The organism is Gluconobacter sp. P5B12, from assembly GCF_018812035.1.
Lineage (GTDB): Bacteria > Pseudomonadota > Alphaproteobacteria > Acetobacterales > Acetobacteraceae > Gluconobacter.
Window position 1 is genome coordinate 286,804 of the sequence record NZ_JACRVV010000002.1, and the last position, 56,259, is coordinate 343,062.

The window sequence follows — 56,259 nt, forward strand, 5'->3', positions numbered from 1 at the left end:
CGTCATTCCTCCCGATAATCCTCAGGCATTGGCAGAAGCACTTGTCGGCATTCTGTCGGCCGATGATGAAACGCTTGCCTATCTGGCAGAAAATGCCCGTGAGCATGTCTTGCGAAATTATACGATCCGACAGATGCAGTCGGCGACACTCGGTGTATATGACGAGCTGCTTGGAACGCATCTTCGAGCATCTTTCGACGGACAGACTGATGACAACTGACAAGACGGAAAACGGCAAAGCTACGGCCCATCTGACTGATAAGGCGCAGGCTGCCAAAGAGGCACGCGCAGCTCGCGAAGCCAAGGCGCTCCGGGCCAATCTTCTGCGTCGCAAACAGCAGCAGCGCATCAGGCCCACAGCGCCCGCACCGTCTTCCGAAAGCTAAGGCCGTCATGAAAATCCGTCTGCCAACCCCGACACCACAGGAGCTGGCGTTGGCGGGCGTTACGGCGCTCTGGGGAGGCACTTTTCTGATCCTGCATCTGGCCATGCAGCATTGCGGACCGATGTTCTTCGTCGGTGTGCGGTTTCTGATGGCCGCAGCCATGGTGGCGTGTCTGGCAGGTCGTCACATGACGGGGCTGACACGGAAAGAAGTGCGATCCGGTATTCTGATCGGGATTGCCCTTTCAATCGGGTATGTTTTGCAAAGTGCAGGGTTGCGTGAGGTGACCAGCAGCCGTTCTGCATTCATCACGGCTCTCTATGTGCCGTTGGTGCCATTATTCCAGTGGGCCATTCTGCGTAAATCCCCGCACATCATGAGCTGGGTCGGAATCGGCCTGGCGTTTGCCGGATTGATTGCGCTGGCAGGGCCGGCAGCCCTGACCCTGACCTTTAGTCATGGTGATTTGCTGACGGTGCTTTCAGCATGCGCCATCGCTGCCGAAATTGTTTTGATCAGCCTGTTTGCCCAAGGCGTGGACAGTCGTAGAATCACGGTCTGCCAGCTTATTGGAGGCGGCCTTTTTGCACTTTTGCTCATGCCTGTCGCCGGGGAGCATGTGCCGACGTTTTCATGGATCTGGGTTGCCTGTGCTGCGGCCCTGGGAAGCCTGAGCGCTCTGGTTCAGCTCGTGATGAACTGGGCGCAGAAATCTGTCCCACCTTCAAAAGCTGCTGTGATTTATGCAGGAGAGCCTGTGTGGGGTGGTCTGGTCGGCTGGCTGGCGGGCGACCAGCTGCAGGCCACCACGCTTCTTGGCGCTGCTTTGATTGTCTGTGGTGTTCTTGCCAGTGAGATGAGACCGCGCTGGCTTGTCAAAAGGCAACAGCACCTCACGGAAAATGGCTAAACCGACACATTGCGTGATCGGGCGGCTGTCGCTAGAGCAGATCGATCCCCCCGTGTAGGAGTTAATGCATCCATGCCAATCATGCCTGATACCTGGATCCGCCAGATGGCCAAAGAACACGGCATGATTGAACCGTTTGTAGAAAACCAGAAACGGGAAGGCGTTATTTCCTATGGTCTGTCGTCATACGGCTATGACGCGCGCGTCGCGGAAGACTTCAAAATCTTTACCGATGTGGACAGTGCCGTCGTCGATCCGAAGAACTTCGCCGCGAACAGCTTCGTGACACGGACGGGCGACATCACGATTCCCCCGAACAGCTTCGCACTGGCGCACACGATCGAATATTTCCGTATTCCACGGGACACATTGGTCGTCTGCCTTGGTAAGTCCACCTATGCGCGCTGTGGTATCATCGTGAATGTGACGCCGCTTGAGCCGGAGTGGGAAGGGCAGGTCACCATCGAAATCAGTAACACGACGCCGCTGCCTGCGCGCATCTATGCGAACGAAGGCATCTGCCAGTTCCTGTTCTTCCAGGGCGCAAGCCCTTGCGAAGTCAGCTACGCGGATCGTGCCGGTAAATACATGCGCCAGTCCGGCGTAACCACGCCTCGGCTGTAAGGAGCGCATCACTCATGGACCGTTTCATTATTCGTGGTGGCCATCGCCTGACGGGCGAAATCGAGATCGGGGGCGCAAAGAACTCCGGCCTCAAGCTCATGGTCGCAGGCCTGCTGACCTCTGACCGTCTGGTGCTGTCCAACGTTCCGCAAATTGCCGACATCAAGACGATGCGCGATCTTCTCAAGGGACTGGGCATCGCCGTCGAGGCTGTGGGTGAGCGTACCCTCTCTATCGGAGGCGAAATCGGATCGGTGGAAGCCCCGTACGACATCGTTTCCAAGATGCGTGCTTCCATTCTTGTTCTTGGCCCGCTTCTGGCGCGTGCCCGTGAAGCCAAGGTTTCGCTGCCGGGTGGCTGCGCTATTGGCACGCGCCCTGTGGACATGCATCTCAAAGGGCTTGAAGCTCTGGGTGCTGAAATCCGCCTTGAGAACGGATACATCAATGCCCGTGCGCCCGAAGGCCTGAAGGGCGACCGGATTATCCTGCCGTTCGCCAGTGTCGGTGCGACGGAAAATCTGCTGATGGCGTCCACGCTCGCCAAAGGCCGTACCGAAATCGTCAACGCAGCGCGTGAGCCCGAGATCAGCGATCTGGTGCACTGCCTCAACGCAATGGGCGCACAGATCACGGGTGAGGGCTCCGGTACACTGATCATTGAAGGCGTAGAGCGCCTGCATGGTGCTAACTACGCCGTCATGCCAGATCGCATCGAGTGCGGCACCTATGCTTGCGCTGCGGGCATCACGGGCGGTGACCTTCTGCTCGTCGGTGGTCGTGCCGATGATCTGGGAGCTGTAATCCGCACTCTTCAGGAAACGGGTGTTGAAGTTGAGGAAGATCCGCGTGGTCTGCGTGTCCGTCGCACGGGCAAGCTGACAGGCGTGGACATCATGACGGAGCCATATCCGGGTTTCCCGACGGACATGCAGGCCCAGTTCATGGCGATGCTCTCTGTTGCGGATGGTGCGTCCATGATTACCGAGACGATTTTCGAAAATCGTTTCATGCATGTTCCTGAGCTGAACCGGATGGGTGCGCGCATCAATCCGCATGGTCGCTCGGCAATTATTCGTGGCGTTCCGAAGCTGTCCGGTGCCCCAGTCATGGCTACTGATCTTCGGGCGTCTTTCTCGCTCATCCTGGCTGGACTTGCTGCTGAAGGCGAGACGCAGCTCAGCCGGATTTACCATCTGGATCGTGGGTATGAGGGCGTAGATCGCAAGCTTGCAGCATGTGGTGCTGATATCGAACGCGTTTCAGACTGAAGATTGTTCAGGCTTCTTTTGATGAAAGCGGTGAGCCATTTTGGTTCACCGCTTTTTTTTGTGGTTCGTGCATCTGAAGCCATCCGTTATGAAACGCTTCCTCTCTGTCGGGCGTAATAAGTCAAACCCGAAAAGTCTTCCTTAGGCATTTGATACATCCCCAAGGGATTGAATGCGGCAGAGTCAGGAGAAGCAGAGAATGACGATTCCGACAGTCACGCTGAATGACGGCACGACCATTCCGGCGATCACGTTCGGAACCTATAAGTTGAATGGTGCTGCGGGCGTTGAAGCCATGAACAGTGCCCTCAACGTGGGCTATGACGCTCTGGACAGTGCGTTCAATTATGAAAATGAAGGGGCAGTTGGCCGTGCCGTGCGCGAGAGCAGCCGCCCCCGGGAAGAACTGCGCGTCGCCTCAAAGCTACCAGGCCGCCATCATGACTATGATGCTGCGCTGACAACGATCGAGGAATCCCTCTATCGCACGCAGCTTGACTACTTTGACCTGTATTACATTCACTGGCCTAACCCGAAGCAGGGCAAGTACGTTGAAGCCTGGAAAGCCCTGATTGAGGCAAAGAAGCGCGGCTATATCCGATCAATTGCCGTATGCAATTTTCTGCCAGAACATCTTGAGCGGCTGAAAGCCGAAACAGGCGTTCTTCCATCGATAAACCAGATTGAACTGCATCCCTATTTCCCGCAGGACGATATGCGGAAGTGGAACCATAGTCATGGAATCATTACGCAGGCTTGGAGCCCGCTGGGGCGCGCCAATGACCTTCTGACAAACCCGCTCTTAAAAACGATCGCTGAGCGGTTAGGCAAGGAAGTCGGGCAGGTTATTCTCCGCTGGCATCATCAAGTTGGTTCTGTGCCTATCCCCAAGTCTGCCACGCCTGAGCGCCAGATTAAAAACAGGTCCATCTTCGACTTTACCCTGACAGAAGACGATATGAAGAAGATCGCCTCTCTGGCGCGTCCGGATGGACGCCTCGAAAACCAGGACCCTGCCACTTATGAGGAATTCTGAGGCAGGTCGGGGCTTCTGAACCGGAAGCTCCCTTTTTCGTTACCCGCGTGTCAAAGCCCGCTGAAACAGGGCATTCGTCCAGTTCATGGCCTGCAGGAAGAGAGCGGCGTCAAATCGTGGTGCTCCATCGCGGAGAAATGCATGTTGGGCGTTAACTTCATGCCACTCCAGCCTGACGCCTGCCTCCTCAAGTCGATCCCGGATTATGCGCCGTCCAGCATAGGGAACATGCGGGTCTGACTGGCCCCAGACCATCATCAGTTCCCCTGTGATGTCTGTAGCCCGAATGAGCGAGTCATCGGACTTGCCTTCACCGAGCGTCGCTGAATGTAGGTCTGTGGCGTAAAAACACGCAGTCGCCTTAACGGCCGGATGAAGAGCCGCCCGATAGGCGAGATGCCCCCCAAGGCATACACCGAAAGCACCAATGGCGCCTGTGCAGAAACTGCTGCCCTGTAGCCATTCGACCAACGCTGCCGTGTCAGAGTCAAAGGCTGAGACAGGCTTAGTGTATTTCAGGTCATTTCCGCGGTCGGTCCCATCCTTGTCATAGGCGAGGACAGTCCCGGCAGGTTCATATTCGTGATAAACCTCAGGGATTGCGACGAGATATCCCTGTCCCGCAATCATGGCGCCTAATCGTTCGATAGGTGCCGTGACCTGATAGATTTCCGAAAACAGCATGACAGCCGGGAAACGTCCATCCTGAACCGGACGGAAGATGTGAACACGCATTGAGCCAGTAGGCGTTTGGAGATCGATTTTTTCGTCAGTTCTGATGATCATGAGACGATCCACCCTGCGAGAGTTTGCAAGTAACGCATCTGGCTCTGTTTGTAGGCGGCCCACTGGCGTGCCGCAACGACTTCGTCTGAAGAAAGGGTTTTGTACCGGTGGTTAATTTCAACCGGCACAGGATACCCTGATCAGCCCTTTGGCGCGATGACGTCAGCGAGCGTTGCGGCTGTTCCACGGTCCTGCAAGCTCTGCCGCATTTCAGTGAAAAGCTGGACGAAGGCAGGATTGTCAGTGAGGCCCCAGCCCGCAAAGACGCCCATATCCAAAGCGCGAGCCGGATCGGTGTCCGTCACCAGTGCACGATCTTCCTTGCTGAGACGAGGCTCTGTGACAGGGAAGTCCGCGTCCGTGTCGTCCCGGCCGTTCATGTAGGCGCAGTAGCACGCCAGCAGGAATGCGATCCGGCGCATGTCGCTATTGTCTTTCACCACGATCTCGGCTGTCGGGCGAATAAAGACCGGCAGTTTGGATGTGCTGTCCGACGCAATGCGCAGAAGCTGATCACTGACAGCCTTGTTCCGGAAACGCTGGAGCAGAAGGGCTCCATATTCCGGAAGGCTGATGCCCGGAGGAGCGGTCAGGTGCGGTTCTGAGTCAAAACCCAGAAACTGCTGAAGCAGACGGAAAAGGTTCTCATCTTCCATGGCTTCGCTGACGAAGCGGTACCCCATCAGAACCGCGGGGAGGGCCAACATGGAATGAGAGGCATTGAGCATGCGCAGCTTGACCTGTTCGTACGGCTCAACATTGTTCGTGAACAGAACACCCGCCTGCTCCCAGGCCGGACGGCCTTCCGGGAATTTATCTTCCACAACCCATTGGATGAAGTCTTCGCAGAACAGCGGGGCACGGTCTTCAATGCCGCTCTCACTATTGAGACGAGCAATGTCCGCCGGTCCAACCGCTGGGGTAATGCGATCAACCATGCAGGCCGGGAATGAGACGTTCCGGGAAATCCAGTCTGCCAGTTCGTCGTCTCGCAGGCGTGCGAAGGACAGGACGGCGTGGCGCGCAACCTCTCCATTTGACGGAACATTGTCGCAGGAGAGGATTGTGAAGGCATTCACACCGGCTTCACGACGCAGACGAAGGGCTTCGGTGAGGATACCAAACGCTGTTTCCGGCACTTCCCGCTTGAGGTCCGCAACGATGGTCGGATGGTCAGCCATGAAGTGGCCTGCCTCATCCATGTAATATCCACCTTCCGTAATCGTCATGGTGACGATGCGGATTGCTGGATCGGTCAGGCGCTTCAGAGCTGCCAGACGGTCTGCGGGAGCATGGATGTATTCCACCAGAGACTTCACAACCCGGACGACATCCGGGCGCCCCGAGGGACATTCCCGAAGGGTGTAAAGACCATCCTGAGCCTGAAGGGCCTCGGCTTTCTGCACTTCAGAGGGCACATCCATCAGGCCAAGGCCAACAATGCCCCAGCTTTCCTGGCCTGGAAGAGCCAGTGTGCGGTCCGTATAGACGGCCTGATGGGCGCGATGGAAGTTGCCGACACTGAGATGGGCAATCCCCGCAGTCACCTTCTGGCGGTCATAAGGGGAGGTGAGGATGGTCTCTGGAAGATGGGCCAGAGTTTCCGGGGTCAGTTTCATAATGGTTCTTCCGAACGAAAGGCCCGACCCTTTTAAGAAGAAGCTGTGATGAGGAAACTCTTTTTATGGAATATAAATTTTTTCTAATATTCCTCGCATCAATGAGAGGATTGATTAGGAAAACGAAAATATTCATAACCTGAAATCAGATGCTTCCGCCATGGCAATAAAGTCCGGCAATGCTTCTATACGCTCCAGCCATTGCTGAATGGCGGAATAGGGCTCCAGGGAAACGCCTCCTTCAGGTGCGCGCTTGATGTAGGCGTAACAGGCCAGATCGGCGAGTGTCGGTGTTTCACCTGCAAGAAACAGCCGCTGTTTCAGCTCATCATTCATGAAGGGAAGCAGCTTCGCAGCTTTGGCTTGAGCCGGGGCAATATCTTCCGGGCGTTTCCAGAGTGTCGCGGCACGCGCCATGGCTGGCCCATAGCGCAATTCACCCGCTGCAATGGAAAACCACTTCTGAACCCGAGCCGCGCCGAGTGCATCCTCTGGCAGCCATGAACTGTCGGATGCATAGGTTTTCGCGAGATAGACCAGGATGGCATTGCTGTCCGTCAGGACGATATCACCATCTTCCAGGATCGGGATTTGCCCCAGCGGATTGAGCTTCAGCACCGCAGGGGACTGCATGGAGGCTTCTACAAAGCTGTAATCCAGCTTCAGGATCGACAGGAAAAGCCGGACGCGATGCACATGGCCGGACAGAGGAATTCCATAAAGACGTCTAGCCATGATCTGGTCCGGTAATGGTGAAAAGGACAGAGTGGCCATCGTGACGGAGACACGCAACGGCTTTATGGTCCTGTTTCATCTCATTTTAACTCAGGATCATCCGACATGAGTGCGCCTATCCATCGTCTGACCGTGGAAGATCTGGTGGAAACCGTTGAGTCGGTTGTCGCGTCTGAAACGGATCAGATTGCGAACATGGCCAATATCGCGGCCCTGCTGTTCGAGGCCTTGCCAGACATTAACTGGGCCGGATTCTATCTTTTCAAGGATGATCAGCTGGTCCTTGGCCCGTTTCAGGGGCGTCTGGCCTGTACGCGCATTCCGCTTGGGAAAGGTGTCTGTGGAACTGTTGCCCATCAGAAAACCACGCTTGTTGTCCCGGATGTGCATGCATTTCCAGGGCATATTGCCTGTGATGCTGCCTCGGCTTCCGAAATCGTGGTTCCCATCCTGCATGATGGAAACCTGATCGGAGTTCTGGATATTGATAGCCCTGTGAAGAACCGCTTCGATGCGGACGATCAGGCCATGATCGAAAAGATTGTCAGCGCCTTTGAAAAGACGCTGACAGCCTGATTTTCAGGCAGGAACGTTTTCGCGCAGATGGTTCATCAGCGCGGGAACGTCTTCTACAACGGTGAACAGCTTAAGTGTGTTGGGGGAGGCAAAGCCCTGCTCAACGGCATCGGTCAGGGTGCGGACAAGGGATTTTGCCCAGCCACCAATATTGACGATGTAAATCGGGTCCTGATGCAGGCCGAGCTGCTTCCAGGTCAGAATTTCCATAAGTTCATCAAAGGTGCCGAATCCGCCCGGGATGATGGCATACGCATCTGAAAGCTCGAACATGCGGGCTTTGCGACTATGCATGTTGGGTGTCACTTCAAGCTCTGTCACGCCTTTATGCATGACTTCGCGGTCATGCAGGAACCCGGGGATAACGCCGATAACCTGCCCCCCTGCGGTTAGAGCTGCGTCCGCAACGGTTCCCATCAAGCCCACATGGCCGCCGCCATAAACAAGCGTAATTCCGTTCTGGGCCAAAGCTGTTCCAAGTTCGGATGCACCTTCTGCATACACAGGGGAGTTGCCGAAGCGGGAGCCGCAGAAGACAGCGCAGGAACGGATGGTCATAGGAAGCAGGTCCTGTAAGGAAGCGGGCAGAACGCTTAGACGGCAGGCTTCCGCCCAAGCGAACGGCTGATGAGCACACCGACCAGACAGCACACCGCAGTCGTGCCGAACATGGTCTTGTAGCCAGCAAACTCGATGACCTGCCCGAGCACAAGACCCGAACATGCAATCGCCAGATCAATGAAGATCGAATAGGCGCCCAAAGCGGCCCCACGGTTGTGTGGGCCAGCACTGTTGACGGCCAGCACGCCGAGGGCAGGGAACAGGAGGGAGAAACCTGCGCCAGTCAACGCCGCACCGATAAGAGCGGCCCCCTGGGACGGGAAAATCGCCAGACAGGCCAGCCCGACAGCTTCGATGAGCAGAGAGACGATCGCCACGAAGACGCCACCACGCCGGGCAATCTGTGAGGCGAAAAAGAACCGGATAACAACGAATACGATACCGAAGACGGACAGCGCTGTTGCAGCGCCTTCCCAGTGCAGAACGGCATAATACAACGCCAGAAAGGACGAGATGGCACCGAATCCGATGGAGCCAGCCGCCAGTGCCATGCCATGCGGCAGAACCACCCGAAGCGCGCGTGCAAACGGAACAGGCTTTTCCGTGGCCGGGAGAGGCTTGATCCCTTTGTAAAAGCCGATCAGGGCAAGGCCAAAAAGCGGGAGAAGGGCAGACAGGATGCCGACCGAGACAATGCCGCCATAAGGATGAGGAAGCTGTGAGAGCTTGGCGCCAATCGGTGCACCAAGAGCAATGCCTCCATAAGAACAGATACCGTTCCACGAAATGGCAATAGCTGTGTTTTCAGCTCCGGCCCGGCGGATATTCCAGACAATGACGCCCGTGGCGGCCCAGCTTTCTGCCCAGCCTAGAAACAGACGACTTAAGAGCAAAATTCCAAGGGAAACGGCTGGTGTCTCGCCTGACCAACCCGCACCGATCATCAGCAGACCTGAGATGAGGCATGTCACCAGTCCGCCTAAAACAACCGGTTTGGGACCAATACTATCGACTAGGCGCCCGGCAGAAGGGCGCGCTGCGAATGTCGCAAGATATTGCAGTGAGAAGGCCAGACCAGCGATCGTCGTGCTATAGCCCAGCGTATGGTGCACGAAGATCGTCAGGACGGCATTGGGAAGTCCAATAACGATGTAAACCAGAAGATTGAACAGAACGACGGTAAGAACCCGCTTCGTCGGTGAACTCACCGGCGTTTCTTCCGCAGTCATGTCTTCAGTCTCCCGTCTTTGTAAGTAACTAACTGGTTACGTCCTGTCAGGCATAGGACAGTTTGAACGATCCGTCACGGTCAATGGACCCCTCAGGTCCAAAAAACAACAGTATGTGATCTCTCGGGAATGAACATCCCGAGAGAAGGTGGCCTTAAAGCATGTTCTGCAGGCGGCTTGAAACCGCTGAGCACACTTTCTGGCGCAACGGCTCTGCCAGTGAGGACAGGGAGTATTGCTGGGACGTGTTCGTCTGGTTGCTGACGGCCTGAAGAATGCCCTGCTGGCCAGCACTGTATGCGGGGCTGTTGGTCACGCCTGCTGCCTGTGTGGCTGTGGAGAGAAGACCTGTGGCATTCGTGCCCGTGGCCAGGTTGTTCGTCACACAATAGTTCAGAACACCAGCAAGATTACTGGTGGATGTGGACGAAAGATTTGGCAGGCCGAGGGCACCCGTCAGGCCACTGGTTAGCTGTGAAGCCGTGCTCTGGGCTGCGGCCGTTGCAGCGGATGTCGCGGCAGCTTGCGTTTCCGGGTTCTGTGCAGCCGATACACCAGACGTGCAGCCTCCAAGGGAGAGGGCGGCAATGGTGGCAATTGCACCGGTTGAGAAAAGGGCTGGCAGGCGGAACGGAACCATGGAATTTCATCTCCTGTGAAGACAACCAAGAGGCGCGATATGCCTCTTTTGTGTCCTAACAACGCTCAAAAGAGAGAAAGTGAGCGAAAAACCTGTCGATTTTCGGGGAGCGTCGTTTCTGGCTGATCGAAAGCAAGCTGCATCTGTGAACTCTCGTCCGGTATCTCCAGCGATGGCGCCGCGAGAGCCGATAACGTGAGGCCGAGAAGACGCACGCCGGGCACTAAAGGAAAAAGCGGCGTCAGGAGAGACTGCCCAACTTCGGCTAGAAGTGCCTCGGACCCAACGGAGACAGGCAGACTGCGGGCTCGCGTAATTTGGCGGAAATCTGCATATTTGACCTTGAGAGTTATGGTTCGGCCTGTGATCTGTTTGCGCTGGGCCTGTAGCCAGAGTTTGGTGGCTATCATTCCAAGAGCATTGCGTGCGGCGGCTTCATCTCGCAGGTCTGTCAGATAGGTCTGTTCCGTTCCCAAAGACTTGCGCTCGCGATTAACCACGACGGGGCGGTCATCAATCCCGCGGGAAATGCCATGATAGAAGGAAGCGGCCTTTCCAAAGTGGCGCGTGAGCGTGAGCAGATCCATTTTTCGAAGGTCCGCACCGGTTTCGATGCCCAGAGCATTCATTTTTCGGGCAGTTGCCGGGCCAATTCCATGAAACTGGTCTACGGACAAACTTAGCACAAAATCTGGTCCCATTCGTGGCGTGATGACAAAAAGCCCATCAGGTTTGCGGTAATCGGACGCCAGTTTGGCCAGAAACCGGTTGTAAGAGACCCCAGCGGAAGCTGTAAGGCCGGTTTCTTTGCGGATGTCTGCACGAATGCGTTCCGCAACCAACGTGGCCGAACCATAGGCGCCCAGATAATCCGTGATATCCAGATAGGCCTCATCAAGTGAAAGAGGCTGGATGAGGGGCGTATATCGGGCAAAGATCTCGTGGATCTGCATGGAAACAGCGCGATAGACGTCAAACCTGGCCGGTACGAATACAAGATCCGGACAGAGGCGCTTGGCTTTCAGGGACGGCATTGCAGAGCGCACACCAAAAGGACGCGCTTCATAACTGGCAGCGGCAACAACGCCACGGGCCTCGCCCCGTCCAACCGCGAGGGGGCGGCCACGTAAGGACGGGTTATCTCGCTGTTCGACAGACGCATAAAAAGCGTCCATGTCGATATGCACGATCCGGCGGGACTCCATCTGTACAGTGTCGCCGATCAACAGGAACGAAACAAGATCGGATCAGTCCATGAGCATCGAAGACGCCCGTCGCGCCGCTGGTTTCCAGACAGTCTCAAGCCGTCTGGCTTACAGCAATCCGTGGACGGCCCTGCGAGAGGACATCATCATTCATCCCAACGGCAAGAAGGGCCTTTATGGCATTGTCGAGCGTGGAGAGTTTGTGGTGATCCTGCCCATGCATGCTGATGGCCGCGTGACCCTGATCCACCAGTTTCGGTACCCAGTTGGGGAGCGCCTGCTCGAACTGCCAATGGGAATGTGGGAGACCAAAGAGAACGTCGATCCTGTCGAGCTTGCTCTTGGTGAACTCCGCGAGGAAACGGGCCTGCGCGCGGGCGAGATGATTCATGTGGGAACGATGTATCAGGGGGCCGGATATTCGAACCAGAAAGGCCACGTCTTCCTGGCACGTAACCTCACGCGCGGTGAAAGCGAGCTGGAAGACACCGAGCAGGACATCACGACGCAAGACATGACGCTGGGCGAATTTGAAGACCTGATCGCCCGTGGCGAACTTAAATGCATGGTGTCTCTGGCTGCCTTTGCGCTGATTCGCGCAAAGGGCCTGATCTGACGTCCGTTCAGATTACCGTATCGAGAAACACAACTTTCGAGCCGCCGTCTTCAACCAGTGTTTCTATGGCCTTGTTGAAGACGCGGCCGTGCTCGTTGGAAATATGCGTTCTGAAAGCGGCTTCATCACGGTAGCTTTCCTCCACATAGAAAAAATCAGGGTCTTCTGCCAGTGTGTGCACAACGAAGCGCTCACAACCGGGCTCAGCGCGCACATCGGCAGCTAGCGCGATCAGAAGGTCACGGACCTTCTCACGGCAGCCCGGCAGGGCTTTCATCGTGGCGTACAGGGATTTGGACATCGATCTTATCCGCATTAATGGTCTGAAAAGCGTGTCATCATTGGGCCTCCTGACGATCTACATCAAGTGGGGCAGTGCTTAACCTTTCCCGATGAGTTCCTGACATCGCATGAATGACAGTTTTTCGCGAAAAATGAACAGGACATAGTAGTCCAGCTCACGGCTGCGGGTCTTTGTCGTGCGGGTATAGAATGGATAAATATCCAAAGGCCCCTGCAACCCTGCAGGGCGAGGCTCTGACTTTAAAATACAGTCCACCCGGAACAGCGGCATATAAACTGCATCTTCCCCAGGATTGCGCCGGACGTGCCACAGATTGCGCCGGAATTTCTTAAGCCGGTCAGGAAGCGCAAAGATCATTGTTTTTTCAATGAAGCCGGCTGGAAAGACTTCAGGCCGATAGTACTGCATGTCTTCGGGCATGTTGCAGAAGTAGGGGTGGTCCTGAACAATCATGACCACCCTTTACTCCATACATTCGCTCAGACGAAGAGGCGTGATCTTCAGTCGGCGGATGGCTTGTCTTCTGGTGTTTCACCGCTGATGTCGGCTGCAGCCTGCCGCAGGATCTGCACCACCCGGCGCAGTTCCTCCGCATTTGCTCCGCGACGGGATTTCAGTGCCAGCTTCAGAGCCAGACGTGCCTCATGCAGGTCCTGACCCAGGCTGGGATCAAGATCATTCACTCCACTGAAGGCATCCCGAACTTCCGACATCCGGGCACCAATCCGGGCGAGGACCTCGAGAATACGATTCGCCGTCTCCCGGTTCGCTTCATAATGGGTGCGTCCCTCATCCGTGAGACTGTAAAGCTTACGGTTGCCTTCCTGTGTGACGGCGGTCAGGCCAGCCTCTTCAAGATAGGTGAGGGAAGGGTAAATGACGCCAGGGCTCGGCTTGTAAAAGCCACCGGAGTGCTCTTCGAGGCGGCGGATCAGTTCGTAACCATGCGCAGGCTGATCATGGAGAAGGGCTTCAATGACAATCTGAAGTTCCTCAGCTGTCAGTTTGCGACCACGTCCGAAAGTGTCGTCACCAAAGCCGCCGCCACCGAACCGGCCGCCCCCGCGTGGTCCCCGACCACCAAAGCCGCGTCCGCCACGACCTTCGCCACCCCGGCCACCAAATCGGCGCCCTGCGTGTTCGCCACGCTCTGGAGGAAATCCGCCTTCGCGGAAGTCCGGACGATCCTGCATTTTTTCTCCTTCGCTGTTTAATGCGTCGCTGCGGCTTCGACCGCCCTTGCGATGCTTGTGTCCCCCGAAGCCAAAACCCCGGGAGAACTTTGAGAAACCGCGCTCAGCACGTTCGGTATCATGTTTGAACATTCTGTTTTCCTTCATTCGATATGTCGTACGATATAGTATCTTAAGATATATCTGCAAGTGTTTCTTTTTCAAAATCTGCGCGTGCCATAGCCGCGTGCCGTTTCCGCTGGTATCCGGCGGAGATGGGTAGCCCGATCTCTTCCCCTCCTGACCCCGAACTGCGGCGCACATTTCGTCAGCTGGTGCCCTGGCGTGCTGCTTTGACGATTGGTGCGATGCTGTTGTGTGTGGCGCTGTTGCAGCGGTTGCCTTTCATTCATCGTCTGCTGGAAAACGCGCCGCATTGGCACGAGACTCCCTATGCAGCCATCTGGTTCCTGCTACTGGCCATTCCGTATTGTGCCTGCGGTCTGCCGCGACAGGCGTTGTGCATTGCCGCGGGGCTGGCGTTCGGAGTCTGGGGCGGTCTGGGCCTGTGTTCTCTGGCGTATATGCTCGGTGCGATGGCGGCTTATGGCTGGGCCAGAGTGCTTGCACCGGTAAAATTTCGACAAAGGTTGCATGACCGCCTGCAAAGGAATTATGCAGCGCTGGCAAGAATCCTTCATCGCAAACCCTTCCGTGCTGTTCTGACCTTGCGGCTCATGCCTGTTGGGTCTGCTCTGCTGGTCTCCATGGCAGCCGGATTATTTGAACTTCCGCTTCCAGCCTTTGCGTTGGCAACCTGCCTTGGCGGTTTGCCTCAGAACCTGGTGTTTGTTCTGGTAGGGGCTGGCACACGTATTGGTCATATGATCCAGCTTGGTCTCGCGGGTGGCCTGTTTGTGGTTTCTGGCGTTCTGGGAGCATTGCTCCTGCGTCAGGCAGATGAATAACCGTTCGAACATCTCGTTCTGAACGATTCACTGGTTTGATCCGTTCGTGAGGGACGGGTCCTTTCTCATCTTCTGAACATTGCTTTTTCACAGGCAGAAACGAATGACAGAACAGAGCATGGCGTTCCGGCGTGGAGACACCATTCCGGGATGGTTGCCGCTTATGCTGGGTATCTTCACGGCAGTCGGACCTGTCTCCACAGATATCTATCTCCCGGCCCTCCCTGAAATGGAACGCCAGCTTCATTCTGCTCCCGGTTCAGGCAGTATCACCATGGCTGCCTGGGTTATCGGACTGGCCATTGGTCAGATCACGATTGGCCCGGTTTCAGACAGGTTCGGCCGACGGCTGCCGCTTCTGATTGGCATGATCGGATACACAATCGGCGAGATCGGCTGCGCACTGGCCCCGACCATGACCATCATGTGCATCTGCCGGGTTTTTTCAGCTCTGATGGCCTCGGCTGGACTGGTGATTCCCAATGCATGTCTTCGGGATCTCACGGAGGGTGATGAAGCATCCCGCCTCATGTCGCGCCTGATCGTTGTGCAAGGTGTTGTCCCGATTCTCGCGCCCATGCTGGGTGGCTTTGCGCTGAAGTTTGTGGACTGGCGGGTCATTTTCTGGGCCACGGCCGTGTACGGCGGGCTCTGTACCCTGATGCTCCTGACCGTATTCCCGGAGACGCTCCCCACGCAGGAGCGCCGGGACATGCGGCCTCTCTCCATCATCGAACGCTATATCTATATTCTGCGGACCCGCAGCTTCATCACGAATGGCCTCGTCTGGAGCTTTCTGGGCTTCGTAACCTTCACCTATCTGACAGGCGCTCCCACGCTGTTCGAAGAGCGCTTCGGCATGTCTCCGTTCCATTACGGAATGCTGTTTGGTCTGTTCGCCGTCTGCATGATCGGGGCCTCTGCCATTAATGGGCTTGTGGTGGGGAAGGTCAGTACGACGCACATGCTTTTCAGTGCGCTGGGAATCAGCCTGACAGGCAGTATCCTCTTCCTGGCGCTGGCCGTCATTTCCGCTGTTGATCTGACATCGGGCGGACAGCTTCGATCCTTCTTTCTCTGGCCGCTTATCATCTCGCTTGTCATCACAATGGCGCCAACAGGCATCATTGGACCCAATTCAATGGTTGGCATTCTGTCCGAACAGTCCGAACGTGCAGGCTCGGCTTCTGCTCTGGCAGGAACAATGCAGTACCTGTTCGGAGCGGTAGCAAGTGCGCTGTTCGGTCTGATGTCCCCCGGGACGGCCATTCCATTTGCGGGCTTTCTGGTGTTCGCCTTCTGCGCGGCAACCGTGTTTGCTCTGCTGAGGCCCAGACTGCCATCATCAGCGCCCTGAAGGAGTTGAGAGTGATGCAGGTACTTCTTGTTGAAGACGATGTGGCCGTGGCCCTCGTGGTAAAGACGGTTCTGACGCGGGAAGGATGGGACGTTCATCTGGTTGAGGATGCTGAAAGTGCCTTGGCATGGGACGGGTCCGCAGACCTGCTGGTGACCGACTACAATCTTCCAGGTGTGCTCAATGGTCTGCTGCTGGCCCGGAAACTGCGGGAACAGAATGCCAGCCTTGCCGTGGTTCTCATGTCAGGAGACTTCGAGGAGGGGCAACTGATGGGCGAAAGTGTCGCTGTTCTGCCCAAGCCATTTCGCAGGAATGCGCTGCTTGAAGCTATCGATCAGGCCCGGAACGCAATCCGGGCTTGAGTTGTAGGGGAAGAGTCCCCTACATGGCCCGCTGTTTGCCACGCCCAGAAGAAAGCAGTGCCGTCATGTCGTTTCAGGAACCCCAGCCGCTCAACCTCAAGGACTACATCCGTGAGGTTCCCGATTTTCCGAAGCCGGGTATCCTGTTTTACGATATTTCCACGCTGATCCGCTCTGCCGAAGCCTGGCAGGTTGCAACGGGCCGTCTGGCACGTATCATTTCTGCCTGGCAGCCGGACCTGCTGGCTGGCATCGAAAGCCGTGGCTTCCTGACAGCAGCGCCTCTGGCACAGCGCCTCGGCTGCGGCTTCACCATGCTGCGTAAGCCGGGCAAGCTGCCGGGTGAGACAATCTCCCTGAAGTACGGTCTCGAATATGGCGAGGACGAACTCCATATTCAGGCTGATGCCATCAAGCCGGGTCAACGCGTTGTCGTTCTTGATGATCTGTTGGCCACCGGTGGCACGCTCGCTGCCTCCATCGACCTCCTGCGCAAGGTTGGTGCAGAAGTTGTGGGTGCGAGTGTGTTGATCGAGCTTGCAGGTCTCAAGGGACGTGACAAATTGGATGTCCCGCTGAACGCACTCATCACTTACGAAGACTGAGGAACCACCATGTCCGGCATTTCTTCCCTGTGGCAGACCCGCTATCGCACTGACGCCCCAAAAGACCTGCCGGACAATCCGGTTCTCCAGACTCTTCTGAAACACCATTCCGTCCGGGCATATCTGCCGGACGCGTTGCCCGCCGGGACGCTGGAAGCTGGAATCGCGGCATCCTCTTCTGCTGCAACGTCCAGCAATCTGCAGGTGTGGTCCGTTGTTGCGGTCGAAAATCCGGAGACGCGGGCAAGGCTTGCCGAACTCTGCGGTAATCAGAAGCATATCGAAGTTGCACCGTTGTTTCTGGCCTGGATCGTCGATCTGGCGCGTCTGGAACGGATTGCGGAACGGGCAGGCAAGGGTAGTGAAGCGCTGGATTATGAGGAAATCTTCCTCATGAGCACGCTGGATGTCGGTATTGCTGCCCAGAATGCTGTGACGGCGTTCGAGTCCATGGGGCTTGGGACTGTTTACATCGGTGGTCTGCGGAATCATCCGGAAGACGTTGCCAAGCTGCTCAACCTGCCGCCCAAAACCGTTGCAGTTGTTGGTCTCTGTGTGGGACGTCCTGATCCGTCGGCTCAGAACGGTTACAAGCCGCGTCTGGGGCAGGATGTCGTGGTGCACCGTGAACGCTACACTTCCGCAAATGAAGCCGAAGGTGTCGCAGCTTATGACCGCGTTGCCGATGCCTATCAGCAGGAGCAGGGCCTTGCACCGCGAGCATGGTCTGAAACCGTGGCAAGTCGTGTGGATAGCTACCATGGGTTGAGCGGCCGCCATGTCATGAAAGCTGTGCTCAACCGGCTTGGCTTTGCTCTGAAATAAGATGGTGGTGACGGAAGCTGGACGTGGACGCTTGCACATCTGAGCACCCATTGAAGAGAGTCGGGTTTTGAGACATCTGTCTCCAATTACGCTCAGTGTTGCTGTTCCACGTCGAGCCCCTAATTCCGGAGTTTTGTCCTGAGCGATTTCCTTTCTCCGGATCTTCCGGTTGCGGCTGTTCTTCCTGATCTTCTGAAAACGTTAGAGCAGCAGCCGAACGCTGTTCTCGTTGCTCCTCCCGGTGCCGGTAAGACAACCTTGACGCCGCTGGCACTGCTTGAGGCGGCATGGCTTGCGGGGCAGAAAATCATTCTGGTCGAACCTCGCCGTGTTGCTGTGCGAGGGGCCGCGTCACGGATGGCCTCCACGCTGGGAGAGCGACCGGGTGAAACTGTAGGCTTTCGTACGCGCACCGACAGCGCCGTATCAGGCCGAACGCGTATTGAAGTTGTGACGGAAGGATTGCTTGTACGGCGCCTGTTAGCAGACCCAACGTTGGATGGGGTTGGTGCTGTCCTGTTTGATGAGGTGCATGAGCGCTCGTTGGATCTGGATGCAGCTTTGGGATTCTGTCTGGACCTTCAGCGTGAACTCAGGCCGGATCTCCGCATTCTGGCCATGTCCGCAACGCCGGATGGGCGCGCGTTTACAGATCTTATGAACGCCACCCTGATCGAGAGTGAAGGCCGACAGTATCCCATCGATATACGCCACACCCGGGATGTCATGCACCCGCGTGACCTGCCAGAAGCCTGCGCACGCGCTATCAGGCAGGCTTTCACAGAGGAAGAGGGCGATATTCTTGCGTTCCTTCCCGGCGTTGGGGAAATTCGCCGAACACAGGCTCTGCTTGGAGATGCTGTGCCTGTTTTTCTCCTTCATGGAGAACAGACGACAGAAGATCAGGACCGCGCGATTGCGCCATCCGACAGACGGCGTGTTGTGCTGGCAACCTCCATTGCCGAAACTTCCGTGACGGTTTCCGGCGTTCGGATTGTTGTCGATGGTGGTCTGCGCCGGGCACCGCGTCTGGATTCCAACACAGGGTTATCCCGGCTGGAAACACTGAAGATTTCGCGTGCGACGGCCACTCAGCGCGCGGGGCGTGCAGGGCGTCAGTCTCCTGGTATCGCGATCCGTCTGTGGTCCGAGGCTACGCAACGCTCTCTGAGGCCACAGGATGCGCCCGAAATCCTTGTTGCGGATTTAACGGACTTCGCTCTCGTGACGGCAGCCTGGCAGGACGTCATGGGAACAGCGCCCGACATGTTGCCACTCCTTGATGCGCCTCCTGCCGGAGTGCTTGCGGGTGGGCGTGAGTTGTTGCGTGAGTTGGGTGCCCTGAATGAAGCCGGCCAGATTACGACTCTTGGAAAACGGATGGTTGGGCTCGGAACACACCCGCGTCTTGCGGCCATGCTCTGTGCGGCGAAAACCATCCCCGAGCGTGTGACGGCAGCCTGCCTGGCCGCTCTTCTGGAAGAGCGTGATCCTTTACGCCCCAGACCGAATATGCCTTCCGGGGCATCTGCGGGAGCGGACATTCGCACACGTCTGGCTTTGTTTGAGCGGGATGATCCACGAGCGGACAGGGCCAGCCTGTTCCATATGCGTCAGGCGGCGAAACGCTTTCTGCGCCGCATGGGTGGCAAAGACCTTCCACTCAGCCCGATGCCATCTCATGCAGGGCCACTTCTGGCCGCCGGTTTTCCTGATCGTGTGGCGCAGGCTGCGGGAGAAATTGGACGATTTCGGCTTGCAGGCGGCGGGAGTGCCCGTGTGCAGGCCAATGACGGTCTTGCACGGGAGAAGCTTTTGGCTGCCGCAGCTTTTCACACGCGAACGTCGACGGAAATCACGCTTGCGGCGCCTCTGGATGCTGAACATTTGCCCCAGACGCTTCTGGATCGGACAACGGAGCAGGTTGAAACCAGTCTGGATGGGGCTTCAGGTCGGATTATCGCGCGACGCAGGCTGCGTCTGGGCGCGTTGATCCTGCGTGATCGCAATACAGAAGTAACGCCTGAGGAGGCGCAGGCACTTCTTCTGCAGCAAATCGCGGCTGATCTTGCCCGCACTCTGAACTGGTCTGACGCAGCCTTTCAGTTCCAAGCCCGTGTGGCGCATGCACGCGCGACCTACGCGCCTCATCTGCCGGACCTGTCGATGGCTGCTCTTGCTGATGATCTGGCATGGCTGGAGCCATATCTCGCAGGCTGCGATCGTCTGACTCAGGTGAAAGCTCTCGATCTTCTGTCCATTCTTCGGGCCCGTATGGACTACAGCGACCTTTCCGCACTGGATCGAAAGCTGCCGCCTCGTCTGACGCTCAAAGCCAGCACCCACGACATTGATTATACAGGGGCCGTGCCAACAGTGTCTGCACGAGCACAGGCATTCTATGGCACGGCCGGAACACCGTTGCTCGCTGATGGCGCCGTGCCGCTTCAGTGTGCATTGCTCTCACCGGCTGGCCGCCCACAGGCCATTACTGCTGATCTTGCCGGTTTCTGGAAAGGGAGCTGGTCAGATATGCGCAAGGACATGCGAGGGCGCTACCCAAGGCATGACTGGCCTGAAGATCCGGCAACGGCTGAACCGCCAAAGCCACGTCCCAAACGCTAGGTTCCATCAGGCCATCTGGAAAACTGCCTTACGGAACAGGGAACGCACGCCCTCGGCGTCCACCTCCGTGCAGATCTGAACAGATGGGCGATTGTCCCAGTCTCCGGGTGGATAAACCCGACCGTCTGCTTTTTGAACAGATTCACCCAGGGTAACGCCTTCCGTCGAGACGCGAACGGCACCTTTCTGGGTTTTGAACAATTCCGGCGCAATCACGTATGCTGCAGCAGAGGCATCGTTGACATAAATGCCGTCCAGACCAAGCCCTCGATGAAACGTCATGTAGACCCGCGTGATATCCCACAGGAAACGTCCTGACGGGCCTCCATGCTGGCGCAGGTTTTCGAAGTAGGCGTCTGTCATAAGAGTTTGTGTCGTGACATCGAGCCCTACGATTGTTACCGGCCAACGCGCGGCACAGATCTCATCGGCAGCTCGTGGATCGCCATGGAAATTGGCTTCCGCCGCGGGTGTCACATTTCCCCGTGCATCGTGATGCCCGAATGCGCCGCCCATCAGCACGACATCCTTCACCAGACTGGCAATGTCTGGCGCCTTGCGCAGAGCAAGAGCGAGGTTTGTCATGTGTCCTGTCGCGACGAGAGTGATCTCGTGTGGGTTGGCGCGCACCAGATCAATGATGAGATCATGAGCAGGGCGAGGATCGAGTTTTTTGTGGACTGCCGAGAGAGGAATATCTCCCAGAGCGTTTCGTCCATGAATGGTGACAGGAGGGGACGATGTCACACCATCCAGAGACGCGCCCTGGCCTTTTGAAACCGGGACATCGATCCGGAAGCGTTCGGCCAGATAGAGCGCATTGCGTGTTGTGGTGTCGATCAATCCATTACCGGCCGCAGTCGTAATGCCCATCAGCTCGATGTTTGGCGTGCCATGCAGCAAAAGAAGCGCCATTGCGTCATCGATGCCAGGATCTGTATCGAAAATGACTTTTCGTTGCGCAGGTGCAGCGCGGGTCATATTCGGGAGCAGAGACAAGGATGCAAACCCGGCGGACTGAGCGAGCAGGGAGCGACGGGACATGCGCATGACAGGTTATTCCTTGAGAAAACGAAGTTACCGTTACCATCAAGGAATGACCTGTCTGCGGCAAGCTTTTAGCGGAGCCTGATTGCGAAGCGTCCTGCGCCAGCGGCGGCAAGAGCGAGTAGGCCCCCTGCAATGCTGATGTTCTTATAGAAATGGATCATCATGTCGTAGCGGAGCATTCCGGACATCGTCCAGAAATGATGGCCGATCAGCCCTGTCACGATGGTGTAGAGGGCAAGAACAATCGCAATGGGTTCCACTAAAATGCCGCCAAGCAAAGCCAGTCCTGCCCCGAGCTCCACGACGATAGCGAGGATGGCTGACAGGGTGGGAACAGGCGCACCGGTCTGAATCATGTAGGACACTGCCGCGGGGAAGTCCGCGAGTTTGCCCCATCCCATCACGAGGAAGAGACCGGCGAGCAATACGCGACCTGTGAGGAGAAGGGCATCGCGAGGCAGAAGATTGGTGAGCATCGGGAAAATCTTTCGAAGCAGAAGAACTGCCTTGAAAATATGAAAAGTAGATATTCTAAAAAATAGAAATGATGGAATGATATGATTTCCAAAATGCTCATTATTAGGTTTTTACATCTCCCTCCGGCCTGGCAGGAAATCCCTGTCTGCGGCTTCTTTTAGGAGCTTTGACGGTTTTGTGTTAGCAGCTGAAACATGACGATGTTCGTGACCTGTTTCCCATGAATCGCTCTTTTCAGGCCGCTGCAATCGGGGCCGGAACAGCGACTGTCGTGACAGTAGGCCTGATGCTGGCATTGCGTCTGCACAGCCAAGGAGAGCAACACGCTCCCACATCTCAGCCCGCTACAACGACCATTCAACAGCAGGCCGTTAAACCGCTTTCGTCTATTAGTCCGGATAGCCCTCTGGCAGGAGAAAGCACGGACGCACACGGGATTCCGACGCAGCCTCCGGTTCCGGCCGCGGCACCGGCACTCCCTCCCTTGTTGGTTAAATACGGTCCTCTGAGTTTTGCGCCGCTTGTGCGTCAGGTCATTCCGGCCGTTGTGAACATTGCCATTACCCAGAGCAGCCCGGACGGGCATGATCACGTTCCACCGCAAATCAAGGGAACCCCGCTGGAGAAGCGTTATCATGACCGCATGAAGCGCCAGCAGGACGAAATGGTTGGGGCGGGCTCGGGCTTCATTGTGGATGCGACTGGAATCATTGTGACCAACCGGCACGTTGTCGGTGGAGCGGACAAGGTAGTCGTCTCCCTTTCCAACGGTCATGAAATGCCGGCCCGTCTTCTGGGAGCTGATCCGCTGACGGATATTGCCGTTATCAAGGTCGATAGTCCTGAGCCGTTGCCGCACGTCACCTGGGGCGACAGCCGTCAGACGGATATCGGAGACTGGATTCTGGTGGCAGGGAATCCGTTCGGGTTTGGCTCGTCTGTGACGGCGGGCATTGTTTCCGCCGTCGGGCGTGACCTGGGGATCGGCTCTCTGGACGATTTCATTCAGCTCGACGCCCCCATCAATCCAGGAAATTCTGGCGGTCCGGCCTTCAATATGCGGGGACAGGTCGTGGCGGTGAATGCTGCCATCGTGACGCCTGCCGGGGGCTCCGTAGGTATTGGCTTTGGTATTCCATCTGAAATCGTCGCCCCGATCGTGGCTGAAATCGAAGCAACCGGGCATGTCGAGCACGGCTGGCTCGGTATTACCCTTGATGACGGGGACACGGACGTCGGTATTGCGGGTGTCGATAACGGTGGACCGGCCCAGAAAAGCGGCCTGCGCCGTGGCGACATCGTGCGGCAGGTAGATGGAGCGCCCGTCATTAGCGCCCGTATGCTGTTGCGAAGCATCGCTGCGGCCAGACCGGGCATGGTTCTGAACTTTGGCGTAAGGCGTGGCGGCACGGACCTGACGCTTCCCGTTCATATCGGACCACGCCCCAAGAACGCGGATAACTGATCGAGCCTCCACTTTGACCCGTGGACACAAGCCGGTATTCTGAGACCCTGATACGGCGCCCAGTCGCCCGGAAGGAAGAGAGTAAAATCAATGCGTATCCTGCTCGTTGAGGACGATTCCACAGTCCGCGCCTTTGTGCTCAAGGGATTGCGTGAAGCCGGGCACGTCGTGGATGAGGCGGATAACGGCAAGGATGGTCTGTTTCTGGCTGTCAGTGAAAATTATGACGTTGTGATCCTGGACCGCATGCTGCCCGGCGGGATTGACGGCCTGCGTATTCTGGAAACGCTGCGTGGACAGCAGAATGCGACGCCGGTTCTGCTGCTGTCCGCTCTGGCAGATGTTGATGAACGAGTGGCTGGCCTGAAGGCCGGTGGCGATGACTACATGACCAAGCCATTTGCCTTCTCAGAGCTTCTGGCCCGGATTGAGGCGCTCGGCCGCCGTGGTCGGCCTGAATCTGCTCCTCAGACACGTTTGACTGTGGGCGATCTGGAGATGGATCTGCTTTCCCGGACTGTGAAGCGCGGGAACGAGAAGATTGATCTTCAGCCCCGCGAATTTCGTCTGCTGGAATTTCTGATTCGTCATGCGGGGCAGGTCGTCACGCGGACCATGCTGCTGGAGCGCGTGTGGGATTATCATTTTGACCCACAGACCAACGTGATTGACGTGCATGTTTCACGCCTGCGCCAGAAAGTGGACAAGCCGTTTGCAACGCCCCTTATCCATACGATCCGCAACGCCGGATACATCCTGCGCGCGGACTGACCCGTGAAAATCTGGCGCGGTTTTCGCCGTCTCGGGAAGCGTTTGCGCTGGCCGATCCGGTCTGCAGGGCTGAATTTCGCGCTGGCCTACGGGTTGGTGTTCATCATTTCTGCGGGTGTGTTCCTGTCGTTCATCTGGTGGAACACCACTGGCCAGCTTGACCGTCAGGTCGAAGCTGCCGTGCAGGTGGATGCCCACGATCTGGCACAACGCTGGGTTCATGGTGGCCCGGCGGCTCTGGCGCTCGCCATTCAGGACCGACTGGATCAGAACGTCGAAGATGACGAGCTTTATTTGCTCGTCGGGCCTGATGGTCGCAAATATGCTGGAAATCTACCGGGCTGGCCTGTGGTCATCACCCAGATGGATGAGTTTTATGAACTCTCCATCCGCCGGGATGGTTTTCGCACTCAAGCCAAGATGCACGCCTTTCCGCTGTCGGAAGGCTTTCGCCTGATTGTTGGGCGGGATGTTCGGGGCCGGCAGGTCGTCCGGCACGTTCTGACCGATACGCTTATCTGGGCCTGGGTTATGGTGTCGCTGCTGGCGGCGGGTGGGACGCTCGCCATTCGGCGGATTTTTCGACAGGTCGTGCGCTCCATTGCCCGCACGACGTCTGCTGTAGCGCAGGGAGACCTCAGTCGTCGCATACCGCTGACCGGCAATGAAACCGATCTTGTCGCTCAGACAGTCAACACCATGCTCGAACGTATCAACCGTTTGATGGATGGCGTGCGGCAGGTCTCGAATGCCATTGCCCATGACCTGAGAACGCCCATTGCGCGAGCGCGAGCGCGGTTGGAAGATGCGAGCCTGACTGCCACGTCTGAAGACGAGCTCCGTGCCGCGATTGATCGTGCTGTTCTGGATCTGGACCATGTCACGTCCATTTTCGAAGCTCTTCTGCGTATCGCCCAACTTGAAGCGGGGGCGCAGCGGGCGGCGTTTACAGTGCTGGACATTCCGCCTTTGCTGGAAGGTCTGAGCGAGCTTTATGAAGCATCCATGGAAGATGCTGGCCTGAAACTCGATTTCCGGATCGGGACATTGGCGCCGGTCAATGGAGACCCGCATCTTCTCCAGCAGGCTGTTGCCAATCTTCTCGATAATGCCATCAAGTTCGCGCCGGAAAATACGACGATCACCCTCTCTGCCGTTATGCAGAAAGGGCGTGTTGCCGTCAGTGTTTCGGATCAGGGCCCTGGCATGAGTGAACAGGATATGGCCCGTGCGTCAGAGCGGTTTTTCCGAGCCGAAACAGCGCGAAACACCCCAGGCGCAGGGCTTGGCCTTTCGTTGGTGCAGGCTGTCGTTCAATTGCACGGTGGAACTATGGAGCTTGCTGCTGGAAAGCCGGGGCTACGGGTAACGCTGCTTCTGCCCGCCATTCAGAATACAAAGACCCTCTCCGCATGACGGAAGTTTCATTCCTCCCTCACACGTGGCTTAGGTGAGACCGTGTAAAGAAGGCCGAATGCGCCTTCTGCCTCCAATGTCTGTCTGTCTTCTGGGTCTGGTGGGAAGCCTCGCGGCTGCCCCCGTTGGGCATACGCCATCGCAGAATGCGCCTGCCCGACCTGTTAGCGGGAAAGAAGAGGGCGTCATTTCCGTGACCTCTGACAGTACGGAATACTGCACGCAGCTTACACAAAATGTGGACCATCTTCTGGCGACGCCACATGGCATTCCTGTAGGAGCCATGGATGATGCGCGCCGCCTGCGCACAGAGGGCGATACACTCTGCAAGCATCACCATTTGCGCGCAGGGATCGCAAGGCTGCGTCGTGCGTTGGTGCTTCTGGAACATAGTGAGGAGCATTCATGAAGCGTCTTTTCCGTCTGGCCACGCCGCTAGCTGTCCTGTCTCTGGCGATTTTCTGTCAGGCACGGGCAGCGGAACCCCAGACAACTGGAACAGAGCTTGATTTTACCGTCACGGGTGAAGCCCATGCAGCGCCAACGCTTCTGACGGTACGTCTTTTCGGGCGGGCGGAGAGTGCCTCTGCAATTGAGGCTCAGAAAACCCTAAATGCCCATATGGCGGAAGCTATGAAAACGGCATCCGGGCTCTCAGGGATTGAAGCTCAGGCTGGCAGTTATTCCCTGTCGGACCAGACGCCAGAACACGGCCCAACGCGCTGGACCGCTCGTCAGGATCTGAGTTTGAGCGGTAAGGATGCTGTGTCGCTTCTTGATCTGTCAGGCAAGTTGCAAAGTCATGGCCTGATGATGGATGGGCTGGACTGGTCTTTGGACTCCGAAACACGGGAAACGCTCCTGCGTCAGGCCCGCACTCAGGCGCTTCAGAAAGTTCGCCAGGAAGCTGAAGAAAGTGCCAAAACGCTCGGCTTGCATGTGGTCCGGTTGAAGCAGATCCGTGTGTCCTCCATGGAGCCAGGGCCACGTCCGGTCATGTTGATGGCGGCTCGTGCGGCTAGCGATTCGTTCACACCGCCGCAAGGCACCCCGCAGGAACAAACTCTTCGCGTTACAGTAAGTGTTGAAGCCGAACTGGCTCCCTGACATGTCACGTTTGACGGTCTGGCATGACGGAAACTGTCCTTTATGCCAACGTGAAATCGCCTTGATGCGTCGGCTGGACCGGCGTGGAAACATCGACTTCATTGATGCCTCCGGAGAAATTACGGATTGCCCGTTGGACCGTGCAGCCTTGCTCGCCCGGTTTCACGCACGCGAGGGCGAGCAGCTCTATGACGGCGCGGCTGCTTTTGCGGCCATGTGGCGTGCCATTCCGGTTCTCCGGCCTTTGGGCGAAGTCGCCCGTTATCCGCTGGTGCTTAAAGGCCTGGAGGCCCTGTATGGGCAGTTTTTGAAGGTGCGGCCCGTACTCCAACGGCTGGTTCGCAAGGCCAGCCAATAAGGTAACCTTCATTTTTCGTTCGAAATGGTTGTGCAAATAGCAAAGTTCAGACATATTTTGACATGAAGCGTTGTGAAGGGCTGTTTCATGAAAGTCTGGATGCCTCTTGTTGCCGCATTGCTTGCCTTAGCGCCTTCTCTTCACGCTCAGGAGAAACTGGTCGTGCAGGGTTACTCTGCCGATCAGACCCGGCATGCCGTGGAAGAAATCGTCCAGCCTGCCAGTGGTCGTCAGATTGCTCGTTGGGATCAAACGGTCTGTTCACAGTTCATTGGTTTTCCAGCCGGGGTGGAAGAGCAGTTTCAGGGGCATCTGGAAGAGCGTTTTGCGAAATATGGTGTTCGCCTGCAGGCACATTGCAGGATACCCCGTCTTTTCATTCTCGCTACTGTCCATGAAGACGATCTCATCTCCCATATTCTGGATCGTGATCCTTATCTCATGCAGGGTGTCGATACGTCGCCCGTCTTTGCTGACAACATCCGCCTCCCATCGCCACGCGTGACAAAAGCCCTGCGGGACAATTATCCGGTTCGCTGGTTTGCGGATGTGGGGATTGAGGATAGCGACCACACGCCGATGCATGTCATTCCAACACTCATGGGCCCAACCTATGTGCAAGAGCCGTTAACGACGTCTTTCCTGGGATCACGGACGGTCGAAACGATCAAGTATATGGCGGTGACAGTAGACCTTTCGAGAATGGACGGCGTGTCATGGCCATCCCTCTACGAGTATGTGTCTATGATCGCTCTCACAAATCCGGCGCTTAAGGATTACGACACTACAGAGAGCGTTCTAGGTAGCTTTGTGCAGAAAAAGCAGCCGCAGCAGGGGAATTTTTCCATGACTGACCTTGATGATGCGATTGTCCATCAGGTCTATTCCTTGGACCCCGCTGAAGATGGCCGCTCCGAGACGCAGAAAATCACAATGGACGTCACGGCCAGTCTCCATCACTGAATGCTTTCAGGACAGAGCCATCGTGGTCAGATCGCCGCAGAATGCAGCCGTATTAACGGTCACGACGTGCTCTTCCAGAAGCCATTCGGGGCGCAGACAATCCAACACATGAATGGGCACAATGCGCCCTTCGCGTGCTGTTAGGGTTGAGGCAGCTTGCAGCGCACGGGGTGAGTGTCTTTCCATAATCATGACGGCGCATTCCGGCAAAGCTCCGGGGTCAACGCGCTGGATACGGTCAGCGAGTCCGGGGGAAAGGCGCTGCATCCAGTCCAGTGCGTGATCTGGGCCAAGAACCAGAGCAGGGTTGCCGGTTCCCAGAGCCATACCGACAGCCCTGAGAATGGCAGGCCAGCTTTCGCCTGCGCAGAGTACCGGACCACAGGGCTTGAGTGTCAGTGTGTTGGTCTCTCCAGCGGGGCCGGGCAGTGTCATTGAGAAGCCCGTCATGGCATGCGCAATATCCTGCCGGATCTGGCGGGCTGAGACGGCATCCCGGCTCTCAAGAAACGTCACCAAACTTTGCGCATGGCGCGGGATACTACCCGGATTTGCATCTTTAGGCGCAAACCATGGGGATGTGCGGGCACTCATGCGGCGGAGGGCAAAAGGACCACCTGCCTTGGGGCCACAACCGGAAAGTCCGGATCCACCAAAAGGCTGTGAGCCAATAACTGCTCCTGTTATGGCCCGATTGACGTAGATGTTCCCCGCCTGAATGCGGTTAGTCGTGCGATCCACTGTCATGGCGACACGCGAATGAACGCCAAAAGTCAAGCCGTACCCCATGGAATTTACAGCGTCGATCACGCCGTCCATTTCGTTGCGGTTGAAGCGACGCACATGCAGGACCGGCCCGAACACTTCATGCGGAATATCGGCAACACGGCCGATTTCAATCAACGTCGGCGGAAGGAAATGGCCGTATCGACAGTTTTCACCCAGTTCGGGGGACCAGACCGTTCGGCCAGCCCGACGCATCATTTCAACATGATCCATCGCTTCCGTTCGAGCTTCCGGAGAGATAATTGGCCCGATATCCGTTGAAAGGCGTGCCGGATTCCCAATAGCCAGATCCTGAATCGCGCCCTTCAGAAGCTCAAGAACATGGTCTGCACAGTCTTCTTGAATCAATAGGATACGAAGAGACGAACAGCGTTGCCCCGCACTGTCAAAAGCAGAACTCAGAATATCCTGCACGACCTGTTCTGCATGCGCGGAGCTATCGACCAGCATTGCATTTTGTCCGCCCGTGCGCGCCACAAGAGGAACAGGTGTGCCCGTGCGCCCCTGCCGGTCAAAGATCTGGCGTGAAACGGCTTTGCCAACGGGCGTTGAGCCGGTGAACATCACGGCATCGACCCGGTGATCGGCTACCAGACGCTCTCCCACCGATCCATCGCCTGGCAAAAGGTGCAGAACTTCACGTGGAATCCCAGCTTCATGCAGAAGCTGAACGGTGCGGCTTGCAATAAACGGGGTTTGCTCGGCTGGCTTGGCCAAAACAACGTTTCCCGCTGCAAGAGAGACGGAAATCTGTTGCACGAACGCCGCCAGCGGGCTGCTCCAGGGACTGATACACGCAACAAGGCCGAGCGGTGAGGCTTGCAAATGATAATCCCGCCCTTGCAGGCGTTCCGCATCATGGCGAAGAATACTGACGGCCTCACGGACTTCATCCTGAGCAGCCGGAAGAGTCTTTCCAGCTTCCCGTACCAGAAGCGCCATGAGCTCAATCCGGTGGGCTTCAATCAGATCAGCAGCTTTCACCAAGCAGGCAATCCGCACTTCAGGGCTGCTGCCTGCCCAACTGGCAAGCGCATGTTCCGCTGTCTCCAGTGCAGACAGCAGTGTCTTTCCATCAGTCTCGACAACGTCTCCGATCGGGTCATGTCGGTCTGCGGGGTTGTAGAGGAGACGGGAGCGGTCGTGCTGACGGGTGACACCCGGCGTCAGAGCGCGGGCGTGGAGGAAGGGCGCATCTCCATCGAGGGTTTCATGGAGGGCCCGAAGCGTCAGCTCATTGAAAAGATCGAGACCTGCCGCGTTGCGTCGCCCAGGCTGGAAAATATCTGAAGGTGCACGAACCGCACGATTAGGGCGCTCGGTTCTCAGAATGGCGCGTGTTGCCTCGACGGGGTCAGCCGTTAACGCTTCGATCGTAATGGCCGGATCTTCGTCGCGGCTGACAACGAGTGAGGCAGCTCCATTTTCCAGTAGCTGTCTGACGAAACTGGGCATGAGTGCCGCGACTTCCCCAATGGGAGCATGTACCCGGCAGGGCAGGTTCATGCCCTGTTGGTTTCGGAGATGCTGCGCGAGGGCCAGCCCCAGCCCATGCAGGCATGCGAACTCGAAATCTCCCGGTCGAACCTGCCCTGCGAGCGCCAGAATATGACCAATAGTCCGCGGGTTATGGGTGGCAAACTGCGGGTAGGTGGCATCCAGCGATTCAAGAAGCTGTCGGGCGCAGGCGAGATAACTGACATCCGTGTGGCAACGGCGCGTGAAAACAGGGAAGTCAGCCAGTCCGGTTTTCTGGGCTTGTCGAATTTCCGAATTCCAGCAGGAGCCTTTGACCAGTCTGACAAGAACGCGGCGCCCGGTGCGTCGGCCTAGATCAATAAGAAAATCTACGACAGTTGAAGCACGTCGATCATAGGTCTGGACGGTCATGCCAAGCCCGTTCCAGTTCCCCAGTTCAGGCAACACACAGAGAGCCTCAAGCAGATCCAGCGTCAGCTCAAGATGCGTACTGTCTTCGCTGGAGAGCAGGATGCCGACATCCAGTTGCCGTGCCCGGATGGTAAGCCTTTGCAAGATCGGCAACAGCTCCGTCATGATCCGCTCGCGCCTGAAACGGCTGAATCGCGCGCTCAATGCGGGCAGACGTACATACAGCATCGGGCGGTCATGAAAGTCGCCGGTGATGCCCGCGTGTTGGCTGATATCTTCCAATGCGTCTTCATAGACGGTAAGGGCATCAAGGGCTTGATGAGCCGTCAGAGCGGTGTTGACCTGCGGATCATATGCATATGTCAGCCCATATTTTTCTGCAGGGGCGGATAGTCTCAGAGCCTGAGCCAGTGTAGAGCCCAGAATGAATCCGCTTCCTACGGCACGGATAGCTTTTTCCAGACTGCGCCGAACCATGGGAGTAGATGTCTGAAGGGTTAGCCGACGAAGGCTGAACCCCTTGCTCTGGTTGAAACGCCCTGCAAGGGACAGGTTCAACGCAATCGAGTTCACAACCGACGCACGGCGTTTACTGATATGCCGTCCCCAGTCGGTAGCTCCCACGAGAGAACGGATCAGCGCATCCTGAGTCGCAGAATCCGGAATGCGCAGGAGTGCCTCTTCCAGAGCCAGAACAGATTGCCCTTCAGGTGAAGACAGAGGGAATGCCTGCAAAAGGCTCCCCACAATATCGGGCGAGGAGTCTCGTGCGGCCTCAGCAAGGCCATGGGCTACTCTGGTGGCTTGACGATCCTGCTCAGGCGTCAGGTCAGCACGCGGCAGCAGCGCATCCACACATTCCGCCTCGGGCCGATAGTGAGCAGCGGAGACAGCGTTACGGAGCGGTGAGCGTGGTGCGCGTGAGAGTAGAAATTCCGCAAATGGCGCGGCGGGGCGTGAAGCCGGGTTCGTCGTCGGATGGGTCATGGAGTCCATTCCAGGCGGGTTAAAGCCCGGGGAGGCCTTTAAAACAGAATAGAAAGCGCTCTTAGCGCAACATCGTAGCCAAAACACCCAATGATTGATCTGAAATCGGATTTATTTCTGATCACAGCCTCTTTTTCAAACGCTCATAAGATGCACTGAGAGGCTCATTTTATAAATATTGGAAATATTTTCGGAACTGTAATGTCCAATTTGAAAAGAGAATTTCTTTTAAATTATTAATTTATTTCAATCGTATCAAAGATATGGTTTCAGAAACGATGTGATGAACGAATGGAGTTTGAGGAATTATTAAGAATTTCCTCTTACAGACAAAGGACAAGGAGTCGGAATGACCACACTTTCCCCCAGCCCCTGTCTGCTTACACGTCGTACCTTCACAGAATATTTGCGAGTAGCAGTCGGCCTGGAAGAAGTGGGGCAGCGTGAGAGTGCTATCGACGTTCTGCGAGAGGCAGAAACGCTTCTGCCAGAAAGGCCTGAAAGTCTTTTTCTTCTTGGTGGCGTTTATGAGCGTCTTCAGTGCTGGGAAAAGGCATCCCTGTTCTATGGCAAGGCCCTCGAAGCAAGGCCTCATGCGGCAAGGGTCTGGCATCGACTGGGCATTGCCTTGCTGCATCAGGATGATCTGGGAGGGTCTATCAAAGCTCTGGACACTGCCATGCAGCAGGACCCGGCTATTCCTGAGTACGCTACCGACCTGAGTATGGTTCTGTCACGCGATGGACAGTTTGAAGCGGCGCTGGGTTTCGCACAGTCTGCTTTGAAAATGCAACCGGATGATGCAAACGCTCTCAATAACGCCGGGCATATTCTCCAATGTTTGAACCGCTCTGCAGAAGCCTTGCAGTTTTACGATGCTGCGCTTCAACGGTCTCCCGATCATCCCGTTATCCGTTTCGGCCGTGCGACGGCTTTGCTGAAATCGGGTGATTTTCTTCTAGGATGGCAGGAATACGAAAGTCGTTGGCTCTCTTCGAGAACAGTCAGGGCTGATATCGACGCGCCAGTCTGGGAAGGGGAATCCCTGAAGGGGTGCACCATTCTTGTTCATCACGAACAGGGATATGGAGACACACTGCATTTCATTCGCCTGATGCCGATACTGGCCCAGCGGGGTGCCGAAGTTGTAGTGCAGGTTCCAGTTCCATTGGTACGACTGATGCAGCGTGTAGCGGGCGTATCCCGGGTAGTCTCGGTTCTCGATCCTGCCGACAGCTTCGACTATCATTGCCCGATGCTGAGCCTTCCCGTGAGGCTCGGACTGACGGCAGAGTTTGTTGGACAGTTTCCATATCTGTCTGTGTCAGAAGGCGACATGGCAGCACAGGGCAGTAAGCTTCGCCTTCAGGTTCAAAGCTCCCGTCAGACGCCGGATTTCATCGTGGGGCTCGTTTGGAGCGGAGACCCGAGACCCCATGATCTTCGCGCTACACAGACGGATCGCCGCCGCAGCATAACATTAAGCACGTTGGCGCCTTTGTTTTCGGTGGAAGGCGTACGCTTTGTTAGTTTCCAAATGGGAGCAGCCCGCCATCAAGTTGCTGAAACCGGACTACCACTGGTTGATGGGACGGAAAATATTCTCGATTTCGCTGATACCGCTGCCAGACTCTCAGGTGTGGATCTTCTGATTACGGTGGACACGTCCATGGCTCATCTGGCGGGTGGACTGGGCAAACCCGTCTGGATGCTGTCACGCTCTGACGCTTGCTGGCGTTGGGGAGACGCAGGAACTCAGACCGCTTGGTATCCGGATATGCGAATTTTCCGTCAGCCTGTGGCAGGAGATTGGGGGAGCGTGGTTGACGATGTCCGGCTTACTCTTGTCCGGCTCATGGATTTGTATCGCGGCTCTCAGCATGAGTCCGGCGAATAGGCGAGCTCCAAGACTAAAGGCATAAAAAAAGCAGCCTTCCGAAGAAGGCTGCTTTTCCTGTGGATCTCGTAAGAACCTAGGTTTTAGCGCGGAGCTATAACCATGAGCATCTGACGGTTTTCCATACGGGGCATCTGCTCAACCTTGGCCTTTTCTTCGACCTCGATGCGGATACGCTCCATCATCTTTGCACCCAACTCCTGGTGAGCCATTTCACGGCCCTTGAAGCGAAGGGATACCTTTACCTTGTCGCCGTCATCCAGGAACGAGTTGATGGCCTTGAGCTTCGTCTGGAAGTCATGCTCGCCCGTGCCGGGACGAACCTTCACTTCCTTGATCTCAACGACCTTCTGCTTCTTGCGGGCTTCGTTCTTCTTCTTCTGCTGCTCATACTTGAACTTGCCGTAGTCCAAGATCTTCACAACAGGGGGAACAGCGGTCGGGCTGATTTCCAGGAGGTCAAGGCCAACCGAGAAAGCACGCATCAGAGCATCCCGGGTCGTCATGACGCCTTGCATTTCGCCTTCTTCGTCAATCAGACGAACCTGCGGAACACGGATTTCCTCATTGACGCGCGGCCCCTCACGTGTGGGCGCGGCCTGCATCGGCGGTCTAGCTATGGTCAGCTCCTGTCGTAATTTTCATACAAGGACCAGCACTGACCCGAACGCCCGCGCCTCGTCAAAGAGGGGCGGGTTTCGATCTTTGCCGATCCCATTCCTTTTGCACATAGTCCTGCGCCCTTCCGGGCGCAAGGGTATTACGCTCAATCCTTCGAAAACCGGGCAATATCAGGTGGGGTGGCCTCGGCTGTGAGGGCTTTTACAGCTTCTTCGAGTCCCAGAATTTCCTGATTGGCGCCCCCAAGGCGACGCATCGCCACTTTGCGCTCTTCTGCTTCACGGCGTCCAACCACCAGAATAACGGGAACGCGCGCAAGGCTGTGTTCGCGGATCTTGGCGTTGATCTTGTCGTTGCGAACGTCGGTTACAACCTGAAGCCCGGCTGCCTTCAGTTCGGCAGCAACCTCACTGGCGTAATCAGCAGCATCGGAAACGATGGACGCCACTACAACCTGCGTCGGCGCCAGCCAGAACGGGAACTTGCCAGCATACTGCTCGATCAGGATGCCGATAAAGCGCTCGAAGCTGCCGAGGATGGCGCGGTGCAGCATGACCGGGCGATGACGCTGGCTATCTTCACCAATATAGGATGCATCCAGACGCTCTGGCAGAACGTAGTCCACCTGAAGCGTACCGCACTGCCAGTCACGACCGATGGCGTCCGTCAGAACGAACTCCAGCTTCGGGCCATAGAAGGCACCTTCGCCAGGGTTGTACTCGTATTCGACGCCAGCGATTTCACAGGCCGTCTTGAGCGAGCCTTCGGCCCGATCCCAGACTTCGTCAGAGCCGGCACGCGTCTCCGGACGGTCCGAAAACTTCACGCGGAAGCTCTCGAAGCCCAGATCCGTGTAAACCTCGGCCAACATCTTCACGAACTTTGCGGTTTCATCCGCAATCTGATCGTCCGTGCAGAAGATATGAGCATCATCCTGCGTGAAACCACGAACGCGCATAATGCCATGCAGCGAGCCGGACGGCTCATAACGATGGCACGCACCGAACTCAGCCATACGCAGCGGCAGTTCACGGTAAGACCGCAGACCATGGCGGAAGATCTGCACATGGCACGGGCAGTTCATCGGCTTCAGGGCGAGGGTTTTGTCCTCATCCTCAACCTGCGCGATGAACATGTTCTCACGGTACTTGTCCCAGTGACCGGAGGCTTCCCAGAGGGCACGGTCCACGAGTTGTGGCGTGCGGACTTCTTCGTAACCATTCCGGGACTGAGCGCGGCGCATGTAGTCCTGAAGGACCGTGTACAGACGCCAGCCCTTGTGGTGCCAGAAGATCTGTCCGACGGCTTCTTCCTGAATGTGGAAGAGGTCCATCTCGCGGCCAATGCGGCGATGATCGCGCTTCTCGGCTTCTTCCAGACGCATCAGATGAGCGTCCAGCTCCTTCTTGTCGCGCCAGGCTGTGCCGTAAATGCGGGTCAGCATGGGGTTGCGATGGTCACCACGCCAGTAAGCACCGGCCACGCGCATAAGCTTGAAGGCCGTGCCAACGTCTGCTGTGCCGCGCAGATGCGGGCCGCGGCAGAGATCGAGCCATTCGCCCTGACGGTAGATCGAAATCTGCTCGCTTTCCGGCAGATCGCGGATCAGTTCGGCCTTGAAGTCCTCACCCTTCTCTTCAAAGAAGCGGATGGCTTCGTCACGGTCCCACACTTCACGGGTAAAAGGGGCGTTGGCAGCGACGATTTCGCGCATCTTGGCTTCGATGGCTTCGAAGTCATCCGGCGTGAACGGTTTCTCGCGGGAGAAGTCGTAATAGAAGCCGTCCTTGATGCTCGGACCGATCGTGACCTGCGTTTCCGGCCAGAGCGACTGCACGGCTTCTGCCAGAACATGCGCCGCATCATGGCGGATCATCTCAAGTGAGGCATCGTCTTTTTTCGTGACGAACTTGACGGCCGCGTCGTCCGCAATCTCGGTTGAAAGATCGACGAGCTTGCCGTTCACCTCCATGGCCAGGGCAGCTTTTGCCAGCCCCGGACCGATGGAGGCGGCGATAGTCGTGCCCGTCACGGTCCCGTCGAACGTGCGGACGCTTCCGTCGGGGAGTGTGATGGCGGGCATGGGATCGCTCCTCTGCGATTGCTCCCGGCAGCCCTCTGCCGGGAAAAAGACACGCGTAAATGGCCCCAATCGGGGATTGGCCGCAAGCCCTGCACCGGCCTGAAAGCAGATTTATACGGTAGGAGCTGCCGCCTGAAGCAGAAATGGCTCCATTCCGCTGGCATTCGGGCGCCGTCCTTCGCGCCATCCGGCGTCCATGTAATGGATCAGCGGCCAGATGCCATAAAAGGCGTCTTTCACCACATCTTCATTCTCGTAGGCGTAGGCGAGGGGATCAAACAGGCCGTATTCGTGCTGTGATCCATCTTCCAGTCGACGATGAGTCAGAAAATTCTGTGGAACATGCACTGGGAACTGCGGCGCGGCCGTATCTCCGAGGATTGGCGCAGGATCTACGCCTAACGCCCGGAAATGGTCTGCGATGACGGGCGCATAAATATCGGGCGTGTACAGGTAGCTGCGGAGGAAATCTTCCTGGCTGGCCTGAAAATAGTACCGAAGATGATATCCCTCCTTTGGGTTCTCGGGTGTGATCTGGCCCGCTCTTGGCTTTTCCCCTGGAATTGCGCCAGCGATATGAGCGAGCTTCTGACGGGCAAAGCGGCGTATGTCTTCGTAGTCAGGTCGATTGTGCAGATGAAGATGCACAAAGGGCGTCCGCACGCAGCGCTCTGGGTAGATGGTCTGCGGGGCATGCAGGCCCCGATCCAGTCCCACAATCGTATGAGCCTTGAACAGTGCCCTCGGAACCGACTGGGGGCGGTAGTAATTGGGAGCATTTGGCACGTTCAGAAGGAGGCGATCGGTAATCAGGGTCGCCTGTTCGTTTTTCAGAAGCTCGAACTGCGCGCGGATTTCCGCCGGGTCCACCGAGAGGCGATCGAGGAAGAACGCAAGAAATTCATCGCAATCCATGGGAAGTGCGAAATCACAGGCATTTTCCGCATCCCAGCCTCGGATAATGTCCGTGAAGATTTCACCTTTCCGCAAAAAATCCTTTTGGGACCGATATTTGCGGATGATCTGCACACCCTGCGCTTCATAACGCTTCTGCACATCTTTGACGTGTGGGTCTGTAGAGCCATTGTCGACAACGGTCAGATTGGAGAGGCCGAAAATGGCCCCGTGCCAGAGGATCCATGGCTCAAGAAGCGCGGCCTCGTTTTTCTGCATCGTGACGCAACGGATAACTGTCATCTGGGGAGTAGAGCCTCTATGCGCGATGCAGGTAACAGAGCCAGATCTGGAACATCCAGAATGGTTGTGCGTCCCGGTGTGAGTGAAAGTGGAGCGGTCAGGCGCGGATCACTGTCTTGGGAAAACAGGGCGATGATAGGACGATCCATAGCTGCGGCGAGATGGATCGGACCTGTATCGTTGCCAATGACAAGGTCAGCTCTGTGGAGAACGCCCGCCAGCTCAATCAGACTGGTCTTGCCGGTGAGGTCCAGGGCGCTCGGGCAGTCCTGCAAAATCTGTTCAGCAAGAGGCTTTTCGGCCGCACAGCCTACAATGACCGGAGTCAGGCCACGGGAAGCAACAGCTTGAGCAATTTCTGCAAACCGTGTGACGGGCCAGCGTTTCTGAGGGCGATGTGGGGCCGCTCCGGGAATAAGCACGACGGATCGACCGGAAATTTCTGGCCCATGTCCTTTCAGCCAGTCCGGAACCTCTCTGGGGATGGGCTGGACGCCCGCAGCGCGTAGCTGATCTTCAAGACGCGTTAGCGTGTGCATCTCATTGCGGGACGGATTGGCATGCGGATGGCAGCAGCCATCAGAGATGCCGGACCAGTTGCGTGGTCTGCCTGCAAGTCGGAAATAAGTGCGAGACCGCCCTGAGGTCTGGAGATCAAAAATGCGATCAAATCCGCGCAGCGCACGCGACAGGCGAAGCAAAGCGACTGGGTGGGCCAGGGACGGGCGACGATCTGTCGTGACGTCATCGAACCAGGGGGCGGCTTTTGCCAGCTCCACGAACGGAGGGGTCGTCAGCAGGGTGATGCTGTCGTGCGGGAACGCGGCCCGGATCGAAGCGAAGGCCCCAAACGCCTGAACGAAATCGCCCAGAGCACCGAGCTTGATGACAAGAATGCGACTCATGACCCTATTTTCTAACAGGGTCTGACGGAACGCCAACCATTAGAGCTGACGTTCCGCAAAAAGAAATCCTGCGTGAGCGGGATCAGGCGGTTGTGTCGAGACCTGGAGACGCCTTTGCTGCATCAGCTTCCGGCGTTCCCTTAGCGACAACAACCATGGCTGGCTTCAGCAAACGGCCCTTCAGAAGCCACGCTGGCGTCCAGGATTGCATGACGTGGCCGGGCGTATGCTGATCAGAGGGCTGTTCCGCCATGGCCTGATGCAGATTGGCATCAAACGGCTTGCCGGTCGGGTCTTCACAGGTGATGCCGTGACGCTCAAGAATGTTGATGAAGGACCGTTCCGTGCCTTCAATTCCTTCACGCAGCTTTGTGATGAGGCTGTCTTCGCCTTCGGTCTTCGTCGGAAGGGAGGCAAGGCCGCGCTGAAGATTTTCAGCTGCCTCGACAACGTCACGCGCAAATTTCTGAATGGCGTACTGACGAGCGTCTTCCACATCCCGCTTGGCGCGGGCGCGGATATTCTGGTTCTCTGCTTCAGAACGGACCCAGCGATCCTTGAGTTCGGCCACTTCGGCTTCAAGAGCCTCAATGCGCGCTTCCGGCGTGGTTTCTTCCAGCGTTTCGCCGCCGGTTTCGTTCATGCCGGGGGTCTCGACGCCCTGCTCAGGCACGTCGTTTACAGTTTCCGGCGTAGTCTTCTGGTCTGTCATGTCACGACCTTATCTTGTGGGACGGGCCAACTCATGGCCCCGTTCTTCTTCAGGAGATAACGCGGATTGTCTCAAAGACAAGGGTTGCAACGTGGTAGGATGTCATTGAAATGCCTATTTCCCGCCACAGTGCGCCATGCGTTATAGATAATCTACGCATCAGATTTTAGCAGACGGACCCCATATGGAGACGCCACACACTTCCTTTCCGCCTCAATCGGCCAACTGTCAGACGCCTTCTGGCATCGCTGCAGCACCGATTATCGCGCTTGTGGATGACGATCGGAACATTCTTGCTTCCGTCCAGATGACCCTCGAATCCGAAGGGTTCACCGTTCACACCTATACGGATGGTGAAAGTGCGCTTCAGGGAATCACCAGCCGCCCGGTCAGCCTGGCGGTGCTGGACGTCAAGATGCCGCGCATGGACGGGATGGAGCTGCTTCAGCGCCTGCGCGCCCGATCCAACCTTCCTGTCATTTTCCTGACGTCGAAAGACGAGGAGCTGGATCAGCTCATGGGGCTGCGCCTCGGGGCTGACGATTACATCACCAAGCCGTTTTCCCAGCGTCTGCTGATCGAACGCATTCGTGCGTTGCTGCGCCGACAGGATGCCAGCCGCGCCGAAGCGGCAGGCGCTACAACTGTGGGCTCAGCCATCGTTCGTGGTCAGCTTTCTCTGGATGAAACACGCCATCAGTGTCTGTGGGGCGGTCAGGATATTGCCCTGACGGTCACGGAGTTTCTTCTGGTGAAGGCGCTGGCCATGCGCCCGGGAATGGTGAAGTCCCGCGATCAGCTGATTGATGCGGCATACGGCGACAACATTTACGTCGATGACCGGACGATCGACAGCCACATCAAGCGTGTTCGCAAGAAATTCCGGCAGGTGGATGACAGCTTCAATCAGATCGAAACGCTCTATGGCATTGGATACCGTTACAAGGATGAGTGAGGCGCTGTGACGGGTTTGCTTGTGAGGCAGAAGATACGTCATGGGTCGTAGAGAGCCGGCCCATGCACTCCCCTACGATCTGGACTCGGATCGCCTCGAACAGGGGCGTGACCGCCGCCGCGCGGCTACCGTCAGAGCAGGAGTCTGGCAGTCTATCCGTCGTGTGCTCAATGCGGGAACGGGGGGAGACGGGGATCGCAGTCAACGGCGCAGGCTTGCCTCACCCCTGCTGGGGCGTATCCTTCTTCTGAACATACTGCCCTTGGCTCTTTTGGCTGTGACATTGCTGTTTCTGGACCAGTTTCAGAACGGCTTGCTCGAAACGGACGTCAATGCCCTGCGCGAGCAGGCTCACATTTATGCTGCGGCTATCGGGCAGTCAGCGGTCAGTGCTGCGCCCAAAACAGGCGGGAAGCCTGCGCCAGGCGGGGACTATGTTCTGGATTCCCGCGCAAGGCCGCTCCTTGCACGCCTGACAGAGCCAAGCCCCAATGCTCATGCCCTGTTGTTTGATCCGGATGGCAAGCTGGTTGCGGATAGCCGGACGGAACCCAAACTGCCCCCTAAAGCTGTGGCACCCGACGCAGTTCCTGAGGGAGAAACATGGCATCCACCGCGAAACAACGCGCTGGAAACCTTTTATGACTGGCTCCTGTCGCTGCTGCCGCTCACATCCAGTGAAGGCATTGTCACACTCGACACGCCAGATGCCGCAACTGACGGTCCCCATGATGCACAGCCGCTCAGAGCGCAGTCTGAACTGCCGCCCTTCATTCGTCGGACTAAGGATCATCAGCTGGTCGTGACGGTTGTGGAGCCCGTGGTGCATGACGGGCTGACGGTCGGGGAAATCCAGCTGACCCGGCATGCCCCGGAAGTAGATCGATCCTTGTTTGCGGTTCGCTCTTCCATCCTGTCGCTTGTGCTGGCGGCGTTGATCGTAACGGTCCTGCTGTCCTGGTATCTGTCCCTGACAATTGCTCGCCCGCTGCTGACGCTGGCGCGTGCCTCACATGAAATGAGGGAATCTGACGGGCGCAAGGACCTCGTCCCGGAGCGCCTCTTGGCCAGACGTGACGAAATCGGTGTTCTGGCGCGCTCACTGCGTGGAAGTGCTTTGGCTTTGTGGGCGCGTATGGATGACATCGAACGCTTTGCTGCGGACGTCAGTCACGAAATCAAGAATCCGCTTTCATCTATCCGGTCAGCCATTGAAACACTTCCCAGAATTGCCATTCCGGAGCGTCGGGATCGTCTGTTGGGGATCATCAACAGTGACGTTAAACGGCTGGATCGTTTGATTACGGATATTTCGGATGCAAGCCGGATCGATGCTGAGCTTTCACGCGTGCGGCCCGAACCCGTAACGGTCGTGGCGCTGTTGGCTATTCTTGCCGAGATGCACCAGACTACGCGTAAGGAAGATGCGCCAATTCTGCGTCTTGACGTGAGAGAACAAGAGCCACCTCTCAGGGCTTTTGCTGTTGAGGACCGTCTTGTTCAGGTGTTGCGAAATCTGATTGGAAATGCCGTTTCGTTTTCGCCTCCCAATGGGATCATCGCGCTTCATGCCAGTGCGCGCGAAGTGGCCGGCAATGGCCCCGGTACTGGTAGCGTGGTGGAAATCACCATCAGCGATCAAGGACCTGGAATTCCGCCGGGCAAGCTCGAAAGCGTCTTTGACCGCTTTTATTCAGAGCGGCCGCAGACTGAGAATTTCGGGCAGCATTCCGGCCTTGGTCTGGCGATCAGCCGGCAGATTATTCACGCTCTGCGTGGCAGTCTGTTTGCCGAGAATATTGTGGATGCTTCTGGCACAATCTCCGGTGCATGTTTCGTGGTCAGGTTGCCCCGCGCTTCCTGATCTGCGCAGCGAAACATGCTGATACGCTGCGTGTCCAAATTGATTTCCGCTGACGATAATGCCCGTCTGCTGTTTCGTGCCGCCTTCCTGCAAGAGAAGTGTAGCGGCAAACGGAATCGCCAGCGTAAGGATGCACAGGGGCGGAATAATATCCTTAGCCATGCGGGTAGACGTCGGGCTTGGCCGCAAGCAGAACGTGACCAATCCGATGGTTGTTTCTTTGTTCGGATCTGATGTCCCGAAGAGTCTCTAAAGCGCCTTTACGGGCTTCTGCCGCGCAGGACGCAACATCGTCCGGCGTCGCCATATCCATCGGATTCGAGATGTTACATACGGCTCGGGATGCATCGTCAATTCGATTTTCTGCGGTTCGCCACCCCCGTTTGGATGTCAGATCCAGACCGGAAATGCTGATTGTCTGGCTGGACGTCGTAGGAACGACAGCCGGAAGAAGAGGGGCTGCCATGCTCTGGGAGAAAGGGGCAAGCGAAAGTGCAGCTACAAGGACAGTGCAGGCGGAGAAGGGAATACGAGACATGACGAGGGCCTTTCTGCGTGAAAGAGGAAGCGATTATTTCGCTCAATTTTCACTATGCAGAAGGCGTGCCAAACGTAATTTTCAGCGATAAAAATTATCTAAAAAGCACAAGAAACGAGAGTGCGTTCGGGAAAATGGTTTCTGGAGCTATTTTGTGGTGTGTTACACCATTTAAGGTGATGGGCTGGCAATCAGGCTAAGAGCGATCCGCTGATTGGTGTCTGGAAAACCCTGAACAATCCGCAAGGTTAGAGCCGGTCTGGATGCGGCCAACGCTTCCCCAAGGGCGCTTTGACACTGACTGAAGCCATCTCCTTCACGTAGCATCGCAGCGACATGGCGGGTCTGGTCAAGGGTCAGTCCATGTTCCGCCAGAGCATCGGAGATCGCATTGAGCGCAGCCTGACACTCTTCGGCAAGTCGCTGCGGGCGTTCTCCCTGCGGGCCAAGACCGTCAAAGTCCGTGCAGGTCACTTCGTCACCGTGAACGGTAACAATATCATTCCTGGAAAAATCGCCCATAAGATCCGTATTTCCGATTCATCATCGGAGGCTGCGGTAGCCTCCCCAGACTCTTGATGAGCTGATGGCGATACAGCTCAATCTATCGCAACTGCTTCTAGCTCTCTCTTGAAAAGGTCGCAATCAGTGTCATCTCAGAAACGGTTTCCTGAAAGCGAAACATTTTATGCGTCCTGCGTGGCACGTGACGGGGATGCGATCCTCCTGTGTGGCCCTTCCGGCTCTGGAAAGTCGACGCTTGCCCTGCAGTTGATGGAGCGTGGGTTCTCTCTTGTGTCTGATGATCGTGTCCAGTTGAAGGGACGATTGGTGAGTCCCCCGTCTGCGCTGGAAGGGCTGCTTGAGGTTCGGGGAGTAGGAATAATCAGGACACCCTTTGTCACAAATGCGAGAGTGATTCTTAAAGTGCTGCTGGGGGGGCAGGGTGCCCGTTTGCCGATCCCGGAAAAAGACCCTCAGACCGGGGCTGTTGTTCTGCACATAAACGGCTGTCTTCCGGGGGATTCGTCCCGTGTGGCCGCAGCCTTTCTGGCCTGCCGCGGAACCTATGACTGGGTGGTGGGAGCAGGGGGCGATACTGTGGGAATCTGAAACTGCGAAATAGTTCCTTCTGTTCTGAAAAAGGGCTAGAGTAGGGCATATGACACCGGCGAATATTCCCGAGTCCGAAACTTCGGCAGGATATGGTCCTGGTTCCAGACAGATCCTGATTGTCACAGGGCTTTCCGGTGCCGGAAAATCATCCATTTTACGTGTGCTGGAAGATCTGGGCCACGAAGTTGTGGACAATCCGCCATTGCATCTGCTCGAGGCTTTGGCTTCGCGAAGTGGCGAACGTCTGGCCATTGGCATTGACGTTCGAAGCCGCGGATTTGAAGCGTCCGGTGTTCTCGATGAAATCGACAAGCTGAAAGCTTTGCCGGGAAGTCAGGTCCAGCTCCTTTACGCAACAGCAGAGCCGGAAATCCTGTTGCGCCGTTTTACAGCCACCCGTCGTCGTCATCCGCTGGTCAGTAGCGGAACGGTTCTTCCTGGTATCGAACAGGAAACGCGTCTGTTGGCACCTCTGCGTGCGCATGCTGATTTTGTGATCGATACCTCTGATCTGCCCGCTCCGGAATTGCGTCAGCTCATCGAAACACGCTTTGGAAATGACGCAAAAGATGGCCTGACCGTGGCTCTCATGTCTTTTGCATATCCATCTGGTTTGCCGCGCGAAGCCGATATGGTGTTTGACGCCCGCTTTCTACGAAACCCTCATTATGACGCCACCCTCCAGCCTATGACGGGTCTGGATCCGGCCGTGGTGCAGCACGTCAAGGCTGACCCGGCCTACAATGCCTTCTTCAGTCATGTTCATGGTTTGCTCGATCTGGTGCTTCCGCGTTTTGTTGAGGAAGGCAAGAAATACGCCACGATCGCCGTTGGATGCAGCGGCGGTCGCCATCGTTCCGTAACCATCATTGAAGAGCTCGCTCGCCTTTTGCCCAAAACAGCCCCTGTTGGCCCGATGATGGTCCTGCACAGAGAGCTGGCCCGAAAAGGACTGTCCTCATGGCGCTGGGCTGTTCCCCCTCATGATGCGTCGGTCCAGGACAAGTCTGCATGATTGGTCTGATGCTGGTGACGCACGGCAGGCTGGGCGAAGTTCTGCTTGAAACGATGGTGCACGTGGTCGGGCCTCAGGCCCAGATCGGCATTGTCGGTGTCGGCGATGACGATGATCCGGCACTTCTGCGGCCGGAGGCGGACAAGCTCCTGCATCAGCTTGATACAGGCGAGGGTGTTCTTGTCCTGACGGATATTTTTGGGAGTTCACCGTCCAATCTGGCGCTGTCCCTTCGGGAACCGGGGCATGTTGAAGTTGTGTCCGGTGTGAATGTTCCCATGCTGGTCAAGCTGGCCAAGACCCGTGTTGGTCTGGATCTTGAAGGCTGTATCGAAAAAGCAACCATGGCTGGGCGTAAGTATATCGCGGTGGCTTCCCAGCTCCCTGACCCCTGTCTGCATGGGGGGCCGCGCCCCTGTGTCATGCCGGTTTCATAAAATGAGCGAAACAACTCTCTCGCCCCGCACTCTGACCATCGTCAATCGGCTGGGGCTTCATGCCCGTGCCGCCGCCAAGCTCGTAACCACGGCTGAGCGATTTGATGCGGAAACTACGGTGGAGCGTGGCGGTAATGTCGTCTCGGCTCTGTCCATCATGGGGCTCATGATGCTGGGTGCTGGAGAAGGCGAGACTGTCACTCTAAGGTCACACGGCCGACAGGCTGCTGAAGCACTGGATGCTGTCGAAGCGCTGATTTCTGACGGATTTGGTGAGCGTGACTGAAACGCCACTCCGGGTGCCACGCCCAAGAGTAAGCCGTTCCCGCAAGGTGTCCAACATCTCCCTGACCCTTCAGGGTAAAGCCATTACTCAGGCAATTGGCCTTGGCCCGGCAGGGCGTGTGGAAGAGCTCCCCCTTCCAGAAATCGTCGAGCGATACAGTCAGATTGGCCCTGAGGCAGAACTAACAAGGCTTCAGAGCGCCATCACCCGTGCCCTGCGCCAGATCGAGAAAATGCGGGACAGGCTTGTCGGGCTTCCTGAAGAAGGGCGCGAAGAGATCGCGACCCTTCTGACGGTTTATGAGCGCATGCTTGGCCCCTCCCGTCTGACGCGGCAGGTCAGAAAGCGGATCGAGGAAGAGGGGCTCTGCGCTGAAGCTGCCGTCGCAGATGTCAGCGAAGCCTTGGCGCTTCAGGTTCTGAAAACAGCCGAAGCCATGGCTGGAGAGAACGGTGGGCAGGAGCAGGACGCCAATCTAAGGCTGGCTGGCGAGTTTGAGGAAATTGGCCGTAGGTTGATCCGCAACCTGACGGGCGTCTCTTACCGTGCGTTTTCCAGCCTTCCTCCTGGGTCAGTGCTGGTGGCGGAACAGCTTCGTCCGGCTGATGTCGCGATGATTGATCCCGCCCGGATTGCCGCCGTCGTAACAGAAGGCGGTGGTGGCGCTGATCATACGGCTATCTTGCTGCGTGCGCTCGACATTCCAGCCATTCTGGCTGTGCCAAACCTTATGGCGCAGGTCACGGAAGGCGATATGCTTGTCGTGGATGGGCACCTTGGCACTATCACGCTGTCTCCCAATGAAACAGAGCTGCGTCTGGCACGGGAAGCTGCCCAGAAAGAAGCCAAGGAAAAGCGAACTTTTGGTCGCCTGAAAAAGCTTCCTGCCCAGCTTCAGGGTGGCGAACCCATTGAGCTTCTGGCCAATCTGGAGCTCCCGGCCGAATTGCCCATGCTGTTGCGCAATGGTGCCAAAGGAATTGGCCTTCTGCGTAGTGAATTTCTGTTCGGCGAGCGGGACGATCTGCCTGATGAAGACGGGCAGACAGCAACGTATCGCTCCATCATTGAAGGCATGGACGGCCGACCGGTCACAATCCGCGTTCTGGACTGGGGCGGTGAAAAAGGGCGGGCCTGCATGCGTCGCCTGGGTCTCGCGGAACAGGTGGCGGATGGAGACAACCCCGCGCTCGGTTTGCGGGGTATCCGCCTTCTTCTGCGCGTTCCAGATGTGCTGGAGACGCAGTTTGCCGCCATTCTGCGGGCGGCTTCGCCTGCTGACGGCAATACGGCCATTGGCCCGGTCCGCATTCTCCTTCCGATGGTAACATCGGCGGATGAGGTGATTGAGGCGCGGGAAATTTATGACAAGGTCGCTCGCCGCCTCAAGCGCCGTCAGATCATTCTGCCGGACCCGCTGCCGCCCCTAGGCATCATGGTTGAAACGCCCGCAGCAGCTTTGACAGCCAATACCATGGCCCAGCATGCGGACTTTATGGCCCTCGGGACCAACGATCTGACGATGTACACGCTGGCTGTAGATCGGGCCGATTCCATGGTGGCAGACCGCTACAGTCCGCTGCACCCTGCCGTACTTCATCTGATTGCCCTGACAGCAGAGTCTGCTTTGCGGGCTCATCGTCCTATCTCGGTATGTGGAGAAATGGCGTCGGACCCGCGGGTGGTCGCGTTGCTGATCGGGCTTGGCCTGCGGTCATTTTCGATGAATTCTGCCTCTCTTCCACGCGTGAAACGCCTGATCAGAACGCTGAAGATGGAAGACTGTGATCACCTCAGACGCCATGTGATGATGGAGACTGATCTGGCTTCCATTCAGTCGCTGATCCGTGATTTCGCACTCTGATTCCGGTCCGCTTCAAGGCTCTCTATCGAAAAACAGTCGGCATGATGCCATATAGGAGAGACCATGCCGGATTCGTCTTTTGAGACCTCCTCTGCGGAGGACCTGTCCTTTTCCCCATCCATCACCTCCCGTCTTGAGCGGGCTGGGGACTGGTGCCGTCACCGTGGGCAACGCCTGACGGAGACGCGACGTCAGGTTCTTGGGCTGATCCTGTCTTCCGATAAGCCGTCCGGTGCTTACGATTTGCTGGCACGATTGCGGCCAGCGCATCCCAATGCCGCCCCTCCGACCGTTTACCGTGCACTGGATTTCCTTCTGGAACAGGGGCTGATCCATCGGCTTGAAAGACTGAGTGCTTTCGTTGCCTGCTCCCATGCGACAGACTGCCACCATGGCTGCGATCATGGGGAATGGGGTGTTCATCGTGCTCAGTTCCTGATCTGCAAATCCTGCGGGCGTGCGTGGGAGCTTGAGCAGGAAACGATTGTCCCGGCTCTTATGCTGGCGGCCAAAGACGTTGGCTTCCGGGCTGAGGCCGCGACTGTAGAGATTGAAGGCGTTTGCGCCGCCTGCCAGAAAACCGGCTCTCGAAGCGGGACCTGACCCATCATGGGCGTGCGACGTTCTCCACCGCTCGCCCTGCCGTTTGACACTCTTCCAGAGCGCTCATCACCTTCTTCCCAAGCCCGCCGGGTTAAGAAGGCCCCGGATACCTCTCAGCCTGACCTTCTGGACTGGCAGCCTCCAGTAACGCACCTTACTGCCGAGGACGTGGGCGCTGTCATGCTTGAGGCTGTGGCGTTCCGCCCCCCGGCAGGCGAGACTTTTCTGTATGCCTTAATGGATTTCGCTCAGGGACAAGCCATTTTCAAAGACGGATTGTCCCTCGCGGATCGGCTGGTTTTTCTCGAAGGCCCTCAGGCAGTATTGGCTCTGGCTGACATTCCGCCAGAGCAGGAAATCGGCATCCTGCGTGTGCGACGTCGACTAATCCAGTCCTGGCTGGAGGTGGCTCATGAGGGCAACGGGCCCTGCTATGTGCTGGTCGTAAAAGATCCATCACGCAGCTGACAACAGAGGTTCAGGGACATGGCAGAACAAGCGGGCTCAGGATTGCTCGCGAAAGTCATGCGCGGGAAACAGGTTGAGTCACGGCCTCTCGGTCGGGCGGTGGTGGTGGATGCAGATGGTTCTGTCGTCTGGTCCTGCGGTGACGTGAATGCGGCTGTTTTCCCGTGCTCGACCGTCAAGTCTCTTCTGGCAATTGAACTCGTCGAAACCGGAGCGGCTGACAGGCGAGGTCTTACCGACGAAGCTCTTGCCCTCGCCTGTGCCTCTCACAATGGCGAAGAAGCCCCTGCCAAGGTCGCTGCCTCCATGCTCGCCGCTGCGGGATGTGACTGCTCTGGAATGTGGAACTCATTGGCCAACCTATGAGCCCGCCGCGCGCGCTCTGGCAGCCGCTCATCAATCCGCATGTCCGCTTCACAACAACTGTTCCGGCAAGCATGCCGGGCTTATCTGTCTGGCGTGTGATCAGAGCGTAGACCCGCTGGGCTATATTGATCCTGCCCACGGGATCCAGCGCCGCGTGACAGATGTTCTGGCCTCCATGATCCAGACTCCTCATACAGACGCTAACCGCGGAATTGATGGCTGTTCGATGCCAACATATGCAGTGCCTCTGAAGGCTCTTGCCCATGGTTTTGCCTGGTTTGGGAGTTGTGTCGGCCTTTCTGCTGAAAGAGCCAAAGCAACACAGCGGCTTAGGGAGGCGGTGGCAGCTCATCCATTCATGGTGGCCGGAACCGGACGATACGACACAACGGTCATGAACAATTTCGAAACTCGTGCGTTCATCAAACGGGCGCTGAAGATGTCATGATCGCAGCATTGCCGGAACAGGGACTGGGTTTCGCCATCAAGACGGATGACGGTTCCAACAGGGCGGCAGAAGTGGCCATCTCGGCTCTGCTGCATCATTTCGGGGGTGAATCGCTCTGCCGGATGCCGGAAGATCATGCGGTTTTCGTTCGTACCAAGACGCAGACACTGCGAAACTGGTAGGGCGTCACAGTCGGTAAGATCAGGGCTGCCCTCACGATCTGAGTCAGATCGTGTATATAAAGTGACTATTCAGGCATCCACCCCAACAGGTGGATGTCATTTTTTTGCGAAGGATACCCGCCAAGCATGACGGATCAGGTCAGGACCGAAGAGACCATCCAGCCAGATAACAGTGGAACGTCTGTTTTTGATCCAACACGGTTCAAGATCATCGCCATTGGAGTGATTGCCGCCCTCGCAGGGTTAATGTCCGGTCTGGATATCGGTGTTGTTGCGGGTGCTCTGGACCTGATCGGCAAGGAATATCATGCCTCGACGCTGGCACTGGAATGGGTGGTTAGCTCCATGATGGCAGGTGCCGCCGCTGGTGCTTTGGGTGCAGGCTGGCTCTCCCATCATCTGGGCCGCAAGCGATCCCTTATTCTTGGCGCAGCAGTGTTCGTGGTTGGAACGCTGGGCTGTGCCATGGGGTGGTCCATTCCTTCCATCATTGTCTTCCGCGTTATCATGGGGATTGCGGTCGGTATTTCAGCCTTTACGGCGCCGCTGTACCTGTCGGAAATCGCCAGCGAAGAATCGCGTGGCGCTATGGTTTCGACGTACCAGTTGATGGTGACGGTCGGTATTTTCGTCGCGTTCCTGTCAGACACCTATTTTTCCTACAGTGAAAACTGGCGCTGGATGTTTGGTGTTGCAGGTATTCCTGCGGTCCTGTTTCTGATTGGCGTTCTGTTCCTGCCATACAGCCCGCGCTGGCTGATTATGCAGGGACGTCACAAGGAAGCTCGTGAAATCCTCGTGGATCTGCGGAATGACCCGCTGGAGGCTGCCAAGGAAATTCGTGCCATTCGTGAACAGCTCGAAACCAAGCAGGAAGGCTTCAAGCTATTCCGCACGAACAGCAATTTCCGTCGTTCTGTCGCTCTTGGCATCATGTTGCAGGCGATGCAGCAGCTCGCGGGCATCAATATCGTTATGTATTACGCCCCGAATATCCTTGCGGCAGCTCATTTCGATGCGCATTCCCAGATGTGGTGCACGGCCATTATCGGCCTGGTCAACATGCTGGCAACATTTGTGGCAGTTGGTCTTGTGGATCGCTGGGGCCGTAAGCCAATCCTGTATGCTGGCTTCACGGTCATGGCGATTGGAATGGGCGTGCTTGCCATGCTGCTTCAGGGCGGCATGACAACGCAGTCTTCCCAGATTGCAGCCGTGTTCCTGCTGATGATCTTCTGTGCCGGATTTGCGATGTCTGCTGGCCCGCTGATGTGGGTTCTCTGTGCGGAAATTCAGCCTCTTGGCGGTCGCGATTTCGGTATTGCGATGTCAACATTCACAAACTGGATGACCAATCTTCTGGTGGGTGTGAGCTTCCTGTCGCTTATGAAGGCCATTGGAACGGGCGGAACATTCTGGCTCTTCGCAGGCCTGAATGCGCTGTTTTTGCTGCTGACAATCCTGTTCGTGCCAGAAACAAAGGGCATGTCTCTGGCCGTTATCGAGAAGCGACTGATGCAGGGCACAAAGCTGCGCAAGCTCGGCCGCTAATTTCCCAAAACATATTCTGCCCGATAGAAACGTTCGGCCTTTGGTCGGACGTTTCTGCTATAAAGGGGATCAGCTGAAGGAGGCTGTCATGACCAATTTTTCTCTCTCGTCCGAAGGTCCGGGTCGTGGAGGCGTTCTCCTTGTTTATGGGCTGTATATCGCCCGGTTTTTCACAGGTATCTCCCTTCTGGCAGGAGTAATCCTCGCTTATGTCCTGAAAGGTTCCAGCCACGGGGTGGTCCGAACCCATCTGAGCTGGCTTATTCGTTTGTTCTGGTATGACGTTGCCTTTATTATTGGGTGCGCTGCTCTTTTCGGCGCCTGCTTCATTACTGAACCTCCGGGAAGCTCCGGGCCAGGACAGCTCCTGTTCCTGATTCCGATTGGTATTTTTGCTCTGTGGAACATCGCTCTGCTCGTGTCGCTGTTTTATGGCGTACGGTCCCTGACGCAGGGCCAGGGGCCACTGCCTGATCGCTTCCGGGCGCTTGGCGAATAAACTGGCGAATTACGCCATTCTCAGCCTGTCTTGCATTGAGTGGTAAGGCAGGCTGGTAGGAAAATCAGGAACTGGCACAGTTTCTGCATGAGCTATTCTGTTGAGGATCATCCTCCAGAGGAGTTCATTCATGTACACCACGACGATGTCCGGTTATGGAGCCGCCCGACAGGATACGGGCCGTGACTACGTCCTGCTGATTTATGCGCTGTATCTCGCCGGCTTCTTTACAGGAATTACGGCATTCGTGGGCGTAACACTCGCCCATGTAGCGCGCCGCTCCGCAACTGGCCTGAAACGTGCCCAGCTGGACTGGCAGATCAGACTGTTCTGGTATGGGGCATTTGCGCTGACAGTTATTGGCCTGATTCACCTGATGGTCGCAGGGCTTGGCGCCATCACGGGTGGCCTTGGTCTGGTCTTCATGGTCGTGCCGTGGGGACTGACCCTGACATGGGGTATTCTCACCGCCTGGGCCGTCGTGCGTGGAATGTATGCAGCATTGATGAACCGCCCGGTTGCATCATCCAACTCCTTCTGATGCCAAAGAAAGCGAATACAATGCCTGTTTTCCGTGCCGTTTTCCCTGTGCTGCTTGCTGCAACCTGCCTGACTTCCAGCGCGCTCGCTGCTCCGCTCAGTCAGAGCACATCCAGTGAAGATCTATCCTACGCAACTCTGCCGGAAGGGGGGATCATTTCCACCATCAGTGGGGATGTAGAAGTCAAAACCTCTTCCGGGCCGCTGTCCATCCGAAGTGTCAGTGGTGATACGGACGTTTCATCATCCAATGGCCCTGTATCCGTCTCAACGGTCAGTGGTGATACCCAGATTGGTCAGATTCAGGGTGCGCTTCAGATCAAGTCCGTTAGCGGCGATGTCACTGTTGCTGGGGCAGCTGGGGCCGCGATACTGATGACTGTGAGCGGTGACGCGCATCTCGAGAAAGCCGCCGGGGACGTCACGGCCAAAAGCTCCAGCGGCGATCAGGACATCACCCTGACCTCCGCACCCAATGCACGCACTGTGCTTTTGGAATCTGCGTCTGGCGATATCACGCTTCACGTGCCGAAGGGTTTTGGTGGCACCTTCGACATCCAGCTCCGTCAGGGACGTTCGCAGAAAGACTTTCCCCTTGAGCAGTCACTGGGTCTGGCTGTGAATGTTGGTCCGTGGGAGAAACCGAGCCTTGTCTCTAGTGAATCCCGGAAGATTACAGCAAGTGGAAAGGTCGGTGACGGGAAAGACCATGTCACGCTCCGGGATGTCTCCGGAACCATCCGTATCGTTCAGGACTGACCGTCCCATCCTAAATGGCGCAGCGCCTCAGCCATAGCTGGGGCGGGCGGCGCAACAGCGTCGAGGGTTTCTTCAGCAAGCGGTACGTGAAGGCTACGGGCCAGAAGATGCAGGCCTCCTGCATTTTCTGAGCCGTAAACCCGGTCACCCACAATCGGCGTCCCGAGATGCGCACAATGGATACGGGCCTGGTGGGTACGTCCTGTCAGAAGTTCCAGCTCCAGCCAGCTCCGGCTGCCTGCCTGGCCCAGAACGCGCCACCGTGTGATGGCAGCATCGCCTTTTGGATCCACAATCATACGCCAGCCTGAGGGCATCGAATGTCGGAGCAGGGGAGCGGAAATTTCGCCTTCCTGCTGAGTTGGGACGCCTTCGACAACGGTCCAGTACAGTTTGCGGACCTGGCGGGCCTGAAAAGCATTCTGTGCTTCGATCAGAGCCGTCTTGCGGCGTGCAATCAGCAGGCAGCCGGATGTATCCGCATCAAGGCGGTGGGCCAGCCAAGGCCCTCCGCGTGGATGGGTCACGAGGCGCGTCTCCACGGAATCCTGAGTGGATGGACCGGGGTGAACAGCCAGCCCGGCGGGTTTGTTCAGGATCAGGAAGCGCGATGTTTCCAGCAGAACAGGAAGATCCTGCCCCAGATAGAAAAGACCACGCGGGGCAGGGGAGGGGGAAGTTTCGCCGCGGCCTCTGCGTCTGTCAGTCCTCATGGGATGCCGGACGACGGGCTAGAATTTCACGTTTGCCCACATGGTTGGCTGGCCCGATGATGCCTTCCTTTTCCATCTGGTCAATCAGCTTCGCTGCGCGGTTATACCCGATCGAAAGATGGCGCTGGATAAAGCTGGTCGAGGCGCGACCTTCCGTCATGACAATGTCTACGGCCTGTTCGAATAGGCTGCCCTCTCCATCTCCACCGCTTCCGCCGCTACTCATGCCGCCACCGGAAGAGCCACCTTCTTCATCTTCCCCGGAGACAACGTCATCGTTGTAGATCGGATCGCCCTTGGAGCGCAGATCGGCCACGACTTCTTCGACCTCATCATCCGCCACAAACGGGCCATGGACACGCGTAATGCGGCCACCGCCCTGCATGAACAGCATGTCACCCTGACCAAGAAGCTGCTCGGCACCCTGTTCCTGCAGAATGGTACGACTGTCGAACTTGCTGATGACCTGGAAGGAAATACGGGTTGGGAAGTTGGCCTTGATGGTGCCGGTAATTACGTCAACGGACGGACGCTGCGTTGCCATGATAACGTGAATACCAGCCGCACGCGCCTTCTGCGCAAGACGCTGCACCGCCGTCTCGATTTCCTTGCCCGCGACCATCATCAGGTCAGCCATTTCGTCGATTACCACCACGATATACGGCAGGTTTTCTAGAGGAACCTGCTGTTCGTCAAAGACGGGTTTGCCTGTCTCAGGGTCAAAGCCGGTCTGAACGCGGCGGGTCACCATCTCCCCGGATGCCCGAAGCTGGCTGACGCGTTCGTTGTAGCCGTTGATATTACGAACCTGAAGCTGCGCCATCAGACGATAGCGACGGTCCATCTCCTGCACGGTCCACTTGAGAGCACTGACAGCCTTTGCCGGTTCCGTCACCACTGGGGTCAGAAGATGCGGAATTCCGTCGTAAATCGACAGTTCCAAGATCTTGGGATCAATCATGATCAGACGGCACTCTTCCGGGCTAAGCCGATAGAGCAGTGACAGGATCATGGAGTTAATACCGACAGACTTACCCGATCCAGTCGTACCAGCGACCAGAAGGTGCGGCATTTTTGCCAGGTCCGTATAGACCGGAACGCCAGCAATATCTTTGCCCAGCGCAATCTGGAGGCGGCCCACGCCATTGGTCCATTCCGGCGTCATAAGCAGTTCGGAGAAGAACACCATCTCGCGCTTGGCGTTCGGAACCTCGATACCAATGACATTTCGGCCCGGCACCGTCGCGATGCGCACACTGAGAACGGAGAGGGAGCGCGCCACGTCATCCGCCAGACCGATCACACGTGACGATCGGATACCCGGAGCCGGTTCAAGCTCATAAAGCGTGACAACCGGGCCTGCGTGAATGTCGCCAATCGTGCCCTGAACGCCGTAATCCGCCAGAACGCTTTCCAGCAGTCGTGCATTGGACTGAAGCGTTTCCTGCGAGGGACCTGTGGAGGCGTGTGCAGGCGGTGGGTTCAGCAGAGACAGCGGGGGAAGTTCCCAGCCTGTTGCTGCGGGGGTGCGCGGTGGCATCGGGCGGGCGGCAGGTTGTGGCTGAGCCGGGCGCTCAGGACGACGCATTCCGAAGAGGCTGCGGCGCTGTTCCGGCTCTGGTGCAGGCGGCTCGATGCTGCTCTGCGGCCCATCTTCATCCGTATCGTCTTCAACATGCGAACGCTGGATCGTTTGAACGTTCCGCTGGCGCGCAATCTGTGCCAGTCGTTCCGCATAAGGGTTGGACGGCGCTTCTTCCTCTTCCGGCACCTGCGGATCTGGGGCCGCGGCGCTGGCAGCCTCTTTCCGCATGACTGCCGGATGCTCGTAAGGGTCTTCCGCCGTTTCCATGGGAGGCTGCATCCAGCCCGTATTCTGCGGCACGAAGGGAGACGGGCGCGTGCTCGGGTCGCTCTTGCCGAAGCTGCGACGCAGAAAAGACAGGGGCGCTGCATCTGGTGCAGGGCTGCTTCCCGTATTGCCACGCTGGAATTCGTACTGACGCGGGTCCGGAGCAGGACGATCGGACGTCTGCGGGCCGTTCATGCGTCGGGCAAGGGCCACGGGCTGGCGGGCCAGCAATGCGGCGCCCTGTCCCATGGCACGCCATTCGCGCCACTGAAGCCCCATGGCAAGTGGCATCAGAATGCCCATCAGGAGCAGAACAAGAAACACTGCTAGTGCGCTGCCTGCTGAACCGGCTTCAGCATGTGCGGCGTCAAGCAGACGATGAGCACAGGACACGCCCATTTCGCCGCCCAGACCAGCCGCGGTCGGCCAGGCCACTTCAAGCCCCGGAATAAGCAGCTGGAGCGTGCCAATGAACGTGGCGCCGGCCGGAAGCAGCAGCAGTGCAGCAATAATCCGGACGATGGGGGCGCTCATGCCGTGATGACGGACCATACGCCAGGCCCAGGCGAGCAATACGACAATCGGCAGACCGCTTCCTAGGCCCAGCCACTGCACCAGACCATCGGAAATGGTGGCGCCGGTCCGGCCCAGAAGGTTCGTCGGCTCTGTTCCTGTGGACGTATTGAACGACGGATCGTGCGGGTTGAAGCTCCAAAGCGCGATGCCGATGGCAACAGCCGCAATCAGAAAGCCCAGTCCCAGAAGCTCCATGAGGCGGGCGTTCAGCGCACTCCGGAGCTTTGGTGTCATGTGACGGTCGTGTGCTTCACGAACGATGTTGCGCACTGTGCTGGTCGAACGGCTGAACACGGCCAAGTCTCGTCACCCCGTCGGTTTTCTGGATTACGGCTTTCAGATCAAGACTGAATTATACCTGACAGGCCACTGAATACAGTAGGAAAATTAAGGAACAGTGGATGAATGTCGCCAGATGGTCACCTTTGCCGCGCCGAATTTCCGGATCACGAGTGGCTCGGCAGGAAGTGTGGGAGAAAAGTGTTCGGAAGGTGGCACAAACGGGGCAAAATCTTCAGTTGCTCCCG

The 56,259-nt window shown here is 57.0% G+C and carries 58 protein-coding genes and 1 pseudogene (2 of these 59 cut by a window edge); 36 read left to right on the forward strand and 23 right to left on the reverse strand.

Annotation, left to right across the window (positions count from 1 at the left end; genetic code table 11):
* The 6 genes from KP702_RS05310 to KP702_RS05335 form a co-directional block, all read left to right on the forward strand.
* A protein-coding gene (locus KP702_RS05310; RefSeq protein ID WP_202207029.1) for a glycosyltransferase family 4 protein crosses the window boundary here: on the forward strand, nt 1-220 show its 3' end. It extends 965 nt beyond the left edge of the window; the window shows 220 of its 1,185 coding nt (coding positions 966-1,185); its start codon lies off the left edge, out of view; its stop codon occupies nt 218-220.
* Nucleotides 210-386, forward strand: coding sequence for a hypothetical protein (locus KP702_RS05315; RefSeq protein ID WP_202207030.1), 177 nt, complete (start codon nt 210-212; stop codon nt 384-386). The genes KP702_RS05310 and KP702_RS05315 overlap by 11 nt, the downstream gene beginning before the upstream one ends.
* A gap of 7 nt (nt 387-393) precedes the next feature.
* Nucleotides 394-1,296, forward strand: coding sequence for a DMT family transporter (locus tag KP702_RS05320; protein WP_202207031.1), 903 nt, complete (start codon nt 394-396; stop codon nt 1,294-1,296).
* A 72-nt stretch (nt 1,297-1,368) separates the two neighbouring features.
* Nucleotides 1,369-1,920: a dCTP deaminase gene (dcd, locus tag KP702_RS05325; protein ID WP_064275649.1), complete on the forward strand. Its 552-nt coding sequence runs from the start codon at nt 1,369-1,371 to the stop codon at nt 1,918-1,920.
* 14 nt (nt 1,921-1,934) lie between these two features.
* Complete coding sequence (gene murA, locus KP702_RS05330) at nt 1,935-3,191, forward strand: UDP-N-acetylglucosamine 1-carboxyvinyltransferase (protein WP_046900589.1); 1,257 nt, start codon at nt 1,935-1,937, stop codon at nt 3,189-3,191.
* Between the two features lie 199 nt (nt 3,192-3,390).
* On the forward strand, nt 3,391-4,227 hold the full coding sequence (locus KP702_RS05335) for an aldo/keto reductase (RefSeq protein WP_215768613.1): 837 nt from the start codon (nt 3,391-3,393) through the stop codon (nt 4,225-4,227).
* Between the two features lie 39 nt (nt 4,228-4,266).
* Here the strand turns inward: KP702_RS05335 and KP702_RS05340 are convergent, their stop codons facing one another.
* From KP702_RS05340 to KP702_RS05350, 3 genes are all read right to left on the reverse strand, one after another.
* Nucleotides 4,267-5,013, reverse strand: a complete 747-nt coding sequence (locus tag KP702_RS05340; protein WP_202207033.1) for a dienelactone hydrolase family protein — start codon at nt 5,011-5,013, stop codon at nt 4,267-4,269.
* Between the two features lie 140 nt (nt 5,014-5,153).
* Nucleotides 5,154-6,632 carry a mannitol dehydrogenase family protein gene (locus KP702_RS05345; protein ID WP_215749911.1) on the reverse strand — a complete coding sequence of 493 codons (1,479 nt, stop codon included), beginning with the start codon at nt 6,630-6,632 and terminating at the stop codon, nt 5,154-5,156.
* 132 nt (nt 6,633-6,764) lie between these two features.
* A complete protein-coding gene (locus KP702_RS05350) occupies nt 6,765-7,367 on the reverse strand; it encodes a glutathione S-transferase family protein (protein WP_202207035.1) in 603 nt (200 codons plus the stop codon).
* 105 nt (nt 7,368-7,472) lie between these two features.
* Here KP702_RS05350 and KP702_RS05355 point away from each other — a divergent pair, with 105 nt between their 5' ends.
* Nucleotides 7,473-7,943, forward strand: coding sequence for a GAF domain-containing protein (locus KP702_RS05355; RefSeq protein ID WP_202207036.1), 471 nt, complete (start codon nt 7,473-7,475; stop codon nt 7,941-7,943).
* 3 nt (nt 7,944-7,946) lie between these two features.
* On the opposite strand, the gene KP702_RS05360 is transcribed toward KP702_RS05355, so the two are convergent.
* The 4 genes from KP702_RS05360 to dinB all read right to left on the reverse strand — a co-directional run bounded on the left by KP702_RS05360 (nt 7,947) and on the right by dinB (nt 11,578).
* Complete coding sequence (locus KP702_RS05360) at nt 7,947-8,501, reverse strand: TIGR00730 family Rossman fold protein (protein WP_086633532.1); 555 nt, start codon at nt 8,499-8,501, stop codon at nt 7,947-7,949.
* A gap of 35 nt (nt 8,502-8,536) precedes the next feature.
* Nucleotides 8,537-9,733, reverse strand: a complete 1,197-nt coding sequence (locus tag KP702_RS05365; protein WP_202207037.1) for an MFS transporter — start codon at nt 9,731-9,733, stop codon at nt 8,537-8,539.
* 154 nt (nt 9,734-9,887) lie between these two features.
* Nucleotides 9,888-10,373 (reverse strand): DUF2501 domain-containing protein, encoded by a 486-nt coding sequence (locus KP702_RS05370; RefSeq protein WP_202207038.1) that lies wholly within the window; start codon nt 10,371-10,373, stop codon nt 9,888-9,890.
* Nucleotides 10,374-10,438: 65 nt separating this feature from the next.
* A complete protein-coding gene (dinB, locus tag KP702_RS05375; RefSeq protein ID WP_202207039.1) occupies nt 10,439-11,578 on the reverse strand; it encodes a DNA polymerase IV in 1,140 nt (379 codons plus the stop codon).
* 49 nt (nt 11,579-11,627) lie between these two features.
* Here dinB and KP702_RS05380 point away from each other — a divergent pair, with 49 nt between their 5' ends.
* Complete coding sequence (locus KP702_RS05380) at nt 11,628-12,194, forward strand: NUDIX hydrolase (protein ID WP_202207040.1); 567 nt, start codon at nt 11,628-11,630, stop codon at nt 12,192-12,194.
* A 7-nt stretch (nt 12,195-12,201) separates the two neighbouring features.
* On the opposite strand, the gene KP702_RS05385 is transcribed toward KP702_RS05380, so the two are convergent.
* From KP702_RS05385 to KP702_RS05395, 3 genes are all read right to left on the reverse strand, one after another.
* Nucleotides 12,202-12,495, reverse strand: coding sequence for a putative quinol monooxygenase (locus tag KP702_RS05385; protein WP_202207041.1), 294 nt, complete (start codon nt 12,493-12,495; stop codon nt 12,202-12,204).
* A gap of 78 nt (nt 12,496-12,573) precedes the next feature.
* Nucleotides 12,574-12,951, reverse strand: a complete 378-nt coding sequence (locus tag KP702_RS05390) for a hypothetical protein (RefSeq protein WP_202207042.1) — start codon at nt 12,949-12,951, stop codon at nt 12,574-12,576.
* Nucleotides 12,952-12,998: 47 nt separating this feature from the next.
* Complete coding sequence (locus KP702_RS05395) at nt 12,999-13,823, reverse strand: PadR family transcriptional regulator (protein WP_202207043.1); 825 nt, start codon at nt 13,821-13,823, stop codon at nt 12,999-13,001.
* A 122-nt stretch (nt 13,824-13,945) separates the two neighbouring features.
* Here KP702_RS05395 and KP702_RS05400 point away from each other — a divergent pair, with 122 nt between their 5' ends.
* The 6 genes from KP702_RS05400 (at nt 13,946) to hrpB (ending at nt 20,415) form a co-directional block, all read left to right on the forward strand.
* A complete protein-coding gene (locus KP702_RS05400; RefSeq protein WP_202207044.1) occupies nt 13,946-14,638 on the forward strand; it encodes a TVP38/TMEM64 family protein in 693 nt (230 codons plus the stop codon).
* A gap of 103 nt (nt 14,639-14,741) precedes the next feature.
* A complete protein-coding gene (locus KP702_RS05405) occupies nt 14,742-15,995 on the forward strand; it encodes a multidrug effflux MFS transporter (protein ID WP_086633529.1) in 1,254 nt (417 codons plus the stop codon).
* A 14-nt stretch (nt 15,996-16,009) separates the two neighbouring features.
* A complete protein-coding gene (locus tag KP702_RS05410; RefSeq protein WP_064275635.1) occupies nt 16,010-16,360 on the forward strand; it encodes a response regulator in 351 nt (116 codons plus the stop codon).
* A 65-nt stretch (nt 16,361-16,425) separates the two neighbouring features.
* Nucleotides 16,426-16,965, forward strand: coding sequence for an adenine phosphoribosyltransferase (locus tag KP702_RS05415; protein ID WP_202207260.1), 540 nt, complete (start codon nt 16,426-16,428; stop codon nt 16,963-16,965).
* Between the two features lie 9 nt (nt 16,966-16,974).
* Nucleotides 16,975-17,790 (forward strand): NADPH-dependent oxidoreductase, encoded by an 816-nt coding sequence (locus KP702_RS05420; protein WP_215768614.1) that lies wholly within the window; start codon nt 16,975-16,977, stop codon nt 17,788-17,790.
* Between the two features lie 138 nt (nt 17,791-17,928).
* Nucleotides 17,929-20,415, forward strand: coding sequence for an ATP-dependent helicase HrpB (hrpB, locus tag KP702_RS05425; RefSeq protein WP_215768690.1), 2,487 nt, complete (start codon nt 17,929-17,931; stop codon nt 20,413-20,415).
* A 6-nt stretch (nt 20,416-20,421) separates the two neighbouring features.
* Here the strand turns inward: hrpB and KP702_RS05430 are convergent, their stop codons facing one another.
* The gene (locus KP702_RS05430; RefSeq protein ID WP_202207046.1) at nt 20,422-21,465 is read right to left on the reverse strand and encodes a nucleoside hydrolase; all 1,044 of its coding nucleotides are present in this window, start codon (nt 21,463-21,465) and stop codon (nt 20,422-20,424) included.
* Nucleotides 21,466-21,533: 68 nt separating this feature from the next.
* Nucleotides 21,534-21,941 (reverse strand): DoxX family protein, encoded by a 408-nt coding sequence (locus KP702_RS05435; protein WP_202207047.1) that lies wholly within the window; start codon nt 21,939-21,941, stop codon nt 21,534-21,536.
* A 221-nt stretch (nt 21,942-22,162) separates the two neighbouring features.
* Between KP702_RS05435 and KP702_RS05440 the strand changes: the two genes are divergently transcribed.
* The 7 genes from KP702_RS05440 to KP702_RS05470 all read left to right on the forward strand — a co-directional run bounded on the left by KP702_RS05440 (nt 22,163) and on the right by KP702_RS05470 (nt 28,022).
* Entirely contained in the window at nt 22,163-23,407 is a 1,245-nt protein-coding gene (locus tag KP702_RS05440) for a S1C family serine protease (protein ID WP_202207048.1), read from the forward strand.
* Between the two features lie 90 nt (nt 23,408-23,497).
* Complete coding sequence (locus tag KP702_RS05445; protein WP_046900612.1) at nt 23,498-24,178, forward strand: response regulator transcription factor; 681 nt, start codon at nt 23,498-23,500, stop codon at nt 24,176-24,178.
* A gap of 3 nt (nt 24,179-24,181) precedes the next feature.
* The gene (locus tag KP702_RS05450) at nt 24,182-25,594 is read left to right on the forward strand and encodes a HAMP domain-containing sensor histidine kinase (RefSeq protein WP_202207049.1); all 1,413 of its coding nucleotides are present in this window, start codon (nt 24,182-24,184) and stop codon (nt 25,592-25,594) included.
* 58 nt (nt 25,595-25,652) lie between these two features.
* A complete protein-coding gene (locus KP702_RS05455) occupies nt 25,653-26,003 on the forward strand; it encodes a hypothetical protein (protein WP_202207050.1) in 351 nt (116 codons plus the stop codon).
* Nucleotides 26,000-26,701: an SIMPL domain-containing protein gene (locus tag KP702_RS05460; protein ID WP_202207051.1), complete on the forward strand. Its 702-nt coding sequence runs from the start codon at nt 26,000-26,002 to the stop codon at nt 26,699-26,701. Before KP702_RS05455 ends, KP702_RS05460 begins: the two co-directional genes overlap by 4 nt.
* 1 nt (nt 26,702) lies before the next feature.
* Nucleotides 26,703-27,059, forward strand: coding sequence for a thiol-disulfide oxidoreductase DCC family protein (locus KP702_RS05465; protein ID WP_202207052.1), 357 nt, complete (start codon nt 26,703-26,705; stop codon nt 27,057-27,059).
* Between the two features lie 87 nt (nt 27,060-27,146).
* On the forward strand, nt 27,147-28,022 hold the full coding sequence (locus KP702_RS05470; RefSeq protein WP_202207053.1) for a hypothetical protein: 876 nt from the start codon (nt 27,147-27,149) through the stop codon (nt 28,020-28,022).
* 6 nt (nt 28,023-28,028) lie between these two features.
* Here KP702_RS05470 and putA read toward each other — a convergent pair whose 3' ends face one another.
* Complete coding sequence (gene putA / locus KP702_RS05475; protein WP_215768615.1) at nt 28,029-31,685, reverse strand: bifunctional proline dehydrogenase/L-glutamate gamma-semialdehyde dehydrogenase PutA; 3,657 nt, start codon at nt 31,683-31,685, stop codon at nt 28,029-28,031.
* Between the two features lie 349 nt (nt 31,686-32,034).
* Between putA and KP702_RS05480 the strand changes: the two genes are divergently transcribed.
* Nucleotides 32,035-33,582, forward strand: coding sequence for a tetratricopeptide repeat protein (locus tag KP702_RS05480; RefSeq protein ID WP_215768616.1), 1,548 nt, complete (start codon nt 32,035-32,037; stop codon nt 33,580-33,582).
* A gap of 83 nt (nt 33,583-33,665) precedes the next feature.
* Here KP702_RS05480 and infC read toward each other — a convergent pair whose 3' ends face one another.
* The 5 genes from infC to KP702_RS05505 form a co-directional block, all read right to left on the reverse strand.
* Complete coding sequence (infC, locus tag KP702_RS05485; RefSeq protein WP_046900620.1) at nt 33,666-34,187, reverse strand: translation initiation factor IF-3; 522 nt, start codon at nt 34,185-34,187, stop codon at nt 33,666-33,668.
* A gap of 161 nt (nt 34,188-34,348) precedes the next feature.
* Entirely contained in the window at nt 34,349-36,286 is a 1,938-nt protein-coding gene (gene thrS / locus KP702_RS05490; RefSeq protein WP_215768617.1) for a threonine--tRNA ligase, read from the reverse strand.
* A 111-nt stretch (nt 36,287-36,397) separates the two neighbouring features.
* Nucleotides 36,398-37,483, reverse strand: coding sequence for a glycosyltransferase family 2 protein (locus KP702_RS05495; protein WP_215768618.1), 1,086 nt, complete (start codon nt 37,481-37,483; stop codon nt 36,398-36,400).
* Nucleotides 37,480-38,388 carry a glycosyltransferase family 9 protein gene (locus KP702_RS05500; RefSeq protein ID WP_215768619.1) on the reverse strand — a complete coding sequence of 303 codons (909 nt, stop codon included), beginning with the start codon at nt 38,386-38,388 and terminating at the stop codon, nt 37,480-37,482. The genes KP702_RS05495 and KP702_RS05500 overlap by 4 nt, the downstream gene beginning before the upstream one ends.
* An 82-nt stretch (nt 38,389-38,470) precedes the next feature.
* Entirely contained in the window at nt 38,471-39,100 is a 630-nt protein-coding gene (locus tag KP702_RS05505; RefSeq protein WP_064274586.1) for a nucleotide exchange factor GrpE, read from the reverse strand.
* Nucleotides 39,101-39,284: 184 nt separating this feature from the next.
* On the opposite strand from KP702_RS05505, the gene KP702_RS05510 reads away from it, so the two are divergent.
* Both KP702_RS05510 and KP702_RS05515 read left to right on the forward strand, forming a co-directional pair.
* Nucleotides 39,285-40,055: a response regulator transcription factor gene (locus KP702_RS05510; protein ID WP_086633513.1), complete on the forward strand. Its 771-nt coding sequence runs from the start codon at nt 39,285-39,287 to the stop codon at nt 40,053-40,055.
* Nucleotides 40,056-40,095: 40 nt separating this feature from the next.
* Nucleotides 40,096-41,919 (forward strand): stimulus-sensing domain-containing protein, encoded by a 1,824-nt coding sequence (locus KP702_RS05515; protein ID WP_202207060.1) that lies wholly within the window; start codon nt 40,096-40,098, stop codon nt 41,917-41,919.
* Nucleotides 41,920-42,073: 154 nt separating this feature from the next.
* On the opposite strand, the gene KP702_RS05520 is transcribed toward KP702_RS05515, so the two are convergent.
* Nucleotides 42,074-42,457: a UrcA family protein gene (locus tag KP702_RS05520; RefSeq protein WP_215768620.1), complete on the reverse strand. Its 384-nt coding sequence runs from the start codon at nt 42,455-42,457 to the stop codon at nt 42,074-42,076.
* Between the two features lie 171 nt (nt 42,458-42,628).
* Complete coding sequence (locus tag KP702_RS16125) at nt 42,629-42,979, reverse strand: endoribonuclease L-PSP (protein ID WP_252348557.1); 351 nt, start codon at nt 42,977-42,979, stop codon at nt 42,629-42,631.
* Between the two features lie 126 nt (nt 42,980-43,105).
* On the opposite strand from KP702_RS16125, the gene KP702_RS16130 reads away from it, so the two are divergent.
* The 12 genes and pseudogenes from KP702_RS16130 (at nt 43,106) to KP702_RS05580 (ending at nt 52,591) form a co-directional block, all read left to right on the forward strand.
* Nucleotides 43,106-43,570, forward strand: a complete 465-nt coding sequence (locus KP702_RS16130; RefSeq protein ID WP_373687831.1) for an HPr kinase/phosphorylase — start codon at nt 43,106-43,108, stop codon at nt 43,568-43,570.
* A 49-nt stretch (nt 43,571-43,619) separates the two neighbouring features.
* Entirely contained in the window at nt 43,620-44,588 is a 969-nt protein-coding gene (gene rapZ, locus KP702_RS05530) for an RNase adapter RapZ (protein ID WP_215768621.1), read from the forward strand.
* Nucleotides 44,585-45,025: a PTS sugar transporter subunit IIA gene (locus tag KP702_RS05535; protein WP_215768622.1), complete on the forward strand. Its 441-nt coding sequence runs from the start codon at nt 44,585-44,587 to the stop codon at nt 45,023-45,025. The genes rapZ and KP702_RS05535 overlap by 4 nt, the downstream gene beginning before the upstream one ends.
* 1 nt (nt 45,026) lies before the next feature.
* Nucleotides 45,027-45,311, forward strand: coding sequence for an HPr family phosphocarrier protein (locus tag KP702_RS05540; protein ID WP_086633508.1), 285 nt, complete (start codon nt 45,027-45,029; stop codon nt 45,309-45,311).
* Nucleotides 45,298-47,175: a phosphoenolpyruvate--protein phosphotransferase gene (gene ptsP, locus KP702_RS05545; RefSeq protein WP_373687832.1), complete on the forward strand. Its 1,878-nt coding sequence runs from the start codon at nt 45,298-45,300 to the stop codon at nt 47,173-47,175. Before KP702_RS05540 ends, ptsP begins: the two co-directional genes overlap by 14 nt.
* Before the next feature lie 63 nt (nt 47,176-47,238).
* Nucleotides 47,239-47,778: a Fur family transcriptional regulator gene (locus KP702_RS05550; protein ID WP_215749958.1), complete on the forward strand. Its 540-nt coding sequence runs from the start codon at nt 47,239-47,241 to the stop codon at nt 47,776-47,778.
* A 6-nt stretch (nt 47,779-47,784) separates the two neighbouring features.
* Complete coding sequence (locus tag KP702_RS05555) at nt 47,785-48,246, forward strand: hypothetical protein (protein WP_215768624.1); 462 nt, start codon at nt 47,785-47,787, stop codon at nt 48,244-48,246.
* 57 nt (nt 48,247-48,303) lie between these two features.
* Nucleotides 48,304-49,242: pseudogene (locus tag KP702_RS05560) on the forward strand (asparaginase).
* Nucleotides 49,243-49,368: 126 nt separating this feature from the next.
* Nucleotides 49,369-50,793 (forward strand): sugar porter family MFS transporter, encoded by a 1,425-nt coding sequence (locus KP702_RS05565; protein ID WP_252348560.1) that lies wholly within the window; start codon nt 49,369-49,371, stop codon nt 50,791-50,793.
* Between the two features lie 88 nt (nt 50,794-50,881).
* A complete protein-coding gene (locus KP702_RS05570) occupies nt 50,882-51,292 on the forward strand; it encodes a hypothetical protein (RefSeq protein WP_211500470.1) in 411 nt (136 codons plus the stop codon).
* Between the two features lie 130 nt (nt 51,293-51,422).
* Nucleotides 51,423-51,833 (forward strand): hypothetical protein, encoded by a 411-nt coding sequence (locus KP702_RS05575; protein ID WP_099211614.1) that lies wholly within the window; start codon nt 51,423-51,425, stop codon nt 51,831-51,833.
* Nucleotides 51,834-51,853: 20 nt separating this feature from the next.
* Nucleotides 51,854-52,591 carry a DUF4097 family beta strand repeat-containing protein gene (locus KP702_RS05580; protein ID WP_215768625.1) on the forward strand — a complete coding sequence of 246 codons (738 nt, stop codon included), beginning with the start codon at nt 51,854-51,856 and terminating at the stop codon, nt 52,589-52,591.
* Here the strand turns inward: KP702_RS05580 and KP702_RS05585 are convergent.
* The 3 genes from KP702_RS05585 to rsmD all read right to left on the reverse strand — a co-directional run.
* On the reverse strand, nt 52,582-53,304 hold the full coding sequence (locus KP702_RS05585) for an RluA family pseudouridine synthase (protein WP_215768626.1): 723 nt from the start codon (nt 53,302-53,304) through the stop codon (nt 52,582-52,584). The two genes, KP702_RS05580 and KP702_RS05585, sit on opposite strands and share 10 nt — an antisense overlap.
* Nucleotides 53,294-56,002, reverse strand: a complete 2,709-nt coding sequence (locus KP702_RS05590; RefSeq protein WP_202207263.1) for a DNA translocase FtsK — start codon at nt 56,000-56,002, stop codon at nt 53,294-53,296. The genes KP702_RS05585 and KP702_RS05590 overlap by 11 nt, the downstream gene beginning before the upstream one ends.
* Before the next feature lie 117 nt (nt 56,003-56,119).
* Nucleotides 56,120-56,259, reverse strand: partial view of a 16S rRNA (guanine(966)-N(2))-methyltransferase RsmD gene (gene rsmD / locus KP702_RS05595; protein WP_202207069.1) — the 3' portion only. Its footprint extends 460 nt past the window's final position; 140 of the gene's 600 nt are visible here — the last part of the coding sequence; its start codon lies beyond the right edge, outside the window; it ends in the stop codon at nt 56,120-56,122.

Excerpts from the sequence above, each read along its gene's own strand:
- KP702_RS05500 (WP_215768619.1), bottom strand. The coding sequence starts at position 38,388 with ATGAGTCGCATTCTTGTCATCAAGCTCGGTGCTCTGGGCGATTTCGTT.
- KP702_RS05575 (WP_099211614.1), top strand. The coding sequence starts at position 51,423 with ATGTACACCACGACGATGTCCGGTTATGGAGCCGCCCGACAGGATACG.
- KP702_RS05510 (WP_086633513.1), top strand. The coding sequence starts at position 39,285 with ATGGAGACGCCACACACTTCCTTTCCGCCTCAATCGGCCAACTGTCAG.
- KP702_RS05360 (WP_086633532.1), bottom strand. The coding sequence starts at position 8,501 with ATGACCATCCGTTCCTGCGCTGTCTTCTGCGGCTCCCGCTTCGGCAAC.
- KP702_RS05495 (WP_215768618.1), bottom strand. The coding sequence starts at position 37,483 with ATGACAGTTATCCGTTGCGTCACGATGCAGAAAAACGAGGCCGCGCTT.
- KP702_RS05410 (WP_064275635.1), top strand. The coding sequence starts at position 16,010 with ATGCAGGTACTTCTTGTTGAAGACGATGTGGCCGTGGCCCTCGTGGTA.
- KP702_RS05315 (WP_202207030.1), top strand. The coding sequence starts at position 210 with ATGACAACTGACAAGACGGAAAACGGCAAAGCTACGGCCCATCTGACT.
- infC (WP_046900620.1), bottom strand. The coding sequence starts at position 34,187 with ATGCAGGCCGCGCCCACACGTGAGGGGCCGCGCGTCAATGAGGAAATC.
- KP702_RS05505 (WP_064274586.1), bottom strand. The coding sequence starts at position 39,100 with ATGACAGACCAGAAGACTACGCCGGAAACTGTAAACGACGTGCCTGAG.
- KP702_RS05515 (WP_202207060.1), top strand. The coding sequence starts at position 40,096 with ATGGGTCGTAGAGAGCCGGCCCATGCACTCCCCTACGATCTGGACTCG.
- KP702_RS05465 (WP_202207052.1), top strand. The coding sequence starts at position 26,703 with ATGTCACGTTTGACGGTCTGGCATGACGGAAACTGTCCTTTATGCCAA.
- thrS (WP_215768617.1), bottom strand. The coding sequence starts at position 36,286 with ATGCCCGCCATCACACTCCCCGACGGAAGCGTCCGCACGTTCGACGGG.
- murA (WP_046900589.1), top strand. The coding sequence starts at position 1,935 with ATGGACCGTTTCATTATTCGTGGTGGCCATCGCCTGACGGGCGAAATC.
- KP702_RS05570 (WP_211500470.1), top strand. The coding sequence starts at position 50,882 with ATGACCAATTTTTCTCTCTCGTCCGAAGGTCCGGGTCGTGGAGGCGTT.
- rapZ (WP_215768621.1), top strand. The coding sequence starts at position 43,620 with ATGACACCGGCGAATATTCCCGAGTCCGAAACTTCGGCAGGATATGGT.
- KP702_RS05400 (WP_202207044.1), top strand. The coding sequence starts at position 13,946 with ATGGGTAGCCCGATCTCTTCCCCTCCTGACCCCGAACTGCGGCGCACA.
- KP702_RS05540 (WP_086633508.1), top strand. The coding sequence starts at position 45,027 with ATGAGCGAAACAACTCTCTCGCCCCGCACTCTGACCATCGTCAATCGG.
- KP702_RS05430 (WP_202207046.1), bottom strand. The coding sequence starts at position 21,465 with ATGCGCATGTCCCGTCGCTCCCTGCTCGCTCAGTCCGCCGGGTTTGCA.
- dcd (WP_064275649.1), top strand. The coding sequence starts at position 1,369 with ATGCCAATCATGCCTGATACCTGGATCCGCCAGATGGCCAAAGAACAC.
- KP702_RS05350 (WP_202207035.1), bottom strand. The coding sequence starts at position 7,367 with ATGGCTAGACGTCTTTATGGAATTCCTCTGTCCGGCCATGTGCATCGC.
- KP702_RS05420 (WP_215768614.1), top strand. The coding sequence starts at position 16,975 with ATGTCCGGCATTTCTTCCCTGTGGCAGACCCGCTATCGCACTGACGCC.
- KP702_RS05340 (WP_202207033.1), bottom strand. The coding sequence starts at position 5,013 with ATGATCATCAGAACTGACGAAAAAATCGATCTCCAAACGCCTACTGGC.
- putA (WP_215768615.1), bottom strand. The coding sequence starts at position 31,685 with ATGACCCATCCGACGACGAACCCGGCTTCACGCCCCGCCGCGCCATTT.
- KP702_RS05480 (WP_215768616.1), top strand. The coding sequence starts at position 32,035 with ATGACCACACTTTCCCCCAGCCCCTGTCTGCTTACACGTCGTACCTTC.
- KP702_RS05440 (WP_202207048.1), top strand. The coding sequence starts at position 22,163 with ATGAATCGCTCTTTTCAGGCCGCTGCAATCGGGGCCGGAACAGCGACT.
- KP702_RS05395 (WP_202207043.1), bottom strand. The coding sequence starts at position 13,823 with ATGTTCAAACATGATACCGAACGTGCTGAGCGCGGTTTCTCAAAGTTC.
- KP702_RS05370 (WP_202207038.1), bottom strand. The coding sequence starts at position 10,373 with ATGGTTCCGTTCCGCCTGCCAGCCCTTTTCTCAACCGGTGCAATTGCC.
- KP702_RS05415 (WP_202207260.1), top strand. The coding sequence starts at position 16,426 with ATGTCGTTTCAGGAACCCCAGCCGCTCAACCTCAAGGACTACATCCGT.
- KP702_RS05335 (WP_215768613.1), top strand. The coding sequence starts at position 3,391 with ATGACGATTCCGACAGTCACGCTGAATGACGGCACGACCATTCCGGCG.
- KP702_RS05380 (WP_202207040.1), top strand. The coding sequence starts at position 11,628 with ATGAGCATCGAAGACGCCCGTCGCGCCGCTGGTTTCCAGACAGTCTCA.
- KP702_RS05460 (WP_202207051.1), top strand. The coding sequence starts at position 26,000 with ATGAAGCGTCTTTTCCGTCTGGCCACGCCGCTAGCTGTCCTGTCTCTG.
- KP702_RS05470 (WP_202207053.1), top strand. The coding sequence starts at position 27,147 with ATGAAAGTCTGGATGCCTCTTGTTGCCGCATTGCTTGCCTTAGCGCCT.
- KP702_RS05535 (WP_215768622.1), top strand. The coding sequence starts at position 44,585 with ATGATTGGTCTGATGCTGGTGACGCACGGCAGGCTGGGCGAAGTTCTG.
- KP702_RS05405 (WP_086633529.1), top strand. The coding sequence starts at position 14,742 with ATGACAGAACAGAGCATGGCGTTCCGGCGTGGAGACACCATTCCGGGA.
- KP702_RS05365 (WP_202207037.1), bottom strand. The coding sequence starts at position 9,733 with ATGACTGCGGAAGAAACGCCGGTGAGTTCACCGACGAAGCGGGTTCTT.
- KP702_RS05385 (WP_202207041.1), bottom strand. The coding sequence starts at position 12,495 with ATGTCCAAATCCCTGTACGCCACGATGAAAGCCCTGCCGGGCTGCCGT.
- KP702_RS05520 (WP_215768620.1), bottom strand. The coding sequence starts at position 42,457 with ATGTCTCGTATTCCCTTCTCCGCCTGCACTGTCCTTGTAGCTGCACTT.
- KP702_RS16125 (WP_252348557.1), bottom strand. The coding sequence starts at position 42,979 with ATGGGCGATTTTTCCAGGAATGATATTGTTACCGTTCACGGTGACGAA.
- dinB (WP_202207039.1), bottom strand. The coding sequence starts at position 11,578 with ATGGAGTCCCGCCGGATCGTGCATATCGACATGGACGCTTTTTATGCG.
- KP702_RS05390 (WP_202207042.1), bottom strand. The coding sequence starts at position 12,951 with ATGATTGTTCAGGACCACCCCTACTTCTGCAACATGCCCGAAGACATG.
- KP702_RS05320 (WP_202207031.1), top strand. The coding sequence starts at position 394 with ATGAAAATCCGTCTGCCAACCCCGACACCACAGGAGCTGGCGTTGGCG.
- KP702_RS05345 (WP_215749911.1), bottom strand. The coding sequence starts at position 6,632 with ATGAAACTGACCCCGGAAACTCTGGCCCATCTTCCAGAGACCATCCTC.
- KP702_RS05435 (WP_202207047.1), bottom strand. The coding sequence starts at position 21,941 with ATGCTCACCAATCTTCTGCCTCGCGATGCCCTTCTCCTCACAGGTCGC.
- KP702_RS05555 (WP_215768624.1), top strand. The coding sequence starts at position 47,785 with ATGGGCGTGCGACGTTCTCCACCGCTCGCCCTGCCGTTTGACACTCTT.
- KP702_RS05565 (WP_252348560.1), top strand. The coding sequence starts at position 49,369 with ATGACGGATCAGGTCAGGACCGAAGAGACCATCCAGCCAGATAACAGT.
- KP702_RS05550 (WP_215749958.1), top strand. The coding sequence starts at position 47,239 with ATGCCGGATTCGTCTTTTGAGACCTCCTCTGCGGAGGACCTGTCCTTT.
- KP702_RS05580 (WP_215768625.1), top strand. The coding sequence starts at position 51,854 with ATGCCTGTTTTCCGTGCCGTTTTCCCTGTGCTGCTTGCTGCAACCTGC.
- KP702_RS05445 (WP_046900612.1), top strand. The coding sequence starts at position 23,498 with ATGCGTATCCTGCTCGTTGAGGACGATTCCACAGTCCGCGCCTTTGTG.
- KP702_RS05585 (WP_215768626.1), bottom strand. The coding sequence starts at position 53,304 with ATGAGGACTGACAGACGCAGAGGCCGCGGCGAAACTTCCCCCTCCCCT.
- KP702_RS05355 (WP_202207036.1), top strand. The coding sequence starts at position 7,473 with ATGAGTGCGCCTATCCATCGTCTGACCGTGGAAGATCTGGTGGAAACC.
- KP702_RS05455 (WP_202207050.1), top strand. The coding sequence starts at position 25,653 with ATGCGCCTTCTGCCTCCAATGTCTGTCTGTCTTCTGGGTCTGGTGGGA.